Source organism: Rhizobium ruizarguesonis (genome assembly GCF_012349115.1).
GTDB lineage: Bacteria > Pseudomonadota > Alphaproteobacteria > Rhizobiales > Rhizobiaceae > Rhizobium > Rhizobium ruizarguesonis.
In genome coordinates, this window is sequence record NZ_PQIG01000078.1 from 1 (window position 1) to 56,459 (window position 56,459).

Sequence of the window (56,459 nt, forward strand, 5' to 3'; positions counted from 1 at the left end):
TAGGTGATCCCCTACTCTGCAAAACAGGCGTGATGCACTTGGGTTAGCTTTTCCAGATGGTGCGTTCAAGGATGAAGTGCGAAAGAAACCAATGGGTTATCGCTCGCAAGGAAAGCGCACGGATATTCTAGTTGACGCCGAGAAACTGCTTCAGCTCTGCAGTCTGAGGATTGGCGAAGACGTCCTCCGGCAGGCCTATTTCGTGAACGCGGCCCTGATGCATGAAGACGACGCGGCTGCAGACGTCGCGGGCGAACTTCATCTCGTGCGTTACCATCAGGAGCGTCATTCCCTCGGCGGCAAGCTCGCGCACGACGGCCAGGACTTCGGCGACCAGTTCCGGATCGAGCGCGGAGGTGATCTCGTCGCAAAGAAGCGCGGTCGGCTGCATGGCCAGCGCGCGGGCGATGGCGACGCGCTGCTGCTGGCCACCCGAGAGCTCGTCGGGATAGGCGTCGAACCTGTGGCCCAGCCCTACCCGCTCCAGCATCTTTCGGGCGGTGGCCTCGGCTTCGACTTTCGGGGTCTTCTTGACCACGGTCTGTGACAGCATGACGTTGCCGCCGACGGTCAGGTGCGGGAAGAGGTTGAACTGCTGAAAGATCATGCCGACCTTGAGGCGCAGTGCCTTCAGATGCACTTCGTCATCAAGGAGCTGCGCGCCGGCCACGGAGATGGAGCCGTCGGTGATGGTCTCAAGGCCGTTGATGCAGCGAAGCAGGGTCGATTTGCCTGAACCGCTCTTGCCGATAATAGCGATGACTTCGCCAGCCTCCACATCGAGATTGATGCCTTTCAGCACCTCGGTGCTGCCGAAGCTCTTGCGGACTTCAGTGATTTCGATGAGCGACATTGAGCTTCCTTTCCAGGATCTGGCTGCTTTTCGACAAAGGCCAGCAAAGGGCGAAGTAGATGAGGGCGACGAGCCCGTAGACGGTGAAGGGCTGGAAGGTGGCATTGGTGACCACCGTGCCGGCTTTCGACAATTCAACGAAACCGATGATCGAAGTCAGCGCCGTTCCCTTGACGATTTGAACGGAGAAGCCGACCGTGGGCGGTATGGCGACCCTCAGCGCCTGGGGCAAGATGACGTAGCGCATCTGCTGCAACCGGCCCATGCCGAGGCTGGCGGAGGCTTCCCATTGACCCCTCACGACCGCTTCGACGCAGCCTCGCCATATTTCGGCGAGGAAGGCGGCGCTCCACAGGGTGAGCGTCAATCCCGCAGCAAGCCAGGCCGGCACATCTATCCCGAAGAGACCGAGACCGAAAAACGCGATGAAGAGCTGCATCAGCAGCGGCGTGCCTTGGAAGAGCTCAATATAGTATTTCGCAAGTACCCTGAACGCCTTGCGCTTGCTGATGCGCAAGAAGAGCAGCCCCAGTCCGACCGCGCCGCCGCCGATGAAGGAGACGAGCGAAAGCAGGATCGTCCAGCGGGTGGCGAGCAGCAGGTTGCGCAGGATGTCCCAGAGTGTGAACTCGATCATCGCGTCGCCCTCCTCGGGAAAATGAACCCACCGACCACCGCCAGCACCTGCCGAAGCAGGATCGCCAGCACAAGATAGATGGCTGTCGAGACGATGTAGGCCTCGAAGGCGCGGAAGGTTCGCGATTGTATGAAGTTCGCAGCAAAGGTCAGATCCTCGGCGGCGATCTGCGACACCACCGATGAGCCGAGCATGACGATGACGACTTGCGACGACAGCGCCGGCCAGATGCGCTGCAGCGACGGCACGAGAACGACATGCCGGAAGGTTTCGAAGCGCGTCATGGCAAGGCTCTCGCCCGCCTCGAACTGACCCTTCGGAGTTGCCTGGATGCCCGCGCGGATAATCTCGCAGCTATAGGCGCCGAGGTTGACGACCATCGCGAGGTTGGCGGCCGTCAGTTCGGAAAGCTTGAGGCCTAGCGACGGCAGACCGAAAAAGATGAAAAAGAGCTGGATGAGAAACGGCGTATTGCGGATCAGTTCGACATAGGTCGCAACGACAGGCTTCAACCAAGCCGGGCCGAGCGCGCGCACCCAGGCACAGAAGATGCCGAGCGAAATGCCGAGCACGCCGCCGATCGCGATAAGCTCCAGGGTGATCAGTATGCCCTTGATGATCTCAGGATAATATTCAAGCAGCCAGCCGAATTCGAAATGATAGCTCAAGGAATTGTCCCCTCTTCTGGCGACGGAGCGTCACGTCATCCCGCGCGCAGGCGCGAGATGACGTCCGTGAGACCGGCTTCCTTACAGATCCGACGGGAGATCGGCGCCGAGCCACTTCTGCGAGATGGCGTTGAGCGATCCATCGGTTTTGGCGGCAGCGATAATGCCGTTTACCTTCTCCAGAAGAGCCGCCTGTTCCTTGTTGAGACCGATGTAGCAGGGCGAGTTCTTGATGAGGAATTTCATCTCAGGGCGCTTGGGAGGATTTTTGGCGAGGATCGCAGCGGCCACGACATTGCCGGTCGCGATGGTGTCGACCTGACCGGACAGGAAGGCCGAGATGGTGCCGTTATTGTCCTCGTAGCGCTTGATCGTCGCATCGGCCGGCGCGATCTTCGTCAGCTCGAGATCTTCGACAGCGCCGCGCGTAACACCGATGCTTTTGCCTGCGAGATCTTCCACCTTGGCGATCGAAAGATCGGCGGGCGCGAACACGCCATTGAAGAAGGGGGCGTAGGCCGTGGTGAAATCGATCACCTTTTCGCGCTCCGCATTCTTGCCGAGGCTTGATATGACCAGATCGACTTTGTTCGTCTGCAGATAGGGGACGCGGTTGGCGCTGGTGACCGGCACGAGTTCGGTTTTGACAGCCAGCTTCTCGGCAATGAGATTGGCCACATCGATATCGTAGCCCATCGGCGCCATGTCAGTGCCGACGCTGCCAAAGGGCGGGAAATCCTGCGGGACGGCGACACGCAGCGTACCGCGCGCCGTGATGTCGGCGAGAGCATCGGCGTAAGACGCGGAGCCGAAGCCGAAGGTTGCAGCCAGGGTCGCCATTGCGAAGAAGACTCGTCTTGTCAGCATGTTTTAATTGCTCCTTTGAAGTTGTGGTTTTTTGGGTCCGGGAGTTGGGGACACGGTCTTGGGAGGAAGTGACAGGGAACTGCGCAGTTCCGAGAGCGGGTCCGGGCGTGTGGTGAGATCGAGCCCCATTTCCACTTCGTCCAGATGTTCGACAGAGAGTTCCGCAGCTCTGACGAAATCGCCCGCTTGCATGGCCTCGAAGATGCGGCAGTGCCCGTCATGGGACTGTGCGGCATGAAATTCAGATTGATAGAGCATCGAGATGAGGATCGTCCTCGCTGTGAGATCGCGGAGGATATCGACGATGATGGCGTTCCCGCTCAATTCTGCGATGCGGATGTGGAAATCACCCATCAAATAAGTCAGGCGCTGGCGGTCGCCCGCAGCCATTGCCGTCTTTTCCTCGTTCAAATGCACGTCGAGAGCTTTGCTTCCCTCGTCCGTCAATACGCGCATGCTGCGCAGCAATCCGGCCTCGATGACGCGCCGTGCCTCATAGACCGCGATCGCCTCTTCAGCGGACGGCTCGACAACAAACCAGCCTCGTCTCGGACTGACATGCACGATACCGCGTGTTTCCAAGCGCATCATGGCTTCACGGACGCGGGTTCGAGACACGCTGAAGAGCGTTGCCAGCTGGTTTTCACTGAGACGCGTCCCAGGCCGAATTTTGGCTGAAAGAATCCCGGAGACGATCGTCTCCTCGATGGTCTTCTGCGTGCTCTCAGATGTCTGGCTATCTTGCATACAAGACAGGAAAGCAAAGCTCGTGCCAAAATTCTGCGTTCAGGATTTCCAAGATGTCTCGGATCCCTCCCCCTGGAATTTGCACGCTGGGAATGCAAACTGAGCGTAAATTGAGCGAGCCCCCGCAATTCCTTGCAAACTCCTCAGCGTCGGCCGCGCAAAGTCGGGAAAGCCCCTTCCCTATCGAAAAGTTGCTTGCGGCTAGACCGGTTCGGCTTATATAGTCATGATAGTCACTATAGTCAGGATATGGCGAATGCAGCCATCACGACCAGAGGATAAAAGTTGGACCGTCGCCAGTGCGAAGGCCAAGCTGTCTGAGGTTATCGAACGCGCGCAAGCAACACCGCAAACGATCATGCGCAATGGTAAACCAAGCGTCGTCGTCGTTTCGGCCGAGGAATGGCAGCGGAAGACCGCGCGCAAGGGCACCCTTGCAGAATTTCTGATGCAATCGCCGCTGCGTGGCGCCGATCTGGACCTCGAACGGCAGCGCGACGAACCGCGTGATCTCCAGCTGTGAGACTTCTGCTGGACACCAATGTGCTTTCCGAGGTGACAAGGCCGCGTCCCGATGCACATGTCCTACAATGGCTGGACGATCTCGACGAGGATCGCGCATTCATCAGCGTCGTATCGATCGCGGAGATCCGGCGTGGTGTTGCATTGATGGAAAGCGGTCGGAAGCGCGACGCGCTGGCTGAATGGCTTGCAAAGGACCTGCCGCAGCGCTTCGAGCAGCGTGTCATCCCTGTAGACCAGGCGGTTGCGATAACCTGGGGAGACTTGATGGGGCTCGCAAAGCGAAGCGGACGCGGCTTGTCGTCAATGGACGGCCTGATTGCCGCCACCGCGATTGCTCACGATCTCACCCTCGCCACGCGCAATATAAAGGATTTCGAGGGCTTGGGGATTGAGCTTGTCGATCCTTGGACTGAGCGCCCATGACGATCCGCAGAGGGACCGTCACGGGATCTTTCTTTTCGTCTAGTTGAAACTCGAGGTTTTGAGGAATTCCGCCAGCCGTTCGGTCTTCGGATGCACGAACATGTCCCTCGGATCGCCCTCCTCACAGATGACGCCCTGGTTCATGAAGATGACCCGTGACGAAACGTCGTAGGCAAAGCGCATCTCGTGCGTGACGAGCAGCATGGTCATGCCGTCGGCGGCAAGCCCCTTGATGACCTGGAGCACTTCGCCCACCAGTTCCGGGTCGAGCGCGGAGGTCACTTCGTCGAACAGCATCAGCCTCGGCGACATGGCGATGGCGCGGGCGATCGCGACGCGCTGCTGCTGGCCGCCGGAAAGCTGTCCGGGATAATGGTTCGAGCGGGCGGAAAGGCCGACACGATCGAGCCATTTTTCCGCGATGGCACGAGCATCCGGCTTCGTCATCTTCTTGACCTTGACGAGGCCGAGCATGACATTTTCAGCGGCACTCATATGCGGGAAAAGATTGAACTGCTGAAACGCCATGCCGGTCAGCGCGCGCTGGCGTGCAATCTCCTTCTCGCTCTTGCGGCGCCGCGTTGCGCCTTCGGCGCGGTAGCCGATCTCCTCGCCGTCGAGGCTGATCGTGCCGCCCTGGAATTCCTCAAGCATGTTGATGCAGCGCAGCAAGGTGGTCTTTCCGGAGCCGGACGAGCCGATGATGGAAATGACTTCGCCTTCCTGCACGGCGCAATCGACGCCCTTGAGGACTTCGTGGATGCCGTAAGTCTTGCGCAGACCCTGGATGTCGAGAATGGTCTTGGCCATCGGGGGAACTCCTCAGGACGGCAGGGCGGTCTTGCGCTCGACATATTTGCCGAAGTGCTCGATGCCATAGTTGATGATGAAATAGAGACCGCCAGCCAGGAAATAGAACTGGAGGCTCATGAAATTGCGGGAGATGATCTCCTGTGTGCGCAGGAGAAGTTCTGCGACCCCGATGACGGAGAGCAGTGTCGAGGCTTTCACCATCTCGGCCGCCGTATTCACCCAGGCCGGCAGGCACTGGCGCATGGCCTGCGGCCACAGCACCGAGGTGAAGGTCTGGGTAAAGGTGAGGCCGATCGCCTTGGCGGCTTCGGTCTGCCCCTTCGGGATTGCCTGAAGCGCTCCGCGCACGATTTCGCCGACATGGGAGGAGCAGAAGATGGCAAGGGCAAGCACGCCGGCCGAGAACGGCCCGAGATCGAGGCCGACGGCGGCCGACACATAGTAGCTCGCCAGCACGAGCACGAGCACCGGCGTGCCGCGGATGATATCCGTATAGGCGCGCACGGCCAGACGCAAAACAACGCCGCCATAGACGAGCGCCAAACCAACGAAAACACCGAGTACGGAACCGGCGAGGATGGCCAGCAGGGAGATCGACACGGTCACGCCGATGCCGTTCATGATGACGTAGCGGGCGATCCAGAGTTGTTCGAGAAAAGTGTGGGACATCAGGGCTTATCTCGGCAGGGCCAGACGGCGCTCGACGAAGCGCATCACGGCGGCGATGAGGAAACAGGTCGCGACATAGAGCGCTGACGTCACCATCCAGGTCTCTATGACGCGGAAGCTCTCGACATTGATCTTGCGGGCAGCAAACGTCAGTTCGGGCACGGCGATGGCGGCGGCGAGCGAGGTGTCCTTGAAGAGCGAAATAATCGTCGAGGACAGCGACGGCAGCACGTTGCGCAGCATCAGCGGAGCGATGATGGAACTGCGGATCTGCATCCCCGTCAGGCCGATGGCAAGACCCGCTTCCGTCAATCCTCTCGGGATCGACAGCAGCCCGGCGCGGAACACCTCGGCCAGATAGGCGCCGGAGTAAAGGGATAGAACCAGGACGAAGCTTTTTATCTTGTCGAGGCGCAAGCCCATCTGCGGCAGCGCGAAAAAGGCGAAAAGCACCAGGACGAGAATCGGCAGATTGCGAATGACAGTGACATAGACCCGTGCCGGCACGACTGCAAACCGGCTTTTGGACGTCAGCGCGAAGGCCACGACGAGGCCGATCGCGGCGCCGATCAGGATCGAGATCACGGCAAGGCCGAGGCTGAGCGCGAGCCCGCTCAAAAGAAAATCAAAATTGCGCCAGACGGCAGCGAAATTCAACGTGTAACCCATACGGGCCGCCCTTTCAGACCAGAGCATGATGCCGAAAACTGTGAGCGGTTTTCGGACGACGTCGTGCTCTCACTCTCTAAATGCGGAGCGGGAAACGTGTCCCGCTCCACATGGCTGTTACTTGAACTCGACGGGAAAGCCGATCTGTGGCGGGGTCAGATCCTTGCCGAACCAAGTCTTGAAGGACTTGGCGTAAAAGTCGAATTCAACGCCGGTCATGGCTTCGTGCAGGGCGGTGTTGACGAAGTTCAACCAATCCTGATCGCCGCGTTTGACGGCGCAGGCATAGGTCTGCGGGTTCCAGCCGTAGCCGGCATCTTTATAGCGACCCGGATTCTGCGTCATGTACCAGGCGAGCGACGACTGATCCGTGGCGACTGCATCGGCGCGTCCCGATTCCAGCGCCTGATAGATCAGGTCGACGGAATCGTACTGGTCGACGGTGGCCTCCGGCAATGCCGCATGCACCATCGCCTCGGCATAGACGTTCTGGAGAACCGAGATGGTGACGGAGGAGCCGGCCGTCTTGAGGGCGGCGTAGTCGGCATATTTTCCGTCCGCCTTGAGCATCAGGCCTACACCCTCGCGATAATAGGGAATGGTGAAGGCAACCTGCTGGGCGCGCTCGCCGGTAACGGTCATGAACTGGCAGGTGATGTCGACTTTGTCGGTGGTGATGTTCGGGATGCGGGCATCGGAGGACTGGTTCACATATTCGATCTTCTCAGGGTCGCCGAAAAGCGCCTTGGCGATGATATGGCCCATGTCGACGTCGAATCCCTGAAGCTTGTCGTCGGCGCTCTTGAAGTGCCAAGGCGCATTGGTGCTGCCCGTGCCGAGGACGAGATGGCCGCGGGCCAGCACTTCATCGAGCTTGCTGCCTTCGGCCAGCACAGGCGTGGACAACAGAGCGGCGGCGGCCAGCGACATCACGCCGGTGCGAAAGGAAATGGTCATGGCGTTCCCCTTATGGATGATTTCTATTGTTCCAGTATAATGGACGCATGTCTGTTTTACTGGAATAACGTTATCAAGTGCCATCAAGGATGAATTGTCAATGGGTCGTGCCGAAAAAACGCGCAGTGGTGCGCGTGGCGATTTTTTTGGCAGCGCAGCATTTTTCTCTTGTTTCCGAGCTTCATCATCATGCCCCTCCCGCTCCGTGACCTGGCGGCCGAACCGAGCGTTTATCTTCGGTGGGTTGATGAAATCTCCGCCGGTGGGCTGCCGACGATGCGGCCGCAGAGCCGGCGCCTCCGGATCCGGCCGCCTTAGGGGGGTGCGGTCGCGGCGCGGATCAGCGAACCGGCCGCTTCACCTGCGGCGAACGAGCCATCGAGTTGCAGGATAATCTGCCGGGTGAAGGCGAACAATTCACCCGCATGGCGCCGACGGTCGATTTGCGCGAAAGGCCCGACGCATGGATCGAGCGTTGCAAGCCGAACCATCCCGGTTCGAGGTAGCTTGATTGAAGTGGGGTGGGCAGCGCGGCTGAAGTGTGGGAGACAACCAGCCGAGCATATGGCCAGCCCAGCCGTCCTGGGCGCGGCATTGCAACGCATACAGCCGTCGCGCTGTTTGCGAGCTTTATCGTGTCCCGCTTCGGCCTTTCGATCACGGTGACGTTCTGCCGTCACCGATACTGCTCAGATATGGCCTCAGCTTGGGCAGATCAGAATTCCTCCCAATCAGACTTCAGCGCGACGGACGCCGACCCACGGATGGACGCGGCAGGCGAGGTACGAACGACTTTCAAAGCCGTCGGTGCGGCGGCGTGGCGATCCGCCTGCGCGAACGAAGACCTCGGTCTCGGTGCATCGTTGAAACGGAACTGTTCAAGAAGCTCGAAGAGCGCGGCAGCCTCTCGCGCAAGGCCGTGGCTCGCGGCCGTCTGCTCCTCGACCATCGCGGCATTCTGCTGCGTTCCCTGGTCGACGGTGTTGATGGACTGGCTGATCTCGCCGAGCGCAGTCGATTGCTCGCGCGCCGCCTCCACGATCGCCGTGACGTTGGTATTGATTTCGTGAACCTGACTGGCGATTTCCTGGAGCGCGGATCCGGCATTCGTGACGAGGGCAACGCCGTTTGCGACATGAGAACCGGATGCCGTAATCAGGCTCTTTATCTCCTTTGCAGCTTTCGCCGATCGCTGCGCCAGTTCGCGGACCTCCTGGGCAACGACCGCAAAACCCTTGCCGGCCTCCCCTGCCCGTGCCGCTTCTACGCCGGCATTAAGCGCCAAAAGGTTCGTCTGGAAGGCAATCTCATCGATGACACCGATGATGTTGGAAATCTCGCGTGACGAATTTTCGATCTGGTCCATCGCTCCAATCGCGTCACGAACCACCTGGCCGGAATGTTCCGCATGGTTCCTGGTACGCGCCACGAGCTGACCGGCTTCCTCCGCACGGCGGCTCGAATCCTTGACCGTCGTCGTGATTTCCTCAAGGGCGGCGGCGGTTTCTTCGACGGATGCCGCTTGCTGCTCGGTACGTTTTGCCAGGTCGTCGGCCGCCGTGCGGATTTCGTTGGAACCGGCGGAGATCGCCTTGGCATTTTCGGCAACCGTTGCCATCGCGCCCTTCAACTTTTCCGAGGCGCTGTTGAAGTCGGAACGCAGCCTTTCCAGTGAAGGAATGAAAGGCTTCTGGATCGCCTGCGACAGGTCGCCATCCGCAAGATTCGTCAGGCAAAGCGCAAGTTGTTCGACATTTTCGACGCGCGCCGTGACATCGGTCGCGAACTTCACGACTTTGAACACCTTGCCGTTCAGGTCAAAGATCGGATTGTAGGAAGCCTGGATGTAAACCTTCCGTCCACCCTTGCCCACACGCGTGAATTCGTCGGCAACCAGTTGGCCGCTCGCAAGTTTCCGCCAGAATTCCTTGTAAGCCTCCGACCTCGAGTAATCGGCTTCACAGAACATCGAATGATGTTTGCCCTGGATTTCGGCAAGCGAATAACCAAGCGCGGTCAGGAAATTGTCGTTCGCGGTCAGGATTTCGCCGGCCGGCGTGAATTCGATGATCGCCTGAGCCCGGGACAATGCGTCGATCTTGCCCGCATGCTCGGCAGATTTTTGCTTCTGCGCGGTGATATCGGTTGCAATCTTGATGACCTTGACCGGCTTCCCGCGTCGGAACACGGGATTGTAGGATGCTTCGATCCAGACCTCACGCCCGCCCTTTCCGAGCCGCTTATATTGTTGTTGATCGAATTTCCCGGCCGACAGCTTCGTCCAGAAAGCCTTGTATTCTGCCGAGGATGCGTAGGCAGGTTCGACAAACATGCTGTGATGTTTCCCGACGATCTCCGTCAACTCGTAACCGAGCGCCCTGCAGAAGCTTTCGTTTGCGGTGAGGATATTGCCCGATAAATCAAACTCGATCATCGCTTGCGACTTCGACAGAGCCGCAAGAACCGCGACAGCATTTGCACCACGATCAAGAATATTCATTCGCAAATCCCCCTAGATTCATCGCTGTCGACCCAGCCATTTCGGGAATATTCGCCCATGCTTATTAACGGGGATTTAATTATGAGTATAACGTGCAGGATATTTTGTTTTCAACCAGCGCTGCGTTCATCAGGCGCATCCGGGCAAAGGCACCGGCCCCCTGCCCCGCAGGGCAGCGATGCACTTCGTCAGCTTCTCCGGGAACGGGCCTACAGGCCGCTCAACTGCTTTTCAACTGCGCCACCGCAAGCAGCGTGTCAGCGCTGATTGTCGCCGAGCCGGTCAGGATCGACAGGGCTGACGACGTGGTGCCCGTGCCGTTGGCCATGTCATACATGGCGGTGAAGCGTTGGATCAGATCGTCGACTTTGTCAGGATCCGACAGATCCTTCATGTCGATGAAATTGTCGACCATCTCGGCTTGCTTGTCGACGTCCATGTTCGAGACGTAACTGGACAGGTTGAAGGTCGTCGTAAAGAACTCAAAGAGCGCGCTGTCGCCCAGAATGTCATAGGCGTTCGAAATCTCCGGCGCCTTGCGTTCGAAATAGAGGGCAAGGCGCACGCCGGTGTTGCTGTCGCCCTGGTCGTCTTCGAGCGTCAGCCTGACATAGGAGTCGATCGTTTCCAGCACATCGCCGCGCTGCTGCACAGTCCCGGTCGGATCGGCGGAAATATTGCCGTCCTGATCGAAATTGAACGAGCCGACGAGTTCGCCGAAACGATTGTCGTCCAGCTTGTTGACATAACTATCTTCGTCGTCGAGATCGGAAGAAAACATCTTCTCCAACTCGTCCGACGTGACATCGTCCGGGTCGAGCCCCTTCGCCTCAAGCGCAAAGCTAACCAGGCGATCGTCGGCCAGAAATTCGCTGGCCGTGGTGATCGTCGCCATCTGCTCGCGAAAATAGGTGATCTCGTCATTCGCTGCATCGGTCGCCTCGGTCAGTTCGTCGCCTTCGAGGTATCGGATTTTGTTCTGCTTGTAATAGGCGGCATAGTCGTCGACGACGGATTCCGACATGGCCTGCAAGGGAACGGTGACGTCACCATTGTCGTCGAAGTTGAAGGCTTTGCGAAAGGCTACGAACCGGTCGTCGTCGAGGCTGTTGACATAGCTTTTCGAGTCCGAGGGATCGCTTTCGAGAATTTTCCGAACTTCGCTTCTCGAAACGCTGTCCGGGTCTATGTCATAGGCGCGCAACGCCATTTCCCACAGTTCCGGAAGATCGTCGTTGTCGTCGTCATCGTCGTCATCGTTCGATACGAGGAAATCATCGATCGAGGTGACGCTGGCGATGCGTGTCGTATAGTTGTCGGTGGCATCTTCCGTGCTGGCATTGGCGACCAGCACCTGATAATTTTCGTCGAAGGCTGCCGTGGTCGTGGCGGTCTGGTTCGAGGTCTGGGCGGTGTCGCCATCGGCAAGCGCGCCGTCCTCGTCGAAATTGAAGGCGTCGTGCAGGTCAGACAAGCCGATCGCTTCGGCAATGTCGGCGCTTTTCAGGGCTGCCGAAATGTAGGAGTCGGATTCGTCGTCGGAAAGCCCGTAGGCGATCCTGAGATAGCCGACCAGTTTGTCGTCGCTCATCAATTGGTCGACGGAGGTGATGTTGCCAATTTCGGCAGCAAAATAGGTGTCGTAGGCCTCCCCGGTTTCCGTGGACGCGATCGTCGACGAGGCCACCGCATAAGCACTTGATACCAGCGAGATCTGGTCCTCCGACATCAAGTCGCCGTCGGTCGAGCCCTCCTCGTTGAAGTTGAAGGCCCTGGCCAGGCTGACATAGACGTCGTCGCCAAGCTGGTTGACGAAACTGTCGGCATTGTCCAGATCGCTCGTCAAAACCTGCTTCAGGAAGCTGCTGGACGTGTATTCGGTGCTGAGACCGAAGGCCGTCAGCGCATAGTTCTTCAGTCTGGAGCTCGACAGAAATTCATCGACAGAGGTGATCGACGAGATATTGTCTTCAAAATAATCCGTCTCGTCCGCGATGTCGTCCGCCTCGGTGTCGAAGGATTCCTCATAGGCATCGAGCAGATTGTCCCGCTGCACGTCTGACTGCGCCGTCTTCGTCTCGCCCCCGAATTTGAAGGCGGCGGCGAATTCGGCGTAGCGGCCGTCGCTCAGACTGTTGGCGAAGCTCGATGAATCGCTGAGGTCGCTTTCCAGCACCTTCTTCATGAAGGCCTTGGCATATGTCATGTCGTCGAGCCCGTAGGCCTTCATGGCATAGGAGTAGAGCTTATAATCGCCCATGAATTCATCGACCGTCGTGACCTTGTCGATGTTTTCCTTGTAATAGGCACTGTCGCGGGAAACCGTTGCCTGCGAAGCCACACTCGAGAGACTGGCGTTCAGATTTCTGGCGACCGAGAGGTAGCTCACATAGGTGGAAACCAACGTCTGTCCCTTTGCATGAGCGCGCGCGCGAAAGCCTGCCGGCAGTCACGGTTGAAACTTTTCATGTTTGCTGAGATGTTGCCGCCGCTCATGGCGCATACGGACCGCATTCATGCGGCCGAATCAATTTAATAGAACCACATGGTACTATAATTATTCGAAAATGCAACAGGACGTCCAAAGCCGAGGGATTGCGGCTTTATCGCGTTAAGCGGCCCCGACGCCCGCCGCAAAGATTGCAATGCAACGCCTGAGATGGGCAAGCAGCACCGCCCGATCAGGCCAGGCCTGAGCGCGCCCTTCCGGCGGACCCATGCCGCCGAAAATCATATCCATCAGCATCCGGGCTCCGCTGGCCGGATCATCAAGTGACAACTTGCCTTCCGCCCTACGGTGGCTCAGCCAGTCGGTGAGGTCCTGCCGGCTGGCAAGCATGCCTTCGCGCTGCAGAATATCGACGAGCTCGGGAAACTGCGCCGCTTCGCGAAAGACGAGTTGCAGGAAACCGGCACGATCCGCGTCCTTGTCCTCATCCATATCGATCATGAAGATACGTTCGAGGCTCTCGGCGATCGAGATATCTTCAGCAGGCCGCGGCAAGTCGAGCATCAGGCGCCGATGCGCGCCGACCACAGCGGCAAACAGCTCTTCCTTGCTCTGAAACAGCTTGTAAAGCGTCTGTTTTGAAACACCCGCCTCGCTGGCGACGACTGCGGTCGTACTTCCGGCATAGCCGTATTTTACAAAAACGCGGCGGGCAATCTCGACGATATGCGCCCGCTTGTCCTCGTCGCTTGAGACTTTCGGCCGGCCTCGCTTGCGCGGCTCATCTACGGGCTCGTCGGCAACATCCATAATGATCTAGACCGCCTCATCGAAGCACAAGCCGACGCCCGCAGAAAGGAGACTACGATTTCTGAGGGACGATTTTTTCGATTGTGGCATTAGCAATTTCGATTTAGAGAACTCATCGGTTCTGTAATGCGTTGCATCCCCACCCTCTATCGATGGAGCGCTTATGACGACCATTTCTGCCGCAACGTCGATCTCTTCCTATTCCTATAGCAAGAGTTCGACGTCAGCATCCCAGGACACCCTATCCTGTAATACGGTTTCGGCAAAAAAATCAACCGCAAGCCAGCAGCTCAGCGAAGACGCGACCAACAGCGCCGAGAAACTCATGTCGCAGTTGATGTCGTTGACGATGAACGGCCTCGCCGGTCAGTCCGCTTCCAGCGAGCAGCAGGACGGCGGCGCAGACATGGACGTTGCGCAGCTGGACAGCGATGGCGACGGGTACGTGAGCAAGGCCGAGTTCGTCGCAGCCCGGCCGTCCGATGTGTCGGAGGATGAAGCCGGCACGCTGTTCAACAGCTTCGACAGCGAAGGTTCCGGCTCGCTATCGGTCGATGCGCTGACCGAGGCCATGTCCGCCCAGCAGTCGGAACGCGCCGAGGGGCCGCCACCCCCGCCACCTTCCGACGATGACGAACTTGCATCCATGCTCTCCGATCTCGATACCGACGGCGATGGGCAGGTGAGCAAGGCCGAGTTCGTTGCAGGTCGGCCGTCCGATCTGAGCGAGGACCAGGCCGGCACGCTGTTCGACAGCTTCGACAGCGAAAGTTCCGGCTCGCTATCGGTTGATACGCTGACCGAGGCCATGTCCGCTCAGCGGTCGGAACGTCCCGAAGGACCGCCGCCGTCCGCTGACGATGACGATGACCAGTTTGCATCCCTGCTCTCCGATCTCGATACGGACGGAGACGGGCTTGTGACATTGGACGAGTTTATGGCGGGTAAGCCGGACGACATCACCGAAAGTCAGGCGAGCCAGCTCTTTAGTCTGCTCGACACGTCAGGCACGGGTTCATTGTCTGCACAGTCCACGAGCTGACGGTCGTTAAGCCGTCGCCATTGCGGTCGCTGGAGGATCTGCACTGAGACGGTTTTAAAGCGACCCGGCAGTCGAGCCGGCAGAGCCTTCAGTCGGGTCGCTTGCGAAATATGGAAACGTTCGAATGGTGCGCCGTCACAGGCGCACGGATAACCAGCGCGCGGATGAGCCGAAGCGCCTATCGCCATCACGGGGTCAGTCCAGACAATCAGATCATCGACCAGTGTCGGCCTTTGCCCGGCGCCAGCGATGTGGTGCGCCCGCCATCCGGGCCCTGGAAGCCCCTCGTCACATGGCATGTTCCCAAACCTTAAAGGATCGAGCCATGAGCATTTTTGGAAGCATGAAAACCGCCGTCTCCGGCATGAGCGCCCAGGCAAACCGGCTCAGCACGGTTTCCGACAATATCGCCAACGCGAACACCACCGGCTACAAAGCCGTTTCGACGTCCTTTTCGTCATTGGTCCTGCCGTCTTCCTCGGGCAATTATAATTCAGGCGGCGTTCAGACCTCCGTGCGCCAGGCAATTTCTCAGCAAGGCGACATTTCCTATACGACGTCGGCCTACGACCTGGCGATCTCGGGAGACGGGTTCTTCATCGTCGAAAGCGCCGACGGCACGCCTGTGCTCACCCGGGCCGGCGACTTCTCGGTCGACAGCGACGGCAATCTCGTCAACGGCGGCGGTGTCACGCTCATGGGATACTCCTATGACTCCGGCGTGCCGGCTGTGGTCGTCAACGGCTTCGACGGCCTGGTGCCGGTCAACGTCTCTCAATCGGGCTTGAGCGCCGTCGCTTCGAGCAGCGCTTATTTCAGCGGCAACCTGAACTCCGAAGCGACCGTCGTCACCGATACGACGACACTGCCGAGCGCGAACACGGCGAGCGTCACCGACGACACGCAGAAGATGTCGCTGGTTGCCTATGACAGCCTCGGCGGCACCGTCCAGTACGACTATTACTTCACCAAGACCGGCGTCACGACAGACGCGAGCGGCGCGGTCACCGGCAGCACCTGGGAGGTCGCGGTTTACCGCAATGCCGATGCATCCACCGGCAGCACGACGTCCTTTCCCTACTCTTCCGATGCCGTGAGCGTTGCCACGCTCTCCTTCGACGCCGATGGCCAGCTAACCTCCGCAACCGACACCGACATCGTCGATCCGGTGACGGCCAAGACGATCACCATGGATTATTCCGACTTCACCCAGCTTTCCTCCGACTTCTCGGCGACGGGCTCGGCAGACGGCCAGGCGGCAAGTGCCGTGAGTTCGGTGTCTATCGGTACGGACGGCGTGGTGTCGGTCTCCTATGCGAACGGCGCGACGAAGGCTCTCTATCAGATTCCTCTCGCGACGGTTGCCAGCCCCGACAATCTGACGCTGCTCAGCGGCAACGTCTACAGTGCCAACGGATTATCCGGCGTAACGGTCACCGGCTTCCCGCAGACGAACGGGCTTGGCTCCATCCAGTCCGGTGCTCTCGAAAGCTCGAACGTCGATCTCGCCGGCGAACTGACGGAAATGATCGAGGCGCAGCGCAGCTATACCGCCAATTCGAAGGTGTTTCAGACCGGCTCCGATATCATGGATGTCCTCGTCAATCTGAAACGATAGGGAGGGCGCCGGCATGTCGCTCACCTCCGCCTTGAACAGCGTGCAAAGCATCTTTAACACTACCGGCCAGCAGAGCAGCGTCGTCTCGACGAATATCGCCAATGTCGGAAATTCCGACTATGTGAGACGGGAGGCGTCGGTTACGACGTCTCTTTCCGGCGCCCAGGTCGTCAGCATCAGCCGGGCGCAGGAAACGGCGCTGCTTGCCCAGTATCTGCAAACGAATGCCAAGGACAGCGCCCAGCAGACGCTGGTGACCGGCCTCGAAAGCCTGAAGTCGCTGGTGGGCGGCAATGACTACGAGACCTCGCCGAGTACCTATCTCACGGCATTCCAGCAGGCGCTCCAGACATTCGCCACATCTCCGAGCAGCGCGACATCAGCGCAATCGGCCGTGACCGCCGCGCAGGATCTTGGCAATTCGTTGAATACCGCAAGCGACGGCGTCCAGTCGATCAGAGCCGAGGCCGATGCGGAGATCGCCACACAGGTCTCCACCTTGAATACGCTGCTGTCTGAGTTCGAGGAAGCCAACAATGCGGTCAAGCTGGCCACATCGACCGGCACCGATACATCCTCGGCGCTCGACGTGCGTGAAAAGCTGCTGAAGCAGATCTCCTCGATCGTCGGCGTCACCTCCACCGTGCGCGACAATAACGATATGGCGCTCTATACCTCTGATGGCACCGTGCTGTTCGAGACCATTCCCCGCACCGTCACGTTCGCGTCGACGGCAACCTACGTTGCCGGAACGGAAGGCAATTCCATCTATATCGACGGTGTTACACTCGACGCCGGCGAGGGATCGACGACGAGTGCCTCGGGCAGCCTGCAGGCGCTGCTGCAGCTTCGCGACGAGATCGCCCCGACATTCCAGGCCCAGCTCGACGAGATCGCCAAATCGCTCGTCCAGGTCTTCTCGGAAACCGACGGCAGCACGAGCGCGCCGGGACTTTTCGTGTGGACGACGGCGTCAGGCGCAACCGGGGCAACACCTGCCGCTTCCGACGATACGACAGGGATCGCCTCCACCATTTCGGTCAATCTAGCCGTCATCACAAGCGAGGGCGGCGATGCGACGAAGCTGCGCGATGGCTCCATCAGCGGCGTCACCGATCTCAACACCGCAGGAGACAGCGGCTTCTCGGACAATCTCGACGCCCTGTATCAGGCGCTGACGGAACAGCGCTCGTTCTCTTCCGACGCAGGACTCTCCACGTCACAAAGCCTGACGGACTACGCCAGCGCCTCCATCGGCTGGCTCGAACAATATCGAAGCGATGCCACGTCGGCCTCCGAAACAACGGCTGCGGCCTTGTCACGCTCCGACGAGGCCTATTCCAACGAAACCGGCGTCAACCTCGACGAGGAACTGACGCTGCTTCTCGACATCGAACAATCCTACAAAGCGGCGACGAAGATCCTGAACGTCATCGACGAGATGTTCCAGTCGCTCCTCGACATAGCGAGCTAGTCATGAAAGCATCTTTTGTCTCATCATCAGCGATGCAGAATGTTTTGCGGCTCACCATCAGCCAGTCCCAAAACAAGCTGCAGCAGGCCTCGACGGAAGCAACGACCGGAACCTACGCCGATATCGGCGTATCCCTCGGCAACGGCGCTGCAAAGTCGATCAATCTCACCAGCGCTATCGCCCAGGCCGCCTCGTTCAAGGCGAGCAATGCCGTCGTCGAATTGCGAATGGACGCATCGCAAACCGCCCTTTCGAGCCTCAAGGATGCCGGCGACAGCCTGGTCTCGAACCTGACCGCGCTCCAGGCGAGCCAGGATACGACAAGCATCGCCGTTGCCCTGCAGACGGCGGGCGCCACGATTTCGCAGTTGGTCTCGACGGCAAACACGTCGGTCAATGGCGAGTTCCTGTTTGGCGGAACGAACCTCGACAGCCAGCCTCTGAGCGATCAATCCTCGGCGGTCTCGGATACAATCGTTTCGACTCTGAACGATTATGCAACCGGTCTCGGAAAAGACGTCAACGAGTTGACAGGCGAGGAAATCGGCAGCTTCATCACCGACACGGTCGAGCCGATGTTCTCCGAGAGCGCCTGGACGGACACTTCCGACGGCTGGTCGACCGCTTCCAGCACCGACATGACGAGCCGGATCAGCCGATCGGAAACCATCACCTCGTCGACCAACGCCAATTCCGAAGGCATGCGTTATCTCGCGCTGGCATCCGTCGTCTCCGCCCTTTTCGGCCAGGATCTCAGCTCCGACGCACAGAGCACCGTCGCATCCAAGGCGATCGCCTATGCGGCGCAGGCGACCTCCGGGATCGTGACGCAGCAAAGCGAACTCGGTCTCGCGCAGGAGCGGCTCGAAAAGGCAAATGACGCCCTCGACGCTCAATCCACTCTGCTTCAGGGAAACCTCGTCGATCTCCAGGGCGTGGATACCTATGAGGCTTCGACGCTCGTCAACCAGCTGCAGACGCAACTGGAAACGGCCTACACGCTCGTCTCGAAACTCCAGAGCCTGAGCCTGGTCAACTATCTCTGACGGATTGAAAAATGCGGGAATTCAAGCGGATGCAAATACCGGCCTTAGCGAGGGAGCCCAACACGACGTGTTCCGAAATCGTGGCGGAAGCGGCCTTCGCGCTTGCTTCCGGCATTATCGATACGATCCCCTTCGTCGGCAGCAAACTCGACGAGCAACAGACGCGGGCATGGCCGCGATCGGGTGTCTTCACAGATGACGGCGTCGAGATGACGGGTACGCCCCCTGAAATATTTGAGCTTTGCGAGCTGCTGGCAGCCCACATCGAGAAAGGCACGTCATTCGACGTATTCGAGGTTTTCCACAAGATTGCGCGCATCGACCGGCTGATCGACTGGCGCCATGGCGCAGTGCTGTCACCGGAGCCGCATCCGGTAACGCATTGACAGAAGGCGCAAAATATCTTCCGAATGGCGGCACGATCACGGCCGCGCCGCCAGGAAGCATGGCATGGGCTGATCTTGCAAGTGGCTTCTCCGTTGCGGCAATGTGGGCTTTGCCATAGGGGAGATCGAGGGCGATTGTCGAAGGTCTGCCGGCAATGGTCTTTCAGAGACCGAGTGTGTTGTTAATGTCAAAGCCGCGCGCGAAGCTTCCGTTCTCCGAAGAGACCTTGCAGGCCATGCTGATCCGCGTGCTTCGCCCGCTGGTCAAGCTTGCACTCGCCTCCGGCTTCAACTTCATCTCTTTTTCGACCGTTCTTCGCCGCCTCTATATCGAGGTTGCGCAGAAGGAATTCGCGCTGCCGAACAAGAACCAGACGGATAGCCGTATCTCGCTTCTGACCGGCATTCACCGTAAGGACGTCAATCGGCTGCGCGGACAGGTGCTTGCGGCATCCTTCCTGACCGTCGGCGTTTCGCAGACAAGCCGCATTCTCGCCAGATGGCTCGCCGATCCGTTTTATTGCGATGCGGAGGATCGGCCGAGCGCCCTGCCCCGGACCTCCAGCGACGGCGGTCCGTCATTCGAGAGCCTGGTGAGCGACATCACCAAGGACGTCCACCCCCGCTCCATCCTGGACGACTGGCTGGATAAAGGCATCGTCGTTCTCGATCAGAACGGCTGGATTCAGCTCGATCTCTCATCAATCGTCCCCAATGCCGGTGACGAAGCCCGCCGGCATTATTTTACGCGCAACCTCCGTGACCATGTGCAGGCGTCGGTCATGAACCTGATGAACGAGCCTCCACCGTACTTTGAACGTGCGGTTCACTACGACGGGATGTCCCCCGCGCTGGCGGCCCGGCTCGACGAGATTGCGCGCCAGGAAGGAATGGCGCTGCTTCTGAAGCTCAACAAGATCGCCCATCAGGCGATCAAGGACGACCTCGGAGGCAACAGCCGCTGGATCGCTGGACTCTATGTCATGACCGAGGAGGATGAGGCCGATCTTCAGGCAGACGCCGCCTCCAAGACGGAGACAGACGAATGACCCCGTCGGCGATTTCGAGAAGGCAATTTCTGCTGGCCGGAATAGCGCTTCAAGTCCTGGGGGCCAAGATTGCAGCCGCGCAGCCGACGGGCACCAGCGATCATGGAATCGGCGGGTCTGGACTTTCCATCCAGGGCGGCGAGAACGAAGATCACGGCATCGGCGGAACGGGCATCGTCGGAACCATCCAGGGCTTTGGAAGCATCATCGTCAACAACATCCACATACCGTTCAGCGCGACGACACCGATCGAAATCGACGGCCGACGCGTTCACGCTCGTGCGATGAAGGTCGGTCATGTCGCCCGGGTGCTGCTGACGGGCGGGCTTGCCGCCCGCATCACGATCGCCAGCGAAGTCCAGGGCCGCATCGACCGGATAGACAAGACCGGCATGACCATATTGGGGCAAACAATCGACACAACGGGTGTGGCGACGAAGGGTCTGCGGAAAGGCAAGCGGGTCGCCGTGTTCGGCATCCGCAAACCTGACGGTGCGATCATTGCCCGGCGCATCGAGCCCCGCTCCGTTTCCGAAGGCGCCCATGTTCGTGGCGTCCCTGTCAAGAGCAGCAATCGCGTCCTGATCGGCGGCCTTTCGCTTGGAAGCACGCATGGATACCTGGCCGGCAAGCAAACTCTCGTGCGTCTCAAGGCTGTCGCCGATCGATTGATCATCACGCGCATTCAGGCTGAACCCGTGGTGCCGGGCCTCAAACGTGGCATCGTCAACCTCGAGACCTTCCGGCCGACGGATAAGGACGGGCCGAGCGTAGGACCCAGAGGCTCCGCGCCTGTCGGCTCGATGCCGCTGTCGCCTGATGGTCATGGCTTCGTCGATGTCGGCGTCCGGGACTCAAGCAGAATGACAGGCTTTCCCGACGGGCGCATTCCGGACGGCTTCGGTTCGCGACCGCCAGGTGGCCCTTCGGATCGGCCGCCGCCCGATCATTCGCCTTTCGGCAGAGGCGGGCCGGGAGATTTTCCCGCTCCGGACAGAGGGGGGCCGCCAACGCAGGACGCCCCGCCGCCTGGGCCGCCACCGCCCCCAGGCCCGGGCCCGGGTCCGCGCTGAAAACGCTGTCACTCCCACGTTGACAAATGGGAAATTTTCCCATTTATTGCTCATGCGAATTCTGCTTCGGGTGATTCCAGGGAGGGTTTGCCGATTGGCTAACGTGTCCGCCCCACACCCGCTAGCCAATCGTTTGATTTTCAATCGTTCTGAGACTGTCAAACCCATGCTCCTGAGTCATCGCGGGGATGGCCCATCCCGTAGGCTTGATGGCGCCATCCGAACCAAACCGTTATCGCCCAAGAGGAATCAGGAATTGTTTTTGCTGGAACGCGAGCCGGACATGTCGATGGAAATGGAGCAACCGACGGTCGTTACAACCTGGGAAAATCGAGCGCAAATCATCGAAATCATGAGCATCGCGCTAAAGACGAGCCAAGAATTTCAGCATCTTTGGCAGAGCAGCGGCGGAACGGGCCGGCTCAGTCAAGACGACACGGATAAACTGATCGCGCTGCTGCGGCAGATCGGCGACCTTAACGAAATGCTCATGCGATTGGCCTGAAAAGCGTCGATACTCGAGTAACAGCGCCAAGCATGTTCCGAGATGTCAAAACTCCCATGGGGAGATCAACTGAAGGCCCGTGGTCGCAAAATCGCCCAGATTTCGCGTCGCAAGTCGACCACCATTGACCCGTGCAATAGCGGCGATCATGCCATCCGGCGCTGACATCCCGCGCCCCTGACGAGCGGCCGAACCCAAAATGTCGCCATAAGCAAGAGCGGCCTCTTCGGTCAGACCAAAAATCCGGCCTGCAAAGCGACGACGCCAGTCGGACAGTCCCTGCTCGAGGCGTTCGGCTCGCTGATCAGGCCGGATCTTCTGGATACCGAAAGCGATCTCGGCAATCGTTACCGTCGGCAGAGCCAATTCAGCATCATGGCGGACGAGCCATGCGATCACGGCTTCATTGGGAGATTTTCTCAAAGTTTCCGAAACAATGTTCGTATCGAGAAAAATCAAAGCTCGATGCCCTTATGAACCTGCCTGCCTTCCTTGATAACGGCCTCAAGGTCGATGTCCGTCCCGCTTTGCTGCGAAAGCCTGGCATAGAAGGACGCAGCCGGCTCTCTTCCGGCTTCGCGTATTTCATACGATTCGAGGGCCCGTTCGACAATGTCGGCTATCGAGCGGTTTTCACGGCGGGAAAGCCGGTGAGCAAGATCACGCGCTTTTGCGCTCCGTACAGAAAGCTGAGGTTCGGCCATTCCGATCTCCTTTACGATGGGATATAAAGCCGTTAGCCATCAAGATGGCAAGTGATGGCTTGATAGCATGGCTTTCGCAAATCATCAACCCAATTTTGGACGGTTCCCTGGACCTTCAAGAGCTTGCTAAGCTCCGATGTCAAAAGAATTAACCATATTTCAGTGTTCTTGGCCAAATAATGCCATACGTAGATCAGGCCTCTCGAAGTAGAGAAGCCAAAGTTATTTGGAGACAGTCTTGGCATTCACTATTGCTCGCAGCTTGGTGGCGTTTGGTGTCGCCGTTTCAGCTGGCCTTTTCATGTCAATCGGTTTGCAGCAATCGGCGCTCGAACGGCTGAAGGTCAATGGTCCGGTCTACGAACAGGTGGTCTACGGCAAGGATTTGATCGCCGATATTCTACCGCCGCCTCTGTTTGTGGTCGAATCCTACATGCTCTCCTTTGAGGCGAGCAAATTTCCCGAACTCACCGACACCAATCTTGCCAAGATCGCAAATCTCAAAGCCGCTTACGACGACCGCCGCGCCTATTGGAAAACCACCCGGCTGCCGCAAGCTTTGAAGGACGAGCTTGAAAACGATGTCATCGCCAAGGGCGATGCATTCTGGGGAGTGATGAACCGTGAGATCATCCCGGCCTTGAATGCCAGGGATGAAGACAAGGCACATGGTGCGATCGAGCAGCTGCGCGTCGCCTTTCATTCGCATCAGGACGCGGTCGAGAAACTCGTTGCCAATTCCGACGCCTTCCTGAAGGGCGAGGAACGCAATGCGGCCTCGGAGATCGTGACCTGGACGATCTATGCCGGCGCTGCGGGCTTCGGATCGTTCGGGCTATTGCTGGTAGGGCTCTATCTTCTGCGACGCCGGGCGATCGTACCGCTCGATGGTATGAAGGCCTATATGGGCAATCTTGCTGAAGGCGATTTTTCGACTGACGTTCCCTACGCCAACCGTTCCGACGAGATCGGAGCCATGTCCAAGGCCGTCGCGGTATTCCGCCGCAACGCGCTCGAGCGGCAGGACGCACAGAAGCGTGAGATCGCACTTCGCGATGCGGAATTCGAGCGTGAACGCAGCCAGCTGGCCGAAAAGGCCGCCGAGGAGCAGATCCGAGAAACGGTGATCGATCAGCTGACATACGGACTGGAACAGCTATCGACTGGCAATCTCGATTGCCGGATCAAGACACCCTTCGCCGCTGCCTACGAGACTTTGCGCGCGAAGTTCAACGACAGTATGGACGCGCTTTGCGCTTCGATGGCTGAGATTGCCCAGACCTCCAAGCAAGTGGGCAGCTCCTCGGCTGGCATCACAGATGCAGCCGACAGTCTTGCGTCGCGCACGGAACAGCAGGCCGCAATGCTCGAAGAGGCGACAGCCGCGCTCGATGAAATGAATATCAAAGCCAAAGATGCCTCCGACCATGCCGGCAGGGCGACAGGCATGATGGCTCAGACCCGCACCAGCGCCGAACATTCGGCAGCCGTCGTTCGCGAAGCCATCGCCGCCATGGAAAAGATCGAAGGCTCATCCTCCCAGATTGGCGCCATCGTCAATGTCATCGATGAAATCGCCTTCCAGACCAATCTTCTGGCGCTCAACGCCGGGGTTGAAGCAGCGCGCGCCGGCGAAGCAGGCAAGGGTTTTGCCGTGGTCGCGCAGGAAGTGCGTGAACTTGCCATGCGCTCGGCCAACGCCGCCAAGGAGATCAGATCTCTGATCTCCACCTCCTCGGCCCAGGTCTCCACCGGGGTGGAGCTCGTCAACCGAACCGGCAAGGCGCTCCTGGAAATCGAAGGGCAAGTCGAGCGGGTTGCCGGCCTGATCGCCCGCATCGTTTCGGTGTCCTCCGAACAGGCGGTAGCGATCAACGAGATCAACGCCTCCGTCAACGCGCTCGATCAGGTAACCCAGCGCAACGCAGCCATGGCGGTCGAAACTGCCTCGGCCTGCCGGGCGCTCGGCAGCCAGACACAGACACTGGAGGGGGTCGTCAACCGCTTTCAGGTCGATGCGGGAGCCGGCACGTCCAGACCGCAGAAAGCTGCTTGAGGTGTGATCAACAGTCGAAACTGATCCCGCCTCTGCCTGTTTGATCGCCTCAGCCCGTAACGATCGCCACGACGGCAACGCAGTCACCAGCCTTGACCAGCCCTGGGAAATGCCGGGCACAAAGAATACCGTTCATGCCGGCGCGGATATCGCGGGGCGCCACCCCGGTCCGCCCGGTCGGATAGATGCGAGCGATGACGGCATCGGCTGTGACGGCTTCACCGAGATCAATGACAGGTTCGATCAGCCCGCCCTCCTCTGCGAAGGAGAAGCAGCGGCCGTCCGGCATGTCGAGCCAGGTCGTCGGACCAGGATCGACGGCGCCGGCGACAATCCCGGCGTGGCGTAGCACGTTGATGGTTCCGCGCTTGGCAATCGCTGCACTTTTGGCCGTGGCGGTGCCGCCGCCGCCGAGTTCCGTCGTGATGAAGATCTTGCCCATCTCCTCGGCCGCGGTGTCGTACATGCCGACCGCATCGATCTCCAGCATCTTCATCGAATAGGGAGCGGCAAAAGCCCTCACGAATTCGAAGGCTTTTTCCTCCTGTTGCTTGTTCGGCAGGATGTGGGCCGCGCAGAACGGCAGAAAATCGAGCGTCTTGCCGCCGGAATGGAAGTCGAGAACGACATCCGCCATCGGCAGAAGCACACGTTGGAAATAGTCGGCGATCTTCTCGGTCACCGTGCCGTCCGGCCGGCCCGGGAAGCTGCGGTTCATGTTGCCCCTGTCGATCGGCGAGGTTCTGGTTCCCGCTTGGAATGCCGGATAATTCATGACCGGCACGATGATGACAGTGCCGTTCACCTCTTCGGCCTTCAGCGTGCGGGCAAGATCGAAAAGCGCGATCGGTCCTTCGTACTCGTCGCCATGATTGCCGCCAGTCAGCAGGGCCGTCGGCCCTTTGCCGTTCCTGATGAGCGTTATCGGCACCACCACCGACCCCCAGGCGGAATCGTCGCGGCTGTAAGGCAGCCTCAGGAAACCGTGCTGGATGCCCTCGGCGGCGAAATTGACCGTCGCGCTGATCGGCGACGGTCGCAAGCCAATCTCTGTCATGACAGCCTCAATCCTTCACCATCAGCCTGCGCGGCACGTTGGCGAAGCATTCGACGCCGCTCTCGGTGATGAGGATGCTCTCGGTCGTCTCGAAGCCCATATCGTCGAGCCAGAGGCCGGTCATGAAATGGAAGGTCATGCCGGGCTTCAGCTCCGTCCGGTCGCCGGGACGCAGGCTCATGGTGCGCTCGCCCCAGTCCGGCGGATAGGAAAGGCCGATCGGGTAACCCGTGCGATTGTCCTTGACGATGCCGTATTTCTTCAACACGGCGAAGAAGGCATTGGCGATATCCTCGCAGCTATTGCCGGGTCTGGCGACCGCAAGACCGGCCTCCATGCCTTCCAGTGTCGCCTTTTCGGCGTCGAGAAACGCCTGCGTCGGCTTTCCGAGGAAGACGGTGCGCGATAGCGGCAGGTGATAGCGGTTGTAGCAGCCGGCGATCTCGAAAAAGGTGCCCTCGCCCTTCTTCATCGGCCGGTCGTCCCAGGTCAGATGCGGTGCGGACGCTTCGACGCCGGACGGCAACAGCGGCACGATCGCCGGATAATCGCCGCCGATGCCGTCGATGCCGCGGGTGCCGGCATCATAGATTTCCGCAACCAGATCGCACTTGCGCATACCGACCTCGATCTTGTCGAAGATACGGGCATGCATCGCCTCGACGATGCGGGCGGCATTGCGCATGTACCTGATTTCGGTCTCGCTCTTGACCGCGCGCTGCCAGTTGACGAGCGCGGTAGCGTCGACGAAGCGGGCGTTCGGCAGGTGCTTCTGCAGCGCCGCAAAGGCCGCCGCCGAGAACCAGTAATTGTCCATCTCGACGCCGATCGTCAGCTTGCCGAAGCCGCGCTCGGTCAGGATGCTCGAGAGGTAGTCCATCGGGTGGCGCTCGGTCGACTGCACATAGTGATCGGGATAGCCGACGATGTTGTCGTGCTTCAGATAGGCGGTGAACTTGGCGCCGTTGGCATCCTGGCCGCGGCCGAACCAGATCGGTTCGCCCTGCGGCGGCACGATCACCGCTTGATGCACATAGAAAGACCAGCCGTCATAACCGGTCAACCAAGCCATGTTCGACGGATCGCTGGCGATCAGCAGGTCTACGCCCTTCGCCTCCATGGCACGCCGTGTCTTTTCCAGCCGCGCGGCATATTCACCGAGCGAGAATTTGAGATTGGGCTGGGTCATGTCTCTTCCCTTCTTTTCCGGCGCCGCGCCGGTCAGCTTTCGAATGCGGTCCCGGCCTTCGCCGCGCCGGCGCGGGCAAAGGCGAGCGTGGCGATGGCGGTGTCCTGGATGCCGGTTCCGGTCAGGTCCGCGATGGTGATCTGGTCGTTGCGCGTCCGCCCCGGCGTCCGGCCGGCGACGATCTCGCCGAGCTCGGCAAAGACCGCATCGCCTGCGACCAGGCCGGCGTCGATTGCGTGATGCAACTCGCCGAGACGCCGTGTCTGCTTCAAGCTGTCGGCGACGTAGAGGTCGGCAGCAGCAATGGCGGCCGGATGGATCTCGTTCTTGTGTTCGGCATCCGAGCCCATGGCCGTCAGATGCTGTCCGGGTTCCAGCCACCCGGCCTCGATGATCGGGATTTCCGACGGCGTGGTGGTGACGATGAGATCAGCGCCGGTCATTGCGCCTCTGGCATCCGATGTGGCGGTGACGGGAAACCCGAGCTTTGCGGCCAATTCCATTGCCGCGGCTTTCGCCTTGGCAGCATCGCGCGCCCATATCCTCGCTTCGCGGATCGGCCGGACCAGCGTCAGTGCTTCGAGCTGCAGCCGCGCCTGCATGCCCGCACCGAAGATCGCGGCCACGGACGCATTTTCCCGCGACAGATGTTTTGCCGCGACGGCGCCGGCTGCTGCGGTGCGCACGTCGGTGAGATAGCCATTGTCTAGCAGCAGCGCCTGCACCAGTCCGGTTCGGCTCGACAGCAGCACCATCATGCCGTTGGTGCTCGGCAGACCAATCTTTGGATTGTCGAAGAAACCGGGGCTGATCTTGATAGCGAAGCCCTCGATGCCGGGCACGTAGGCCGTCTTCACATCGACTTCGCCCCGATATTCCGGAATGTCGAGCCGCAGGATCGGCGGCATGGCGACGGCTTTGGTCGCAAGCGCTGCGAAAGCGGCCTCGACACAATCAACCGCATCGCGATCAAGCGTGATGACTTTCCTCAGTTCTGCTTCCGTCAGAATGATCATCCGGCTCATGGTCTCTCCTCGCCGCAGAGTGCCGCCTTGCCATTGATCACCCGCCAGTGCTGTTCCATGTCGACATTTTGCCCGGACAGGATCGCGACGATGGGACCGTTCCCGACAATTTTCCCGGCAAGAAGCGCTGCAATGCCGACCGCGCCAGCGCCTTCGATGACCTGGCGTTCAGCGGCATAGGCATGGCGTATGCCGGCGGCGATTTCCGCTTCCGTCAGCAGGATGACCTCGTCGAGAAGGTCGCGGCACATGGCAAAGGTCACGCGATTGTCGAGGCCGATGCCGCCGCCGAGCGAGTCGGCCAGGCTCGGCACTTCCTCGACCTGCACCGGCCGTCCGGCATCGAGGCTTGCCTTCATCGCGGCCCCCTTCTCCATCGTCAGACCAATCATTTTGGTCGTCGGACTGATGCCTTTGACCGCGGCGGCAACGCCGGCCGCAAGGCCGCCGCCAGAGAGCGGCACCAGCACGGTTGCCGCCTCCGGCAAGGTGTCGATGATTTCGAGCCCCAGCGTCCCCTGCCCGGCCACGACGTCTGGATGGTCGAAGGGCGGGACCATCACCAGCCCCTCCTCGCGAACCAGCCGGTCGACCTCCTCCTGCGCCTCGTCCTGCGATAATCCGACGATGCGGACATCGGCACCGAGGCGGCGGATTTCCGAAACCTTGTTCTCCGGCACCAGCCGCGACATGCAGATGGTCGCAACCGCCCCTTCCGCCTTTGCCGCATAGGCAAGCGCCCGGCCGTGATTTCCGGTCGAGGCCGCGACGACACCGCGCGAGCGCTCTGCCGGCGACAAGGAGAGCACCGCATTGGTCGCACCCCGCAGCTTGAAGCTGCCGGTCGTCTGGTGATGCTCGAGCTTGAGATGGACAGGCGCGCCGGCCAATTCGCCGAGGGAAGCGGACTGCACCATCGGTGTGCCGATCACGCGGCCGGCAATCCGGCGTGCCGCAGCGCGGATATCCTCCAGCGAAACGGGCAAGGGGCTCACCATGATCTCAGCCTTCCCGATAGGGCTTGGTCATCAATTGACCGAGTTCGGGCCGCGCCCGATCATCGCCGCAAAGCCTCAGGCAGGCCCAGGCCGTCGCAAGATTGCTGGTGACCACTGGCTTGCCGATCGCAGCCTCGATCCGGGCCGCGACCTCGGCTGCCCGCACGGCCGTACAGGAGATAAACAGCGCGTCCGACTGCGGCGCCAGCGCCTGGCGCGCAAAGGCAAGGATCTCGTCCGGCGCGATCCGCGCCATCTCGCGGTCATCGGTCAGGCCGAGACAGGTGAAGCGGTCGATCTCGAAGCCGAGATCCGAAAAATAGTCCGCCATCGGCCGGCTGGTCTCGATCGTATAGGGCGTCAGCACCGAAATCCGTCTGGCGCCCAGCGCCTTCAGGCCGGTCACGGCGGCAGCCGTTGGCGTCACGACGGGAACGCCGGGCTTGGCCGCATGGATCGCCGCCTCGATGTTCCGGTCGCCGATCACCACCGAAGCGGAGGTGCAGGAATAGACGATCGCATCGAGCGCCTCCTCCGGCAGGATCAGTGCCGCGCCTTCGGTCAGCGACGGCTGCATCCGCAAGAGGTTTTCCGGCGTGACCGGATTGGCATAATGGATGCGGCTGACATAGACGCCGAGGCGATCGCCGGCGACCATGCGCTGGAAGTCGACTTCGGTCGTGTGGTCTGTCGCGAGGATGATGAGGCCGATGCGTTTTTCCAGCGGCCGATCTTCCAGTCGCGGCAGCCGGCCGGCAGCGATGATCTCAATCTCTACGGTCATGGTCAGTCATCCATCCTGGCATAGCGTTCCTCGAGCCAGCGTAATCCCACCACTGAGATCAGGCTGATGACGAGGAAGAAAACGCCGACCAGCGTCATCGGCTCGATGTAGCGGTAATTGCTGTTGGCGATGCTCTTTGCCTGGTTCATGAGTTCGAGCACGGTGATCGCCGAAAGCAGCGGCGTCTCCTTGAACATGGCAATGAAATAATTGGCGAGCGCCGGGATCATCGGCGGGATCGCCTGCGGCAGGATCACGTGGATCCAGGCCTGGCGCGTCGACAGATTGGTGGCCTTGGCTGCCTCCCATTGTCCACGCGGCACGTTCTCGATGCCGGCGCGATAGACCTCGGCGGTATAGGTCGCATAGTGAATGCCCATGCCGATGACGCCGGCGACCAGCGGCGCCAGCCGGATGCCGATATCCGGCAGCACGTAGAAGATGAAGTAGAGCTGCACCAGCAGCGGTGTGCCGCGGATGAATTCCGAGACGAAGGCGACCGTCCTGGAAATGCCGGCGACCGGTGATCGCCGTGCAATGGCAAGAGCCAGGCCGACGATCATGGCGACGGCAGCGCCGAGGATGGTCGCGAGAAGAGTGATCTTGAAGCCTTCGAGAAGGGTCGGCATGATCTGCCAGACGAAGTCCCAATCCCATTCCATCTGATCAGGTCCTTATGCCGTCGAGGCTGCGCGCCATCCGCCGCTCCAGCCAGCGCATCGTCGCGGAGATCGCCGAGGCCATGAGGAAATAGAGGATGAGGATTGTCGCGAAGGGCACCAGCGTATTGCCGGTCTGCGCCCGCACCACCTGCGCCTGGAAGGTCATATCCGTCAGCGAGATCAGCGAGACGACGGCCGTGCCCTTCAGGAGTTCGATCGCATTGTTGCAGAAGGTCGGCAGCATCAGCGGCAGCGCCTGCGGCAGGATGACGTGGCGCATGCGCTGGGTTCGCGAAAGGTTGAGCGCGATGCAGGCTTCCGACTGTTCGCGCCCGACGGCCTTGACGGCGCCGCGCACCACTTCCGCCGCATAGGCGCCGACGTTCAGCCCGAGCGCCAGCACGCCCGCCTGCAGCGGCGTCAGGGTCAAGCCCGCAAAAGGCAGCACGAAATAGACCCAGAAGAGCTGGACGAAGATCGAGGTGCCGCGGAAGAATTCGATATAGGCCGTCGCCAGAGCCCGCACGGCGAAGAAGCGCGACAGCCGGCCGAGGCCCGCCAGGAAGGCCATCACCAGCGCCAGCGCAGATCCCATGATCGTCAGTTCGAGCGTCACCAGGGCGCCCTCAAGGATCAGTGTCAGATAGCCGGACCATACCGACATCGGCAATTCACTTCCTAGAGCATATCGCGCAAAACTGTGCAGCGGTTTTGCGATAACGACATGCGTAAAACAAGGACCTAAAGCGCGAGGAGCGAATCTGAAAGATCGCGACGCGCTTTAGGAGATCGTTCGGGGACGATCCGGCCATGCCTGGGGCATGGCCGGCTGCTTACCCCTTGTTACTTCGCCGCGGCGCAGAGCTTTTCGCGGCTCGTCGACATCGCCGCCTTGGCCGAGAAGCCGTAGGGCTCGATGATCTTGGCGAATTCGCCGGATTCCTTCAGCTTCTTCAGCTCGACATCGAAGGCGTCGCGAAGCGCAACATCCTGCTTGCGGAAAGCAGCGCCATCGCAATAGACCGGCGCATTGACGACGGGTGCGACGGTTTCAAGGTTCGGATCGTTCGCCTTGGCCATCAGGTCATGGATCGAAAGGACCGGCAGCGAGTAGACGTCGATGCGGCCATCCTGCAGCATCTTGATGCCGCTCTGGCCATCCGGAACGACGATGACGCGGTCACGCGGCACGCCGGCTTCAAGCGCCAGCTTCTCTTCGGTCCCGCCGCCCGGCGCGCCGATCTTGGCGTCCGGATTGTCGGCGATATCCTTGTAGCTTGTCAGCTTCAGCGGATTGCCCTTCTTGAGAGCGAAAGCCTCGGCGTCGCAAAGGATCGGTTCGGAATAGGCGACGGCGGCGCAACGCTCAGGCTTCATGAAAAGGCCTGCGGTGATCGCGTCGTGGCGGCCGGCCTGCAGGCCGGGGATCATCGCGCCATATTCCGAGATCGAGGCGACCACTTCCTTGACGCCCAGCTTTTCGAAGATTGCGCGCGCCACGTCGGGGGCGGCGCCGGACACCTTGCCGTCGGCGCCGACCGCCGTGAACGGCGGCTCGTTGGCGATAGCGATACGCGCAAAGCCCTGCTCCTTCAGCTGTTCGAGCTTGTCATCGGCGGCGGCGGCCGGAGCGGCCGCCGTGATCAAAAGCACCGACAGGCCGGCGGCGCTCAAAAAATATCCTGCATTCATCGTTCCCAACTCCTCTGATTTTCCTTGAGTTTTGTTCTTGCGGGCAATGTCTGAGCTCAGACGCGGTGCCCCGCCGCAATGATCTTGCGCAGGAAGGTCTGCGTCCTCTCCTGCGTCGGATTGCGAAAGATGTCGCCCGGCTTGCCTTCCTCGACGATCTTGCCGCGATCGAAGAACAGCACACGGTCGGCAAAATCATGGGCGAAGCCCATTTCATGCGTGACGAGAAGCATGGTCATGTCGGTCTCGGATGCGAGCCGCCGCATGACGTTCAGCACCTCCTCGACCAGTTCCGGGTCAAGCGCCGAGGTCACCTCGTCGAACAGCATGATCTTCGGCGACAGCGCCAGCGCCCTAGCAATGGCGACGCGCTGCTTCTGTCCGCCGGAAAGCTGCGCCGGAACGCTCTTTGCCTTGTCGGCCAAGCCGACCATGTCGAGAAGCTCCATCGCCCGCTTTTCAGCTACGGGCCGCTTGATGCCCTTCGTCAGCATCGGCGCCAGCGTCACGTTGTCGAGCACGCATTTATGCGGGAACAGATTGAAATGCTGAAAGACCATGCCGATCTTTTCGCGCATGCGATGCAGATGCCGTTCGTCGGCGGGCACCAGCCCGCTGCCATTTGGCATATGGTAGAGCTGTTCGCCGTCGACCTCGATATGGCCGCCGCTGATCGTCTCCAGCGTCATCAGAATGCGCAGGATCGTCGTCTTGCCAGAGCCGGATGGCCCGATCAGCGCCAGCTTCTCGCCCGGCATGACATTCATCGACAGGCCGTCGAGCACGGTCAGCGGGCCGTATTTCTTGACGATGTTGTCGATGCGGATGATGGGCGGAAGCATTCATGTCTCTCCCTGTTGAGACAAGCAATGTCCTAACGATGACGGCCCATCAAAATCATGTCAATTCGTAAAATAATATCATGACAATTATTCTGCATGCGCTCAAATACAAGGCATCGGCATCAGATCGCAAGCAGCAGCTCTTCCGGATTGCCCTGCGCCAATGAGGCGACGATACCGAGCCCGGTCCGCAACTCGCTTTCCGTCGTCGAACCAAGCGAAATGCGCACGGCCGGCGTCCAGCCCTGATCGGCGGTGTGGAACGATTTGCCAGGCGCGATCGCCACGCCGCGCAGCCTTGCCTGTGATACGAAACCATCCTCGGTATGGTTGCCGGAGAGCGGCAGCCAGACGTGCAGGCTTTGCGGGTGCGCCCGGTAGGTAAGGCCCGCCAGCATCTCCGCCGCGATCGCGTGCCGGCTCACAAGGGCACGGCGCTGCCAGTTGACCAGTTCCATTGCCGTGCCGTCGCTGACCCAGCGGGTGGCGATCTCGGCCATGGCAGGCGTCGCCATCCAGTTGGAGACGAGATGCCGGTTGGCGACGGCGGCGACATAACGGTCGGGCGCGGTGAGATAACCGATCCGCAGGCCCGGAACGGTAATCTTGGTGAAGCTCGTGACGTAGAGCGTCCGCTCCGGCGCAAACGCGGCCATCGGCGGCGCACGACCCTCGACCATCGGGCCGAGAATATCGTTTTCGATGATCGCGATGTCATGTTTGGCGGCGACAGTGGCGAGCGCCTGTCTACGTTCCGCGCTCATCAGCGCCGCCATCGGATTGATCACCGAGGGCTGCAGGAAGATTGCCCGGATCGGCCCCTTCCGGCAGGCCTCGTCCAGCGCCTCGGGGATCATGCCTTCCTCGTCGATCGCCAGCCCTTCGAGGTGCAAACCGAGATAGGTGGAGAGCGGAACGAGCGTGTGATGGCTGATCGCCTCGGTCGCAACCGTCGAGCCGGGCGGGGCGACGCTCATCAGCGCCACCGTCATGCCCGATGTCGCACCGTTCGTCACGCTGACGTTCAGCGGCGATACCTCCAACCCGCAGCGCGCCAGCCATTCCGTGGCGACCGCGCGGTGGCGCGGAAACACCATGTTCGGCCTGAAGGAAAGGGCGGAGCTGGAGGGCAGGTTTTCCGAAAGCCAGCCGAAGGCCTGCCGCAGCTTTTCCAAATGGATCTGCTCGCAGACTGGCTTCAGGATCGACAGATCGATCACCTCACCCAGCCGTTCCGGCAGATAGGGCGGTTCCGGCTCGCGCGGCCTGGTCTGGACAAAGCTGCCGCGTCCGATCTCGCCTGATATCAGCCCCCGGCGGATCAACTCGTCATAGGCGCGGCTGACCGTCTGCACCGAAAGATGCAGATCATCCGCCATCTTCCGGTGCGGCGGCAATTGTGTGCCATCGCTGAGCTTGCCGTCCGTGATCGCGTTTGCGATCTGCTCGGCAAGCGAGAGATAAGCCGGACGGCGGAGTTGCGAGGGATCGGGGCGCCACTTTGTCATGATTTTAACACTGCTGAAAATCAGTTCAATTGACAATGCAAAAATGCGCTCCCATTGTCTTTTCCCTGCGATTGAAATGATTTCTTTCTAAAGAAAGCACCATGAAGCTCGACGCCATCGACCTGCGCATTCTCGACGCCGTCCAGCGCGACGGCCGCATCACCAAACTGGCGCTGGCCGAAAAGGCCGGACTGTCGCCGACACCGTGCTGGATGCGGCTGCGCAAGCTCGAAAAGGCGGGTGTTATCACCGGCTATCACGCACGCATCGCGCCACGGCGCATCGCGCCGGTCGCCAGCGTGATGATGGAAGTGACACTCGCCAATCACCGCCAGGCGGATTTCGAACGCTTCGAGCGCGCCGTGACCGCAATCCCGGAGATCGTTGCCTGCTGGTCGGTCGGCGGCGGCGTCGATTACATCCTGAAGATCATCGCCGCCGATATCGACGCCTATCAACGGCTGGTCGACGGGCTTCTCGACCGCGAACTCGGCATCGACCGCTACTTCACCTACATCGTCACCAAGACGGTGAAGGAGGAAACAGTCCTACCGGTCTCTTCCTTCACTGCGACCGGTGAAGAACAGACCACGTCGTAGACAATCTCTCTGCCAGGCCGCCATCCTTTAGACCATCTCTCTCTTTTCGCATCCCCCAACAGACAATCTCTCGCCCGCTCCCGTGGAAGACTGACGTCAACCGCCACGAGGAGACTGGACATGACCGCCGCATTTGCCCGCCCCGCCTATCATGACGCGCTGTCGCGGCTCGCCGACCGTCATCTCCTGCGCGATCTGGCCTATGTCGGCGGCCGGTGGATCGCCGGCAAATCAGGGAAAAGTTTCGAGGTCACCGATCCCGCCTCTTCGGCGACGCTGGCCTGGGTTGCAAGCCTTGGCGCCGACGAGACGGCAGTGGCGATCGATGCTGCGTCGGAGGCTTTCGCCGCCTGGCGCGCAATGCTGCCGCAGAGCCGCGCGGCGATCCTGCGCAAATGGTTTGAGCTGATGCTGGCGGCCAAGGAAGATCTGGCGCTGATCATGACGCTCGAACAGGGCAAGCCGCTTGCGGAATCGCGTGGCGAGATCGATTACGCCGCCTCATTCGTCGAATGGTATGCCGAGGAAGGCAAGCGGCTGAACGCCGAGAGCGTCACCAGCCATCTGCCCGGCGCGGAAATGATTGTCCGGCGCGAGGCGCTCGGCGTCGTCGGCATCGTCACGCCCTGGAATTTCCCCTCTGCCATGCTCACCCGAAAGGCTGCCGCAGCGCTGGCCGCCGGCTGCACGGTCGTCGCCTACCCTCTTCCGAAACGCCGCTTTCGGCACTTGCCCTTGCCGAGCTCGGCGAGCGGGCCGGCATTCCCGCCGGCGTCTTCAACGTGGTCACCGGCAATGCTGCAACGATCGTCGGGCGGATGTGCGCCGATGTCCGCGTGCGCGCCATGAGCTTCACCGGCTCCACCGGGATCGGACGGCTGATCGCCGCTCAATGCGCGCCGACCCTGAAGCGGCTGGTGATGGAACTCGGCGGCCACGCCCCGCTGATCATCTTCGATGACGCCGACATCTCAAAGGCGGTCGAGATCGCCGTCAACGCCAAGTTTGCCACATCAGGCCAGGATTGCCTTGCCGCCAACCGCATCTTCGTCCAGCGCCGGATCGCCAATGCCTTTGCCAAGGCCTTCGCAGACCGCATAGCCGAACTGAAGGTCGGTCCGGGGCTCGAGGATGGCGCCGAGATCGGCCCGCTGATGCATGAACGCGCCGTCGCCAAGATCGAGGAACAGGTCGCCGACGCGCTGGCGCGCGGCGCGCAGCTCCTCACCGGCGGCAAGCGCCACAAGGCCGGCCAGCTTTTCTATGAGCCGACGCTGCTGACCGATGTGCCGGCGGATGCGCTGATCATGCGCGAGGAGACTTTCGGTCCTGTGGCGGCCATTACCGCCTTCGACACGGAAGACGAGGTTATCGCCCGCGCCAATGATACCGAATACGGCCTCGTTGCCTATATCGTCACGGAAAACGGCGCCCGCCAGATGCGGCTCGGCCGCGCACTGGAACACGGCATGGTGGCGGTCAACCGCGTGAAGATCACCGGCGCTCCCATTCCCTTCGGCGGCTGGAAGCAGTCCGGCCTCGGCCGCGAGGGTTCACGCCATGGGCTCGAGGCCTTCACCGAGCTCAAATATCTCTGCATCGACACGGCCGCCTGACCCCATTTCAAGTGAGCCCCCATTTCAAGAAAGAGGCTAGACATGCTCGACAGAAGCAACGAACTCACCGCCTGGGACCGCGATCACTTCTTCCATCCCTCGACCCATATGGGTGCGCATGCTCGTGGCGAGACGCCGACCCGTGTCGTTGCCGGCGGCGAAGGCGTCTACATCACCGACACGACAGGACGCAAAAGCCTCGACGCCTTTGCCGGCCTCTATTGCGTCAATGTCGGCTACGGCCGCCAGAAGATTGCCGACGCGATTGCCAAACAGGCGAAGAACCTCGCCTATTACCACGCCTATGTCGGCCACGGCACGGAAGCTTCGATTACGCTGTCGAAGATGATTATCGACCGCGCGCCCACCGGCATGAGCCGCGTCTATTTCGGTCTCTCCGGCTCGGATGCCAACGAGACCAACATCAAGCTCATCTGGTACTACAACAACATCCTCGGCCGTCCGGAAAAGAAGAAGATCATCTCGCGCTGGCGCGGTTATCACGGCTCCGGCGTCATGACCGGCAGCCTCACCGGCCTGGCGCTCTTTCACAACGCTTTCGATCTGCCGCGGGCGCCGGTGCTGCACACCGAAGCACCCTATTATTTCCGCCGCCCCGACCGGTCGATGAGCGAGGAGCAGTTCTCGCAATATTGCGCCGACAAGCTTGAAGAGATGATCATTGCCGAAGGCCCGGAAACGATCGCCGCCTTCATCGGCGAACCCATCCTCGGCACCGGCGGCATCGTGCCGCCGCCGAAAACCTACTGGCAGAAGATCCAGGCCGTGCTCGACAAATATGACATCCTGCTCGTCGCCGATGAAGTCGTCACTGGCTTCGGCCGCCTCGGCACGATGTTCGGTTCGGACCATTACGGCATGAAGCCGGACCTGATCACCATCGCCAAGGGCCTGACCTCGGCCTACGCTCCCCTTTCCGGCACAATCGTTTCGAACAAGATGTGGCAAGTCCTGGTGCAGGGTTCCGATCAGATGGGCGCGATCGGTCACGGCTGGACCTATTCGGCCCACCCGATCTGTGCTGCCGCAGGTATTGCCAATCTCGAACTGATCGACGAACTCGGCATTGTCGAGAATGCCGGCACGACCGGTTCCTATTTCCGCTCGGAACTGGAAAAGGCCGTCGGCGGCCACCGCAATGTCGGCGAAGTCCGCGGTGACGGGCTGATGGCGGCCATCGAATTCGTCGAGGACAGGGACGACCGCACGTTCTTCGATGCCGGCCGCAAGATCGGCCCGCAGGTCGCATCCGCCCTCCTCGAACGCGGCGTCATCGGCCGCGCCATGCCGCAGGGCGATATCCTCGGCTTCGCCCCGCCGCTCTGCCTGACACGCGAGGAGGCAGACATCGTGGTCAAGGCCGCGGCGGATGCGATCGAAACCGTCTTCAAGACCATCTGAGGGAGAGATCTGCATGACGATCCCGGAAAAGATGGCGGCCGTATTGCTCACCGGCCATGGCGGTCTGGACAAGCTCGTCTATAGCAGGGACGTGCCCGTTCCGAGGCCCGCGGACGGCGAGGTTCTGATCCGTATCACGGCCTGCGGCATGAACAATACCGACGTCTGGGTCCGCCAAGGCGCCTACGGCACCGAGGACGATCCCTCTGCCGTCTCCACATGGCGCAGGCAAGGCAATACTCTGACATTCCCGCGCATCCAGGGCACCGATACGGTCGGTCATATCGTCGGCGTCGGCGCCGGCGTTAATCCGGCGCGCATCGGCGAACGCGTCATGGTCGACTTCTCGATCTATAACCGCGACGACGACAGCCTCGCCGACATCGATTACATGGGCCATGGCCGCGACGGCGGTTATGCCGAATACATGGCACTGCCGGCCGAGAACGCCCATGTCGTCGCAACCGATCTGACCGACATCGAACTCGCCACCTTCTGCTGCGCCTATCTGACCGGCGAGCGCATGCTGGAACGGGCAAGGCTTGTCGCCGGCGAACGCGTTCTCGTGACCGGCGCCTCGGGCGGCGTCGGCTCGGCGATCATCCAGCTCGCGCGTGCCCGCGGCGCCATCCCAATCGCGGTCGCAGGTCCCGGCAAGGAGGCGGCGACGCTCGATATCGGCGCCGAAGCGGTCGTGACCCGCGGCAAAGGCAATCTGGTCGAAGCCGCCCATTCCGCAAGTCGTGGCCAGCCGATCGATGTCGTCGCCGATCTCGTCGGTGGACCGCTGTTCAACGATCTCCTGAAGATCCTGCGCCCCGAAGGCCGCTACACGACGGCCGGCGCCATCGCCGGCCCGGTCGTCCAGCTCGATTTACGGACCATGTATTTGAAGCAGCTGGAGCTGCACGGCTCGAGCCAGGGAAGCCGCGCCGACTTCCGTCGGATCGTCGGCTATATCGAAAGCCGGAAAATCCGGCCGCTCGTCGGCGGCGTCTATCCGCTGTCGGAATTCCACCGCGCACAGACCGATTTCATGGCGAAGAACTTCGTCGGCAAATTGGTGGTGGTTCCCGACGCAAGATGATCCTTGCTTTCGCGGCCGAACCTTGTCGGGTTTGCCGCGTTTCACGGCCATGGAATATCATCATGGCACCGAGCTTTCGCTGCGTCGGACTATTTCGCAGCAATGCGATGACATCCTTCCCGCGCCCTCACTCGAGGAGGCGGAACGGTCGTTCGCGCCCAAAGGTCGCTGATGCCAGCCTCCGCCAGCACGAAACACCTGACGTCCATCGAACTTGGAAGAATTCGGCGCGCCGTCGGCATAGCGCGCCTGATGGATACCGCGGTCAGATTGCCTGTCATCGGCGTGCGGATCGGCGCGGACTCGGTTCTCGGGCTCATCCCGGCCGTCGGCGACATTGCCGGATCCCTCATCGGTCTTTTCATCATCGATGAGGCACGACGTCTCGGTGTTCCCACCCACAAGCTCGCCCGCATGGCCGTGAATCTCGGGATCGACGCCGCCGGCGGAACGGTTCCGCTGATCGGCGATCTTTTCGACGTCTATTTCAAGTCTCATCGCCGAAACGTCGGCATCATTCTCGATCATTTTGGGATCAGCGAAGACGAACTGAACCAGCGTATTTGACGACGCCGATCGCTTCGCCGGTTTGGATCACGTCCGAGTGACCTTCCCGGCCAGAAACGCCAGAGCGGCTGCCCCGACGAGGCCTGAGTTCTGGTCCAATGCCGCCAGCATTACCCTGACATCCTTGAATGCCGGCATTGCCCATTGCGTGATGTAGCTTTGAATGCCCGGTTGCAGCCGATCGAACTCGTGGGAAAGTCCGCCCCCCATCACGATAATATCGGGGCTGAAGATATGGATCAGGCTGGTGAAGCCGCGACCGAGAATTTCCGCCTCCTCGTCAACCAGTTGATTTGCCAGACGATCGCCATCTCTTGCGGCCGCGAAAACGCTGCGGCTGTCGATGGCGCCGCCATCGCTGCCTATCGTTGTCTCGCCAGATTCCATAGCCCTCATCTGGGCGCGGCGCGCAAAAGCCGTTCCGGATCCGTAGGCCTCGAAACATCCTCTGTTGCCGCAGGGGCAAAGCTCTCCGTCCGGCACGACCGACATGTGCCCGACATGGGCTGCCATGCCCTTGCGGCCGCGCACGACGCGACCATCCGACACAACGCCACCGCCAATGCCGGTGCTCACGGTGACATAGACCAGATTATCCAGGCCCTTGCCGGCTCCGAACTGCCACTCGCCGATGGCAGCGGCGATAGCATCATTCTCAAGGTCGACCGGAAACGGAAACCGCTTCTGCAACTCCGCCTTCAGCGGAAAGTCGACAAAGCCGGAGAGGGTCGGGATATGCGAGGCGACACCGGCGACCGTATCGAGCGGGCCTGGAGCGGATACGCCGACGCCAACCACAGAGGCAGGGTTCGATGCTTCAAGCAGTCCATCGGTCAGTCCGCAAATCTGGTCGAGCACGCGGGCGGGGCCTGCCAGCGCATCCGTTGATTCGGCTGCGCGCGCCAGAATCCTGCCCTGCTCGTCAACGAGGGCAGCGCGCACCTGCGTCCCGCCGAGGTCGATTCCAATGGCAACCTGCTGCTGCATGTGAAGACCATGAGTTAGAGTGCGCGCACCCATGCCATCCGCTCGTCGAGCGATGGCGCATTGAAAGCCAGAGAACCGAGAACGACCGTTTCCGCACCGGACTGGCGCAGGAGAGGCACAGTGTGCTCGCGAATGCCGCCGTCGGCCGCCAGCACGATCCGATGCGCCGCACTGCAGCCGCCGATAATCTGCTTTGCCTGCTGAAGCCGCGCACTGGCCTTCTCGTCGAGGCCCTGGCCCTTCACGCCGATCGCCGTGCCGAGCAGCGTCACAAAGCTCAGCCGGGAAGCATATTTCTCGACCCGCTCGACAGGGGTGTCGACCTTGAGCACCATGCCGGCGGCGACACCGCGGCGGTCGAGAAGATCAAGAGCCTCGTCGGCGACGCTTTCGTTTTCAACATGGAGACTGATCAGGTCGCTGCCCGCATCGGCGAACTGCTCGATCTGCGACAGGAGGATGCTGTCGGCGACCATCAGGTGAACATGGATCGGGCGCGAGGACACTTTGCGCACGCCGGCAACAAGATCAGGGAAAAACAACATTGCCGGTGCGAAATGGCCATCGGCGACATCGATGTGGAGAATGTCGACGTAAGGATCGACGCGTGCCAGATCGTCCGACAGACGGACGAGATCGGCCGACCAGACCGAGAATTCGGCAATCAGGCGATCCTTCGGAAGATCGGCGATCCAGGTCTTGGAGGGGGTCGTCATTGTTTTCAGAGCTCCTTCAGAAAATTGCCCATGGCAAGCCGGAAGTCGGCGACGTATTGCGGGCGGCTCTCGGTCTTCGATGTGATCTGCACCAAACGCGCGCCGGCAATCCGCTCGGCAAGAGCACGCGCATGGCTGAGAGGATGAATGCTGTCCCGATCATGGCCGATGACCAGCGTCGGTACAGTGAGATCGCGGACCTCCTCGTCGGTCACATCAGGACCGTCATTGGAAATCCTGGTGAGCAGCTCGGCGGTCACTTCCAAAGGCGTGCGGGAGAAAAAGCCGGCAAGCGAGGCCAGATTGTCCGGCGCCTCGGCGGCGAGCCGCACGCCCACCGGCCCGGCAAGGAACGCGGTCTTTGCCTCGCCCAGTGGCAGAGTTTTCAAAAGATGCCCGACTTCGGCATTGGGTGCCATATTCTCCGGCGCGGGTGCCGTCAGCCAGGCCGGCCTTGCAATGATCAGAGCCTTGACAAGATAGGGTCGCTTGACCGCGAGACGCAAGGCGATCGCAGCACCCATCGAGATGCCGCCGATGACGATCGGCGGCGTAAGGTTTTTCTCGATATAGGCGGCGATATCATCGCAGAAGGTCGCGATCGATAACCGCTCCGGATTGCCGGCTTGGGAATGGCCGTGGCCGCGCGCTTCGATGGTAACCCGGCGAAAACCCGCTTCGAGCGGAAAGACTTCGTCGGTCTGCGCCACGTCTCCGCATAGGCCGTGCTGGAATATGACGGACGCGCCCTCGCCCGCCATATCGACATTGAGAATAGTCCCGTCGCTGGTTTCGAACGGTTGCGCCCGTCTCATGCTCCTGCCCCCGCAGCTTCACCGCCGAGACTGCTCTTCAAGAAACTCGCCGCACCGGCCGCCTCCCAAGCCGAAAGGCCATGCGTGACGAGACTGCCCTTAAAGCCGATCGCCTTGAGACGGCCGAGATAATGCGCGTAGTCGAGGACACCTTTGCCGGCGGTCGCGAAACTGCCGTCCGGATTGCGATCTTTCGCATGCGCCATGACGATCCGATCGGCCAGAAGGTCGATGGCGGAAGAGACAATACTCCGCTGCTCATCCAGCGTCGCGACCTCAAAGAGATTGGCCGGATCGAGCACGATCTTGATGCGGGGGCTCTTCAGTGCCGCGATCAGCCGATAGGCTTTCTCAGCCGAGTTGACGACATTGGCAAGCTCGGGCTCGATGCCGAGATCCACATCGTAGCGCTCGGCGATCTCGATGGCCGCGCCCATGGCGTCGAGGAGATCCCGCCAAGCCTCCGGCGTGTCGTTGTCGGCATGCGCCTTCCACTGGTCGATGGGGTCGCGTGTGCCGGTGCAAAGCGTGATCAGAGCCGTCGACATGCCAGCGCAGCGTTCGGCCAGCGTTGCCAGTCTGCGAAGGCCGGCCTCGCGCACGGCGGGATCCGGATGGATCATGTTGAAGGTGCCCGAAACGGCAACGATCTCGACGCCGCTTTCGCGCGCCGCTTCGGCGACCGAGCCGGCCTGGACTTCCGTGATGATCTCCGGCATCGGCGCAAGGCCCGAGCAGGCCATATTATATTGTGCGCAGGTGAACCCGGCCGCGGCGACCGAGTTGAGAACGGTTGCGGGTTCCGTTCCCTCGAAGGTCTTTGCGAAGATGCCGAGCTTCATCACACGCCACCCGTGACGTCAGCCAGCGCAACCGCCTTGCCGCTTTCGACGGAGCGCGCGACGGCAACCATGGCCCGGACGGATGCCAGGCCATCATCGATATCGGCGCCTTCCATCACCGCGCCATCCAGAATGGTACGGGCGAAGCCCTCGACCTGACGGCGGTAGAAATGGCCGTCGGCACCGAGAACGCGATGGGTCGCGCCGTCCGCTTCCCGGAAAATGTCCACCTCGCTGGTCTTGTAGTACCATGGGTTATAGGTCTTGCCCAAAATGCTGCCGTTCTTGCCGTAGATCTGGAAGCCTTCGTGCCAGTCCATGCGCACCTGGACGGTAAGATCGAGATGGCCGAGCGTGCCGGAGGCAAATTCCACGTCCACGAACCAGCACCAGATACCGGCGCGCTCCGACAGACGAGCGTTGACGGAGACGATGTCGCCGGCGAAATAACGTGCCGTGTCGATTAGATGGCAACCGTGCGCAAGCATGTAGTAACGCCGCAGGTCGGCTTTCGGATTGGCGGAGGGTTTCTTCGCATTGGCGCTGGTGACGATCAGCGGCTGGACCGCATCGGTCATCGGATAGCGATGCGTGCTGTCGCAATACCATGCTTTGAGAGCGACCATCTCGCCCATTTCATCGCGGATGAAGGATTTGGCAGCCTGGAGCCCCGCGTCGAAACGCTTCATGTGTCCGACCTGGAACACCTTTCCCGACTTGTCGACCACAGCCTTCAGTTCAAGGCATTCCTCGATGGTGACGCCGACGGGTTTTTCGCAGAGGACATGCTTGCCCGCCTGAAGGGCGCGTAGAGAAGCCGGGACGTGAAAGGCATCGGCCGTCGCGATGACCACGGCATCGAGATCGGGATCGGCCAGCATCTTGTCATAGTCGCCATAGGTTTTTTCCGCCCCATGGGTGATTGCCATGCGTTCGCGGAGATCTTCGGCCACGTCGCAAATCGCATAGAGGTCGGCATTGGCTGCCTTCGTGCAGCTCTCGAAGTGCGCGGCCTGGGCAATCTGGCCCGCTCCCAATACGCCGATGCGGAGACGTCGTTCCTGTTTTGCTGGCATCGATAAGCCCTTTGGGTCGGATATTGAAGATGAATGCTGGTTTCGGCGTCGGATGGAATGCCTTCAAGACATCGAACGTCGCCGACTGCTTCTGGCCGGACTGCCACCAGCGCCTGGCGGCTCTCCCTCGTCACATCACAGCGCCATATGCGTTTGAGGGTGGAAAAAGTGCAGTTTCGCCGGGTCGATGGCCAGATCGATCGATTGGCCTGTCTCGACCGCGCTGACCGCTTCGAACCGCGCGACGGCATTGGCGGCCCCGCTCAGGTCCTCGACGGCATCGGGGTCGCCCGAGTCGATCCGGACCGCGTCGATCTTCAAATGCACGATCAGTTCGGAGCCGAGCTCCTCGATCGACTTCACGACACCCGGGATCGTCGGATGGGAGGCTCCAGACGGCAACCGGCTGTCGTAGAGGTCCTCGGGCCTGACCCCAAAGATCACGTCCTTTCCCTCGAAAGCGGAAAGACCGGGAGCGCGCTCGAGAGCGCCGCCGGACAAGGGAATGGAGAAGCCCGGCAGATGGATCCGTCCGCTCGCCAGACGCCCTTCGAAAAGGTTCATCGACGGCGAACCGATAAAGCCGGCGACAAACGCATTGACCGGGCGGTGATATAGAGCCTTGGGCGTATCCACCTGCTGAAGCACGCCGCCCTTCAGCACCGCGACCCGATCGCCCATGGTCAGCGCTTCGGTCTGGTCGTGCGTCACGTAGATCGTCGTCACGCCCAGCTGTCTCTGCAGGCTGGCGATCTCCGCCCGCATCTGAACGCGCAGCTTCGCATCGAGGTTCGAGAGCGGTTCGTCCATGAGGAATGCCGCGGGTTCGCGGACCATGGCGCGTCCCATCGCAACACGCTGGCGCTGGCCGCCGGAAAGCTGCGCGGGCTTGTTGCCCAGCAAGGGCTCCAGCTGCAGGATCTTGGCGATTTCGTGGACGCGCTTGGTGCGTTCGGCCTTGTTCTTTCCGGCCAGCTTCATCGAAAAGGCGATGTTGTCGAAGACGGTCATGTGCGGATAAAGCGCATAGCTCTGAAAGACCATGGCAATGTCCCGGTCCTTGGGCGCGAGATCCACGACGTCCTGACCGCCGATGCTCAATGTTCCGCTGCTGATTTCCTCGAGCCCGGCAATCATGCGCAGAGCGGTCGATTTTCCGCATCCGGATGGACCGACCAGAATCAGAAACTCGCCATCATGGATCGTCAGGCTCAGATCCTTGATCGCATGGTAGCTGTTTCCATAGGTCTTGCAGATTTTGTCGAGTACAACCACAGCCACGTCTCGTCCTCCCGTGCCAGTCCGGATCACATCTTCACACGGCGCTCCCCGCCGTCTCCGATCGTTTCGACAAGAAGGCTCAGGACTGAGCTTCAAAGTCAACAAAAGATTCGAGGATAATTCGCCGAAGATCGCCAGAAGTTTTTCGTATCTATTTGAAAAATATAAATCTTTTACGATTAATTAAAAATCATTTGCGGAACTATATTTTTTGCCGCGCGTAATTTTTTGATCGAAGTACAGCTATTGAGAGATCACTCAATGCGATTCAATGACACGTCACCCGTGAGGCTCTGTTGGGGCGGTCTACCGGAGCCGGCACCCATCGCCGCCCGCGCTCATTTTTGGCATCCCGGCATCGGCATTGGCACAGGCGTATTCTCCGCCGCCATCCATGCCAGACACGTCTGGTGATCTGGCAGGCCTCTGCGCCCTCCCCGTGCGGTCACGGAAATGGCCGCCGCCGCCGTGGCATAGGCAGTGCATTCAAGTGGGCTCTTGCCCTCCGCAAGGGCAAGGGCGTAGGCACCGTGAAAACAATCACCGGCGCCGGTCGTGTCGACCGCCTGAACCTGATAGGCCGGCATATGCCACCGGGTGGCATCGCCCTTCTGGCGGAGGTAGGTCCCTCGTTCGCCATCAGTCAGAACAACCGCGGACCGATCCTTTGACCAGAGCTTATCCAGGATCATCGTTGGATCACCCTCGCCGGTGTACTCCCGTCCGAAGGCAATCGGCAGCACCAGGTGATCTGCGAAAGCCAGGATCCGGTCGGTCGCGGCACCGACCGTCCATTCGATATCGGCAATCACGGCCAGGCCCAAGGCGCGTGCGCGCGCCACGACACTTTCGGAGTGCGTGGCATAGCCATCGATCAGCAATACCGGGGCCTGCATCAAAACATCGTCGGAAAGCGCATCCGACGTGCCGTGCAGCACATTGTCGTCATAGGCGATGAACCGGTCGCCGTCGGGACCGACCGTGATCACGGAGCGGATCGGCGCGGCATCCGCGTGGCGGGGAGCCAGCGATATGTCGACACCGTCGCGCTCAAGCTCGCTGCCCGCCATGTCGGCCGTTGTCTCATCGCCGAGCCAGCCGATGAAGCCGGCGCGACCGCCGAGCCGGGCGACGGCAACAAGAGCCGTCGCCACGTTGCCGCCATGGTCCGTGGCGCGCTTCGTCATCTTCCCCTTGCCGGCCGTCAGCCCCCGATCGACATAGATGATGTCATCGATTGCCAGGGCGCCGAAGCCCAGAACCTGGAAAGGGCGCGACACGTCTCAAGCACCGGCCGCCGCCAGCGCATCCTCCGGCGCCATCCCCTTGTGAATGACGAACTTGAAGGCGCGCGCGGCCATGGTCGTATCGCCGTGACCCCAGAGGTTGCGTCCGACGACCGCGCCTTTGGCCCCAGCGCGCAATGCTTCCGACGTCTGGACGAGCGCTCCGAGCAGCGTATCGGTCTTCGGGCCGCCGGCGATCACGACCGGAACCGGGCAGGTCGCAACGGTCTCGCGGAAGGATTCGAAATCGCCGGTATAGCCCACCTTGATCACGTCGACGCCAGCCTCGAAGCCGATGCGCACCGCATAGGCAATCTCATCCGGGGTGAATACGATCTTGCCGCCGTCGGAGAAATCACGGGGATAGACATGGGCGACGACCGGCATCTCGAAGCGGGCAGCAGCGTTGACCGTATCGGTGAGCCAGCGGATGTACTCTCCTTCGGTGGCGCCGCGCACGGGAATGGCAACAGCCAGAGCGTCCGCACCATAACGCACCGCGTCCTCCGGGGTCGCGATGAGCTGACGAATACGGTCGTCGGCGGTGAAGCAACCGCCCTGTATGACGAGCGCTGCCTTTCCGGCATATTCCGACCACAGGTGGCGCGCCGCGCCAGGCTGGATACTGATGTAGTCGGGCCCTCCCGCCATGACGCGTCTGAGCGCACCCGGCAGGTCGGCAAGCCCGCCCTCACGCACATTGCCATAACCGACAAAATGATCGACGGCGCCTCCGAACAGATGACCCGATGGGTTCGAGAACAGGCGTGCGAGGCGGACTTTGGTTCCGAGACCCATGGCGATACTTCCTTTGTGATTGCCGGCTTTGCGATTGCTGGCGCCGATGCTGAGGAAACCCTAACTCGAAAACAAACAAATATTCAATATTTCGATTTCTTTCGTTTTTACATCAATGATGAATTTTTGACGTGCATTTTCGTCATGATGCGGCTATTTTTGTAGCACGAGCCGTAGGATAAGGCGGCGAACTTTCGTTTTTCAAAAGTCATATGGTCGCAAAGGGCGGCAGGTCGGGATCACATATGCTTGCAGAACAAAGGCGGCAGCAGATCATGCTGGAACTTCAACGGGTCGGTCAGGCCCGCACCCGCCAGCTCGCGGAATTCTTCGAGGTCTCGGAAGTGACGATCCGCTCCGATCTCGAAATCATGGACGCGAAGAAGCAACTGATCAAAACGCATGGCGGGGCAATTGCCCTGCCGTCCGACTCGCCGGCGGCGGCCTTCGAGGAACGCATGCAACGCAATTTCGATGCAAAGCGACGCATCGCCCAGGTGGCTGCGCGACAGATCATCGACAATCAGTCGATCGTCTTCGACAGCGGTTCGACGCTGCTGCAGGTGGCCATGCAGATGCCCCCGGTCAGCAACGTCGTGGTTGCGACAACGGCAATGAACATCGCCCAGCATCTGATGTACCGGCCCGGACTCGACGTGCACATGATCGGCGGCCGCGTGTTTCCCAGCACCGTGAGCACCATCGTATCGGACTCCGACAAGGCGGTCGGCGGCCTCGTCGCCCACCAGGCCTTTGTCAGCGCCCACGCGATCGATCAGGCCTTCGACGTCGTCGATGTCTCCGAGGACATTGCGCGGACAAAGCGCAACCTGGTTCGCATGGCCCGGCGTGTCGTCCTCGTGGCGGATTCGAGCAAATTTGACATCGGCGCCTCCTCCAAAGCCTTCTCGCTATCGCGCGTCGATCTGATCATCACGGACAGCAACATGCCGCACAGCATTCGCCACCGGCTGGACAAGCTGGGCGTGGAGGTTCGCTACGCGTGACCTGCAGTCCACCTGTCCATTTCAGAAGAGAACCGGGAGAGACTTTGGCGCGGGCCGGAGGCCCCGGCCGACGCCGGGGAAAGCGAGATGGGCTAAAATCCCAGACGTCGAAGCGTCTCACGGTTCGCGCGAACGGCGGCGGCAGGATCGGTTCCGGCATGGTCGGACTCTTCTTCCACCACGATCCAGCCGATAAAGTTCGGCGCATCCCGAACGGCCGAAATCACGGCAGGCACGTCGCAAACGCCTTCGCCCAGCATCGCCCAGGTCCCACCGGCGTCGACATCCTTCAGATGCACGTAGCGGATCCGGTCCCGGTGGGCCGCCAGCGTGTCGCCGATCTGCTGGCCGCCACGCAGGATATGGCCGGTATCCGGCACCCAACCCACTCCTGGATCCAAGAGAGCAAACAGGCGATCATAGTCGTTCCGGGTGAAGAGCAGCGTATTGTGATGCGAGGAAGGATGGACAGCTACAGTGACCCCAGCCGACTGTCCGATCTCGGTCGCACGATTGTAGCACTCGGCCGCAATCGCAAACTTCTCATCGCGCGGACCATCCGAGACGACCGTCGCCGATCCCATCGATACCAGCGCACCGGGAAAGTTCGCGGCGAAATCGACCCATCGCCGCGCAGTGTCGAGATCGGAGGCAATCTTTTCCGGCACCGTGAAGCCGCTGGCGGAGCCGAAGGCAAAGGAGACCAGCGCCAAACCGGCATCCGTCAGGGTGCGGGCAAAGTCGGCAGGCCTGAGCGCGTAGTGATCAATCATCGTATCGGTGATTTCGATACCGGCATATCCGCCATCGGCAATGGCGCGCACCAGATCGTCCGGACCGCCGCTCCAACCCGTACCCAGCATCTCCCAGGTGAATGTTTGGCAGCCGATCCGCAGCTCAGCATTTTTCATATCTCGGTCCTGACCTATTCGTTGATGACAGCCGATACCGAAGCCGGCGGCTTCCCCGCGCGAGCAATCCTCGGGGGCTTCGCCGGCCTTGCCGAAAACCCCTTCCGCCGGGAGAGGCGGCCGAAGACCGGAACGGCGGGCTCTTCAGCAAGGATTGCGACGCCAGCGTCTTGCCATTACGTACGGTCAAATGTTACCGTGCGTCAATATATTTTATTCCTTGCGATTAAATTGTAACGCGCCCCTCAATCCTTCGCACTCGCAATCGCAAAATCAGGTTCTTCGATGACACAGACCAATGGTATGAAACTCAGGATCGGCGTGGTGGGATGCGGCAACATTTCGCTCGCCTATATGCGCAACGCGCCGCTGTTTTGCGGCGTCGAAATCATCGCCTGCGCAGACCTCAACGCAGACGCCGCCACGCGCCGCGCGGCCGAGTTCAATTTGCGCGCCGCTGACGTCGATAGCCTCATCGACGACAAGAACATCGACCTCATCCTCAATCTGACGATCCCGGCTGCACATTTTGACGTTTCGATGCGGGCGCTGTCGGCAGGCAAGCATGTCTTCACTGAGAAGCCGCTCGGCGTCACGGCCGCAGAAGGACGCCGGTTGGTGGATGCCGCCGCCTTAAAGGGCCTCATGCTCGGCTCGGCGCCAGACACGTTCCTCGGGGCGGCAGGACGCCATGCCCGGCGGCGAATGGAAGCCGGCGCCATCGGCAAGCCGGTGACCGGGACAGCCTTCATGATGGGACGCGGCATGGAGCACTGGCATCCGGATCCCAGCTTTTATTACCAGGCCGGCGCAGGCCCGGTCATGGATATGGGGCCTTACTATCTGACGATGATGGTCAATCTGATAGGGCCGATCCGCCGTGTGCAGGCCGTCGCCACAAGCGGGCAGGAAGAGCGGCTCATCACGGCGGAGGGACGGAAGCAGGGCACCACGTTCAAGGTTGGCACGCCGACCAGCGTGCTGTCGCTGCTGGAATTCGATTGCGGCGCTACGGTCACCTTCGGCACCTCCTGGGACGTCTTCCGCCATTCCAACCACCCCATCGAGCTCCACGGGACCGAAGGCTCGCTGCGCCTGCCCGACCCCGACAATTTCGGCGGCTCCGTCGCGCTGTCCAGCCGTGGCGCGCCCTGGCAGGAAACGGATACATCAGGCGACCTCTTCGGCGCCGTCAACTGGCCGATCGCAGCGCCGGATCGTGCCAACTACCGCATGCTTGGCCTTGCCGATCTCGCGCGCGCAATCATCGAAGGCCGTGCGCCGCGTGCTTCGGGCGATCTCGCGCTGCATGTGCTCGAAGTCATGGAAGCGATCCTGCGTGCCGGTGAAACCGGTGTCGCGCAGACCATTGCGGGTATCGTCGCGCAGCCAAAAGAATTGCGGGAAGAAGAAGCGAGGAGTTTGCTGGCATGACGCAACTCGACGAATCCGCCAAACGCGCGCTTGCATGGCCTGGCGATCCACAAACGCCGGTCGAAAACTGCACGCCGGCGCTGGCGCGGCAGCAATATCTGGACAGTTTCGCAGACATCCAGCGGCCGCTCGAAGACGTGGCCGAGATCCTGGAAAGGCATGCGGGCGCCATCCGGTTGAAGATATGGCGCGGACGATCCGCGCCGCGCCAGGGCGCACCGGCCTTGCTTTATCTCCATGGCGGCGGTTTTGTGATCGGCGCGCCGGAAACCCATGAGGATATCTGCCGGACGCTTGCCAATATGGCAGGCGCCGTCGTCGTTTCGCCCGACTATCGCCTGGCCCCGGAACACCCCTTTCCGGCAGCGATTGACGATTGCGCCGCCACACTCGTCTGGATGACGGAGCAGGCGGATGCGCTCGGTATCGATCCCTTGCGAATTCTCGTCGCCGGCGATAGCGCCGGCGGCAATCTGGCCGCCGTCGTCGCCCTGCTGGCACGGGACGGACAGGTGCCGGCTGTCATCGGACAGGTGTTGATCTATCCGGTGACCGACCAATTGCAGGCAAGCGACAGCTACTTGCGTTATGCGGAGGGTTACGGCCTGACGGCCGCAGCGATGCAATGGTTCCGAGACCACTATCTGCCGGAAGCCGCGAGCAGGCCGGATTGGCGCGCCTCGCCGCTACGCGCGGCGTCGCTAGCAGGCGTGGCGCCGGCCCTCGTGATCCTTGCCGGATACGACGTGCTGTTCGACGAAGCGGCCGCTTATGCCGAGCGGCTCAGCTTGGAAGCGCAGGCCACAAGCCGGACCTGGGCCGGACAGATCCATGGCTTCGTATCGAAGCGACGGGCCATTCCGGAGGCGCAAGAGGCCCTTGAAGCCATTGCTATGGCCTGGCGCACCATGGACCCTGGGCTTGCCCGTTGAAGCGCAACCGCGACTGACTCAAGCCGAGTCGCGCATAACAAGCGTCGCTTCGAGGATCACCCTGTTCGTCACAGGGGTCGTTCCATCATCCTCGCTTTCGATATGCGCCAGCAAAAGCTCCACGGATTTCGCGGCGATCTCCGGCGCGTTCTGGGCCATCGTCGTCAGCGACGGACAGGTATATCGGCTCAGCGGGTGGTCGTCGTGCCCGGCAATGCGTACGTCGCACGCGTCACTACGGCCGATTTTCAGTCCCGAAGCGAATGCGGCAGCCATCGCACCGAAAGCAAAGCGATCGTTGGCGCATAGCAGCGTTTTGCCGGGAAGACCGCCATTCGCAAGGATTCTCTGCATCTGCTCGTATCCGAGACGCTCGAATTCCCAAGAGGGTGGTGCGTCGCAATCGATGACCAGCGGGGAATGCCCTTCCCTCGCCATGGTCGCGCGGTAGCTCTCCTGCCGCTCACCGGCATTTTCGGTCAAATGCGGAATTTCCAGGAAGATCGGTGGCTCACCGGACCGGCAGAGATATTGCACAATGGCTGCCATGCTTTGCGCGTTGTCGTTGCCGACATAAGGAAGGTCGGCGCTGGCGGGATTGTCGAAGCAGACGACGGGGATTGCGTCGCTCAGCCTTTCCAACGCGGAACGGCGAGAACCGGCCCCGAGCGGCGCCACGATCGCACCTGCGACCTTCAGCGACAGCAAGGTCCGAACGGCCTCCGCCTCCAGCTCCGGCCGCGTGTGGGACGAGATCTGGACAGGCCAGAATCCCTTTTCGCGCAACTCCAGCTCGATCAGCGACACGACCTGCACATAAAAGGGATCCGACATGGTCGGCACCAGAATGCCGATATTCCTGGTCCGCTTGCGATTGAGATGCCGGGCGAAAAGATTCGGCTCGAAATGCGACTTCTTGAGAGCCGCCTCGATACGCTTGCGGGTCACCTCCTTGATCTGCGAGGGATCATCGAAATATTTCGACAAGGTCGGACGCGAGACGCCGGCGGCGGTCGCGAAGTCGTCCATCGATTTATAACTTTTCTTGGCCATTCAATTCCTTATTGGCGGGACGACGACACTGATCGGCAATGATTTCGCACTCAACGGCAGATCCGCCGACGCGCCAAATCACGCATTCGGCAATTTGTACAGGGTGATCTTCGTTTTCCGGTACCGTCGAAAATCAACACATAAGCCGGCCTGATCCGTCACTGTGCAGGTTCTGCCCTCCCTTTCGAAAATCGAAATATTCCCTTCATTTGCGACTTGTTCAGTCTGCGCCGCGTGGTTGCAAAAGGCGCTTGTTTCAGCACTCAAAATTCGAAAATTTGCAGCGAAGAAGCCGGGTGCCGCGCTTTTCATTTTGTTGGGTAAACTTTCATTTGTTTACGAAAGTAAAGAAAAAATGCGTCACAAGCAATACAAATGCTGCAGAAAAATACTGACGACGTCAATCAATTTTTTGATTTTCTATCAATGATTTAACTCAACGCGCGCCGTGAATGCCGGCCTCCCATCTTTTCGCGATCGCAGTTCTTCATTGACAGATAGGGGCGTCAGGGAACCTACTTTGCCTACGATCTTGAGGAGGATCGATTAACTGACAATCTTTGGGAGGCACATATGAATATCAGAAAATTCGGCGTGACGATGCGGGCTGCCGTGGCGGTATGGGCGCTCTGCGCCACATCGGCGTTTGCCGACACCACCATCGAGTTCATTCAATGGTGGGAACCCGAAATGCCGTCTGGCGCCCTGCGCGGCATCATGAACGATTTCGAAGCCAAAAACCCCGGCATCAAGGTGACGCTGGTCAGCGGTCCCTATGCCACGACGCGTGACCAGATCGTCGTCGGCGCCGCCTCGGGAACGCTGAGCGACGTGGTGGGCCTCGATGGCGCCTGGGTAAACGGGCTTGCCAAGCAGGGCGCGATCGCCTCGATGGACGAGCTGATGGAGAAGGCGAAGTACGACAAGAGCCAGATCACCGATATCGTCAAGGTCGATGGCAAGAGCGTGATGTTCCCGCTGGCATCCTTCGTCTATCCCGTCTTCGTGAACCTGGATATCGCCAAGGCGTCCGGCGTCGACAAGCTGCCGACGACGCGCACGGAATTCGCTGAAGCCGCGAAGAAGATGACCGACGCCTCGAAAAACCAGTATGGCTGGGTTCTGCCGCTGTCGCTGCAGTCTCCGAGCGGTATCCAGAACGATGTGATGTCCTGGGTCTGGGCCTCCGGCGCCTCGATGATGAAGGACGGCAAGCCTGACCTCGAAAATGATGCCGTCGTCGGCACGCTCGACTATCTCTCCTCCCTCAACAAGGAAGGCGTGATTTCTCCCGGCATTTTCGCCAAGAAGGAACAGGACAAGGTCGAGGAATTCGTCAACGGCCGCGTCGGCATGATGGTCGATTCACTCGCGCATGTGAACCTCATCCGCGAGCGCAATCCGAAGCTCAAATTCGGCATCTCCGCCTTGCCGGCCACTGACGGCTACACCGGCAAGCGCGGCATGCCCTATGCCTCCTGGGGCATCGGCATCAGCGAGGGCAGCCAGCACAAGGAAGAGGCCTGGAAGCTGGTCGAATACCTGATGAGCCCTGACGTCAACGGCCGTCTGGTCTCGATTGCCAACGCCTTCCCCGGCAACGTCCATGCCAAGCCGGACTTCGTGGCCTCGGACCCGATCTTCGCGGAAGCTTTTAAAATCTTCCAGAGCGGCTATCCTGCGAACGAATTCGTCGGTCTTCCGGTTGCCGAAGAGCTGATGCGCGACATGAACGTCGAAGTTCAGAAGATGTTCGACGGCGGACAGTCGGCCAAGGATGCAGCTGCCAATACCGAGAAGGCTTGGCTCGCGAAGTTCTAAGCACGTCGCTTTCACGGATCACCGGCAGCGCGACCTGGCGCTGCCGGTGTAAGTCGTCAAATCTTGGCAGAACGGGAAGTCACAGCTCATGAATCATTCCGCTCCGGCTCTCGTCGCCGCGCACGCCAAGCCGCGAAGGAAAGCAAGACTTCGTTACAGCACCTTGAGGAAGCTGGTGCCGTATTTCTATGTTTCGCCGGCGACCCTGCTGCTTGTTCTGCTGATGCTGTTTCCCATGGTGATGGTCTTCAAATATTCATTGATGGACGGCGCCATCATGAAAAAGGACGCCGCGTTCGCAGGCGTGCAGAATTATCTGACCATCTTCGAGAATCCCGTCTTCTGGCAGTCGGTCGCACAGACGCTTTATTTTACGATCATGAGCGTCGTCTTCCACTTCATCATCGGCTTGGCATTCGCGCTGTTATTAAACACTAACCGCGTCGATCCGCTCATTCGCAGCATCCTTCGTGTGCTGTTCATCCTGCCCTGGCTGTTCACGGCCGTCATCATCGCCATCATCTGGCGCCTGTTGCTCGACCCGAACGGCGTCGTCAACAGCGTGCTGATGGCGCTCCATATCATCAACTTCAAGGTCGAGTGGTTTTCGTCGACGCGCACCGCCATCCACGCTTTGACCTTCGCAAACATCTGGGCAGGCTATCCGCTCTACATGGTCAGCCTGCTTGCCGGCCTCCAGGGCATTTCGAAGGAGCTTTACGAGGCAGCCGGTATCGATGGCGCGAACGAACTCCAAAAGTTCTGGTACATCACCATTCCGCAGTTAATGCCCATCATCATCAGCATCGCGCTCCTCGATTTCATCTGGACGATGCAGGTCTTTCCGCTCGTCTGGATGACGACGGGCGGTGGTCCGATCTATTCGACGGAGGTGCTCTCCACCTTCACCTACAAGCTCGCCTTCTCCCAATATGAATTTTCACTGGCTTCGGCGAGCGCAATGATCATCCTGATCATTTCGATGAGCGTCACCTACTTCTACATCAAACACCAGCAGCGCAGGTGACCGCCATGGCAAAACGTTCCTTCAAGAACTCGGTATTGCCGACCATCCTGACCTATCTCGGACTGGCGATCGGCCTGGTCTTTTCAGCCTTCCCGATCGTGTGGATGTTTTTCAGCTCGCTGAAATCGAATACCGAAATCTTCGCCCTTCCGCCGCGGCTTTTTCCGCAGGATTTCACGGTGGCCGCCTATCTGACGATCTTCAACGATCCGGTGAAAGTGCGGTTCTTCATCAACAGCTACTTCGTCGCCGGCGTCGTCACCGGCCTGACCCTCGTCGTCGCCATCGTGACCGCCTACGGATTCAGCCGCTATCAGTTCCGGTTCAAGAACACCTTGAACATCTTCATCATCAGCACGCAGACCGTTCCGCCGATCACCCTTCTCATCCCCTATTTCGGAATGGTGGTGGCCTTCAGGATCTTCGATACTTATCTGGCGCTGATCCTCACCTACATGGTCTTTACGCTGCCCTATGCCATCCTGCTGATGACAGGCTATCTCAACACCTTGCCGAAAGAGCTGGACGAGGCCGTCCTTGTCGACGGCGGCTCGAGCTGGACGGCGCTATGGCGCGTCATCGTTCCCGTCTCCATCCCGGGGATCGTCGCCACGGCGGTCTACACGTTTCTGCTGGCCTGGAACGAATTCCTCTTCGCGCTGACGCTGACGAAATCGATGAACCTCAGAACCGTTCCGATCGGTATCCAGCTTCTGATGGGCCAGCACGCCTTCGAATGGAACGAGATGATGGCGATGAGCGTGCTTGGTTCCCTTCCTCTTCTGGTCCTTTACCTGGTTGCTCAACGCTACTTCCTGGCCGGCATGACAGCCGGCTCGGTCAAAAGCTGATGGAGCGCTGATCCTAAACTGGCTTTGACAACGC

General features: G+C 60.5%; 55 protein-coding genes and 1 pseudogene. 22 read left to right on the plus strand and 34 right to left on the minus strand.

Features of this window, described 5'->3' with window-relative positions; genetic code table 11:
• Positions 1-127: 127 nt before the first annotated feature.
• From C3Y91_RS16140 to C3Y91_RS16160, 5 genes are all read right to left on the minus strand, one after another.
• The gene (locus C3Y91_RS16140) at positions 128-853 is read right to left on the minus strand and encodes an amino acid ABC transporter ATP-binding protein (RefSeq protein WP_024319803.1); all 726 of its coding nucleotides are present in this window, start codon (positions 851-853) and stop codon (positions 128-130) included.
• Positions 831-1,490: an amino acid ABC transporter permease gene (locus C3Y91_RS16145; RefSeq protein WP_024319802.1), complete on the minus strand. Its 660-nt coding sequence runs from the start codon at positions 1,488-1,490 to the stop codon at positions 831-833. Before C3Y91_RS16145 ends, C3Y91_RS16140 begins: the two co-directional genes overlap by 23 nt.
• A complete protein-coding gene (locus C3Y91_RS16150; RefSeq protein ID WP_024319801.1) occupies positions 1,487-2,158 on the minus strand; it encodes an amino acid ABC transporter permease in 672 nt (223 codons plus the stop codon). Before C3Y91_RS16150 ends, C3Y91_RS16145 begins: the two co-directional genes overlap by 4 nt.
• 81 nt (positions 2,159-2,239) lie before the next feature.
• The gene (locus C3Y91_RS16155) at positions 2,240-3,025 is read right to left on the minus strand and encodes a transporter substrate-binding domain-containing protein (protein WP_024319800.1); all 786 of its coding nucleotides are present in this window, start codon (positions 3,023-3,025) and stop codon (positions 2,240-2,242) included.
• A gap of 3 nt (positions 3,026-3,028) precedes the next feature.
• Positions 3,029-3,772, minus strand: a complete 744-nt coding sequence (locus C3Y91_RS16160; protein WP_026170989.1) for a GntR family transcriptional regulator — start codon at positions 3,770-3,772, stop codon at positions 3,029-3,031.
• Positions 3,773-4,028: 256 nt separating this feature from the next.
• On the opposite strand from C3Y91_RS16160, the gene C3Y91_RS16165 reads away from it, so the two are divergent.
• A complete protein-coding gene (locus C3Y91_RS16165; protein WP_017991284.1) occupies positions 4,029-4,295 on the plus strand; it encodes a type II toxin-antitoxin system Phd/YefM family antitoxin in 267 nt (88 codons plus the stop codon).
• On the plus strand, positions 4,292-4,720 hold the full coding sequence (locus C3Y91_RS16170) for a PIN domain-containing protein (RefSeq protein WP_168575572.1): 429 nt from the start codon (positions 4,292-4,294) through the stop codon (positions 4,718-4,720). The genes C3Y91_RS16165 and C3Y91_RS16170 overlap by 4 nt, the downstream gene beginning before the upstream one ends.
• A 39-nt stretch (positions 4,721-4,759) precedes the next feature.
• Here the strand turns inward: C3Y91_RS16170 and C3Y91_RS16175 are convergent, their stop codons facing one another.
• From C3Y91_RS16175 to C3Y91_RS16205, 7 genes are all read right to left on the minus strand, one after another.
• Positions 4,760-5,530, minus strand: coding sequence for an amino acid ABC transporter ATP-binding protein (locus C3Y91_RS16175; RefSeq protein ID WP_018493372.1), 771 nt, complete (start codon positions 5,528-5,530; stop codon positions 4,760-4,762).
• 12 nt (positions 5,531-5,542) lie between these two features.
• Positions 5,543-6,202, minus strand: coding sequence for an amino acid ABC transporter permease (locus C3Y91_RS16180; protein WP_024319797.1), 660 nt, complete (start codon positions 6,200-6,202; stop codon positions 5,543-5,545).
• Between the two features lie 6 nt (positions 6,203-6,208).
• Positions 6,209-6,871 (minus strand): amino acid ABC transporter permease, encoded by a 663-nt coding sequence (locus C3Y91_RS16185; RefSeq protein WP_003550217.1) that lies wholly within the window; start codon positions 6,869-6,871, stop codon positions 6,209-6,211.
• A 117-nt stretch (positions 6,872-6,988) separates the two neighbouring features.
• A complete protein-coding gene (locus C3Y91_RS16190; protein ID WP_024319795.1) occupies positions 6,989-7,828 on the minus strand; it encodes a transporter substrate-binding protein in 840 nt (279 codons plus the stop codon).
• 715 nt (positions 7,829-8,543) lie between these two features.
• Positions 8,544-10,328 carry a methyl-accepting chemotaxis protein gene (locus C3Y91_RS16195; RefSeq protein ID WP_168575573.1) on the minus strand — a complete coding sequence of 595 codons (1,785 nt, stop codon included), beginning with the start codon at positions 10,326-10,328 and terminating at the stop codon, positions 8,544-8,546.
• Positions 10,329-10,548: 220 nt separating this feature from the next.
• On the minus strand, positions 10,549-12,732 hold the full coding sequence (locus C3Y91_RS16200; RefSeq protein ID WP_168575574.1) for a DUF1217 domain-containing protein: 2,184 nt from the start codon (positions 12,730-12,732) through the stop codon (positions 10,549-10,551).
• A 207-nt stretch (positions 12,733-12,939) separates the two neighbouring features.
• Positions 12,940-13,587, minus strand: coding sequence for a TetR/AcrR family transcriptional regulator (locus C3Y91_RS16205; RefSeq protein WP_018480592.1), 648 nt, complete (start codon positions 13,585-13,587; stop codon positions 12,940-12,942).
• Between the two features lie 163 nt (positions 13,588-13,750).
• On the opposite strand from C3Y91_RS16205, the gene C3Y91_RS16210 reads away from it, so the two are divergent.
• From C3Y91_RS16210 to C3Y91_RS16245, 8 genes are all read left to right on the plus strand, one after another.
• Positions 13,751-14,629 (plus strand): EF-hand domain-containing protein, encoded by an 879-nt coding sequence (locus C3Y91_RS16210; protein ID WP_130772390.1) that lies wholly within the window; start codon positions 13,751-13,753, stop codon positions 14,627-14,629.
• Between the two features lie 325 nt (positions 14,630-14,954).
• The gene (locus C3Y91_RS16215) at positions 14,955-16,247 is read left to right on the plus strand and encodes a flagellar hook protein FlgE (RefSeq protein WP_168575575.1); all 1,293 of its coding nucleotides are present in this window, start codon (positions 14,955-14,957) and stop codon (positions 16,245-16,247) included.
• Positions 16,248-16,260: 13 nt separating this feature from the next.
• Entirely contained in the window at positions 16,261-17,721 is a 1,461-nt protein-coding gene (flgK, locus tag C3Y91_RS16220) for a flagellar hook-associated protein FlgK (protein ID WP_168575576.1), read from the plus strand.
• A gap of 2 nt (positions 17,722-17,723) precedes the next feature.
• Positions 17,724-18,767 (plus strand): flagellar hook-associated family protein, encoded by a 1,044-nt coding sequence (locus tag C3Y91_RS16225; protein ID WP_168575577.1) that lies wholly within the window; start codon positions 17,724-17,726, stop codon positions 18,765-18,767.
• An 11-nt stretch (positions 18,768-18,778) separates the two neighbouring features.
• Positions 18,779-19,153, plus strand: a complete 375-nt coding sequence (locus C3Y91_RS16230) for a hypothetical protein (RefSeq protein ID WP_012755563.1) — start codon at positions 18,779-18,781, stop codon at positions 19,151-19,153.
• 155 nt (positions 19,154-19,308) lie between these two features.
• Positions 19,309-20,202: a DUF6502 family protein gene (locus C3Y91_RS16235; RefSeq protein ID WP_168575578.1), complete on the plus strand. Its 894-nt coding sequence runs from the start codon at positions 19,309-19,311 to the stop codon at positions 20,200-20,202.
• Entirely contained in the window at positions 20,199-21,275 is a 1,077-nt protein-coding gene (locus tag C3Y91_RS16240; protein ID WP_168575579.1) for a DUF5666 domain-containing protein, read from the plus strand. The genes C3Y91_RS16235 and C3Y91_RS16240 overlap by 4 nt, the downstream gene beginning before the upstream one ends.
• Before the next feature lie 256 nt (positions 21,276-21,531).
• Complete coding sequence (locus tag C3Y91_RS16245; protein ID WP_024319786.1) at positions 21,532-21,780, plus strand: hypothetical protein; 249 nt, start codon at positions 21,532-21,534, stop codon at positions 21,778-21,780.
• A gap of 45 nt (positions 21,781-21,825) precedes the next feature.
• On the opposite strand, the gene C3Y91_RS16250 is transcribed toward C3Y91_RS16245, so the two are convergent.
• Entirely contained in the window at positions 21,826-22,239 is a 414-nt protein-coding gene (locus C3Y91_RS16250; RefSeq protein WP_024319785.1) for a type II toxin-antitoxin system VapC family toxin, read from the minus strand.
• On the minus strand, positions 22,236-22,484 hold the full coding sequence (locus C3Y91_RS16255) for a plasmid stabilization protein (protein WP_130657064.1): 249 nt from the start codon (positions 22,482-22,484) through the stop codon (positions 22,236-22,238). Before C3Y91_RS16255 ends, C3Y91_RS16250 begins: the two co-directional genes overlap by 4 nt.
• A 238-nt stretch (positions 22,485-22,722) precedes the next feature.
• On the opposite strand from C3Y91_RS16255, the gene C3Y91_RS16260 reads away from it, so the two are divergent.
• Positions 22,723-24,540, plus strand: a complete 1,818-nt coding sequence (locus C3Y91_RS16260; protein WP_130665733.1) for a methyl-accepting chemotaxis protein — start codon at positions 22,723-22,725, stop codon at positions 24,538-24,540.
• Between the two features lie 49 nt (positions 24,541-24,589).
• On the opposite strand, the gene doeB is transcribed toward C3Y91_RS16260, so the two are convergent.
• The 10 genes from doeB to ehuR all read right to left on the minus strand — a co-directional run bounded on the left by doeB (position 24,590) and on the right by ehuR (position 34,297).
• Entirely contained in the window at positions 24,590-25,597 is a 1,008-nt protein-coding gene (gene doeB / locus C3Y91_RS16265) for a N(2)-acetyl-L-2,4-diaminobutanoate deacetylase DoeB (protein WP_130663285.1), read from the minus strand.
• Positions 25,598-25,604: 7 nt separating this feature from the next.
• Positions 25,605-26,786: an ectoine hydrolase DoeA gene (gene doeA / locus C3Y91_RS16270; protein WP_130665734.1), complete on the minus strand. Its 1,182-nt coding sequence runs from the start codon at positions 26,784-26,786 to the stop codon at positions 25,605-25,607.
• Positions 26,787-26,818: 32 nt separating this feature from the next.
• Positions 26,819-27,811 (minus strand): ectoine utilization protein EutC, encoded by a 993-nt coding sequence (gene eutC / locus C3Y91_RS16275; RefSeq protein WP_130665735.1) that lies wholly within the window; start codon positions 27,809-27,811, stop codon positions 26,819-26,821.
• Positions 27,808-28,809, minus strand: a complete 1,002-nt coding sequence (gene eutB / locus C3Y91_RS16280; protein WP_130665736.1) for a hydroxyectoine utilization dehydratase EutB — start codon at positions 28,807-28,809, stop codon at positions 27,808-27,810. The genes eutC and eutB overlap by 4 nt, the downstream gene beginning before the upstream one ends.
• 4 nt (positions 28,810-28,813) lie before the next feature.
• Positions 28,814-29,593: an ectoine utilization protein EutA gene (gene eutA, locus C3Y91_RS16285; protein WP_024319778.1), complete on the minus strand. Its 780-nt coding sequence runs from the start codon at positions 29,591-29,593 to the stop codon at positions 28,814-28,816.
• Between the two features lie 2 nt (positions 29,594-29,595).
• The gene (ehuD, locus tag C3Y91_RS16290) at positions 29,596-30,255 is read right to left on the minus strand and encodes an ectoine/hydroxyectoine ABC transporter permease subunit EhuD (RefSeq protein WP_024319777.1); all 660 of its coding nucleotides are present in this window, start codon (positions 30,253-30,255) and stop codon (positions 29,596-29,598) included.
• Positions 30,256-30,259: 4 nt separating this feature from the next.
• Positions 30,260-30,919, minus strand: coding sequence for an ectoine/hydroxyectoine ABC transporter permease subunit EhuC (ehuC, locus tag C3Y91_RS16295; RefSeq protein WP_024319776.1), 660 nt, complete (start codon positions 30,917-30,919; stop codon positions 30,260-30,262).
• A 179-nt stretch (positions 30,920-31,098) separates the two neighbouring features.
• Positions 31,099-31,947 carry an ectoine/hydroxyectoine ABC transporter substrate-binding protein EhuB gene (gene ehuB, locus C3Y91_RS16300; protein WP_024319775.1) on the minus strand — a complete coding sequence of 283 codons (849 nt, stop codon included), beginning with the start codon at positions 31,945-31,947 and terminating at the stop codon, positions 31,099-31,101.
• A gap of 56 nt (positions 31,948-32,003) precedes the next feature.
• Positions 32,004-32,789, minus strand: a complete 786-nt coding sequence (ehuA, locus tag C3Y91_RS16305) for an ectoine/hydroxyectoine ABC transporter ATP-binding protein EhuA (protein WP_018073145.1) — start codon at positions 32,787-32,789, stop codon at positions 32,004-32,006.
• A 122-nt stretch (positions 32,790-32,911) separates the two neighbouring features.
• Positions 32,912-34,297: a MocR-like ectoine utilization transcription factor EhuR gene (ehuR, locus tag C3Y91_RS16310; RefSeq protein WP_168575580.1), complete on the minus strand. Its 1,386-nt coding sequence runs from the start codon at positions 34,295-34,297 to the stop codon at positions 32,912-32,914.
• Positions 34,298-34,398: 101 nt separating this feature from the next.
• Between ehuR and C3Y91_RS16315 the strand changes: the two genes are divergently transcribed.
• The 5 genes and pseudogenes from C3Y91_RS16315 to C3Y91_RS16335 all read left to right on the plus strand — a co-directional run bounded on the left by C3Y91_RS16315 (position 34,399) and on the right by C3Y91_RS16335 (position 39,588).
• Entirely contained in the window at positions 34,399-34,896 is a 498-nt protein-coding gene (locus C3Y91_RS16315) for an Lrp/AsnC family transcriptional regulator (RefSeq protein WP_130663291.1), read from the plus strand.
• Between the two features lie 120 nt (positions 34,897-35,016).
• Positions 35,017-36,512: pseudogene (locus C3Y91_RS16320) on the plus strand (NAD-dependent succinate-semialdehyde dehydrogenase).
• A 42-nt stretch (positions 36,513-36,554) separates the two neighbouring features.
• Positions 36,555-37,934, plus strand: a complete 1,380-nt coding sequence (locus C3Y91_RS16325; protein ID WP_168575581.1) for an aspartate aminotransferase family protein — start codon at positions 36,555-36,557, stop codon at positions 37,932-37,934.
• A 13-nt stretch (positions 37,935-37,947) separates the two neighbouring features.
• Positions 37,948-39,021, plus strand: coding sequence for an alcohol dehydrogenase family protein (locus C3Y91_RS16330; RefSeq protein WP_130682883.1), 1,074 nt, complete (start codon positions 37,948-37,950; stop codon positions 39,019-39,021).
• A 171-nt stretch (positions 39,022-39,192) separates the two neighbouring features.
• Positions 39,193-39,588: a DUF4112 domain-containing protein gene (locus tag C3Y91_RS16335; protein WP_024319770.1), complete on the plus strand. Its 396-nt coding sequence runs from the start codon at positions 39,193-39,195 to the stop codon at positions 39,586-39,588.
• 27 nt (positions 39,589-39,615) lie between these two features.
• Here the strand turns inward: C3Y91_RS16335 and C3Y91_RS16340 are convergent, their stop codons facing one another.
• The 8 genes from C3Y91_RS16340 to C3Y91_RS16375 all read right to left on the minus strand — a co-directional run bounded on the left by C3Y91_RS16340 (position 39,616) and on the right by C3Y91_RS16375 (position 47,389).
• The gene (locus C3Y91_RS16340) at positions 39,616-40,608 is read right to left on the minus strand and encodes an ROK family protein (protein ID WP_174827048.1); all 993 of its coding nucleotides are present in this window, start codon (positions 40,606-40,608) and stop codon (positions 39,616-39,618) included.
• Positions 40,590-41,291, minus strand: a complete 702-nt coding sequence (locus tag C3Y91_RS16345) for a ribulose-phosphate 3-epimerase (protein WP_130663295.1) — start codon at positions 41,289-41,291, stop codon at positions 40,590-40,592. Before C3Y91_RS16345 ends, C3Y91_RS16340 begins: the two co-directional genes overlap by 19 nt.
• Before the next feature lie 5 nt (positions 41,292-41,296).
• Positions 41,297-42,106 carry an alpha/beta fold hydrolase gene (locus tag C3Y91_RS16350; protein WP_168575582.1) on the minus strand — a complete coding sequence of 270 codons (810 nt, stop codon included), beginning with the start codon at positions 42,104-42,106 and terminating at the stop codon, positions 41,297-41,299.
• Positions 42,103-42,948 carry a sugar phosphate isomerase/epimerase family protein gene (locus tag C3Y91_RS16355; RefSeq protein ID WP_168575583.1) on the minus strand — a complete coding sequence of 282 codons (846 nt, stop codon included), beginning with the start codon at positions 42,946-42,948 and terminating at the stop codon, positions 42,103-42,105. The genes C3Y91_RS16350 and C3Y91_RS16355 overlap by 4 nt, the downstream gene beginning before the upstream one ends.
• A complete protein-coding gene (locus C3Y91_RS16360; protein ID WP_168575584.1) occupies positions 42,948-44,024 on the minus strand; it encodes a Gfo/Idh/MocA family protein in 1,077 nt (358 codons plus the stop codon). Before C3Y91_RS16360 ends, C3Y91_RS16355 begins: the two co-directional genes overlap by 1 nt.
• Positions 44,025-44,159: 135 nt before the next feature.
• Positions 44,160-45,305 (minus strand): ABC transporter ATP-binding protein, encoded by a 1,146-nt coding sequence (locus tag C3Y91_RS16365; protein ID WP_130673602.1) that lies wholly within the window; start codon positions 45,303-45,305, stop codon positions 44,160-44,162.
• A gap of 338 nt (positions 45,306-45,643) precedes the next feature.
• The gene (locus tag C3Y91_RS16370; RefSeq protein ID WP_168575585.1) at positions 45,644-46,585 is read right to left on the minus strand and encodes a PfkB family carbohydrate kinase; all 942 of its coding nucleotides are present in this window, start codon (positions 46,583-46,585) and stop codon (positions 45,644-45,646) included.
• Between the two features lie 3 nt (positions 46,586-46,588).
• Entirely contained in the window at positions 46,589-47,389 is an 801-nt protein-coding gene (locus tag C3Y91_RS16375; RefSeq protein ID WP_018073131.1) for a beta/alpha barrel domain-containing protein, read from the minus strand.
• 245 nt (positions 47,390-47,634) lie between these two features.
• On the opposite strand from C3Y91_RS16375, the gene C3Y91_RS16380 reads away from it, so the two are divergent.
• Entirely contained in the window at positions 47,635-48,396 is a 762-nt protein-coding gene (locus C3Y91_RS16380) for a DeoR/GlpR family DNA-binding transcription regulator (RefSeq protein WP_168575586.1), read from the plus strand.
• A 92-nt stretch (positions 48,397-48,488) separates the two neighbouring features.
• On the opposite strand, the gene C3Y91_RS16385 is transcribed toward C3Y91_RS16380, so the two are convergent.
• Positions 48,489-49,307: a sugar phosphate isomerase/epimerase family protein gene (locus C3Y91_RS16385; RefSeq protein ID WP_130665744.1), complete on the minus strand. Its 819-nt coding sequence runs from the start codon at positions 49,305-49,307 to the stop codon at positions 48,489-48,491.
• Positions 49,308-49,592: 285 nt separating this feature from the next.
• Between C3Y91_RS16385 and C3Y91_RS16390 the strand changes: the two genes are divergently transcribed.
• Positions 49,593-50,741, plus strand: coding sequence for a Gfo/Idh/MocA family protein (locus tag C3Y91_RS16390; protein ID WP_130665745.1), 1,149 nt, complete (start codon positions 49,593-49,595; stop codon positions 50,739-50,741).
• Entirely contained in the window at positions 50,738-51,673 is a 936-nt protein-coding gene (locus C3Y91_RS16395) for an alpha/beta hydrolase (protein ID WP_164042825.1), read from the plus strand. Before C3Y91_RS16390 ends, C3Y91_RS16395 begins: the two co-directional genes overlap by 4 nt.
• 18 nt (positions 51,674-51,691) lie before the next feature.
• Here C3Y91_RS16395 and C3Y91_RS16400 read toward each other — a convergent pair whose 3' ends face one another.
• On the minus strand, positions 51,692-52,726 hold the full coding sequence (locus tag C3Y91_RS16400) for a LacI family DNA-binding transcriptional regulator (RefSeq protein ID WP_168575587.1): 1,035 nt from the start codon (positions 52,724-52,726) through the stop codon (positions 51,692-51,694).
• 573 nt (positions 52,727-53,299) lie between these two features.
• Between C3Y91_RS16400 and C3Y91_RS16405 the strand changes: the two genes are divergently transcribed.
• From C3Y91_RS16405 to C3Y91_RS16415, 3 genes are all read left to right on the plus strand, one after another.
• Positions 53,300-54,547 (plus strand): ABC transporter substrate-binding protein, encoded by a 1,248-nt coding sequence (locus C3Y91_RS16405; protein WP_024319758.1) that lies wholly within the window; start codon positions 53,300-53,302, stop codon positions 54,545-54,547.
• Positions 54,548-54,635: 88 nt separating this feature from the next.
• Positions 54,636-55,574 (plus strand): carbohydrate ABC transporter permease, encoded by a 939-nt coding sequence (locus C3Y91_RS16410; RefSeq protein ID WP_024319757.1) that lies wholly within the window; start codon positions 54,636-54,638, stop codon positions 55,572-55,574.
• Positions 55,575-55,579: 5 nt separating this feature from the next.
• Positions 55,580-56,425: a carbohydrate ABC transporter permease gene (locus tag C3Y91_RS16415; protein ID WP_018480632.1), complete on the plus strand. Its 846-nt coding sequence runs from the start codon at positions 55,580-55,582 to the stop codon at positions 56,423-56,425.
• The last annotated feature ends 34 nt before the right edge of the window (positions 56,426-56,459 follow it).

Coding starts and splice junctions, on each gene's coding strand:
- C3Y91_RS16165 (WP_017991284.1), top strand. CDS start 4,029: ATGCAGCCATCACGACCAGAGGATAAAAGTTGGACCGTCGCCAGTGCG.
- C3Y91_RS16325 (WP_168575581.1), top strand. CDS start 36,555: ATGCTCGACAGAAGCAACGAACTCACCGCCTGGGACCGCGATCACTTC.
- C3Y91_RS16395 (WP_164042825.1), top strand. CDS start 50,738: ATGACGCAACTCGACGAATCCGCCAAACGCGCGCTTGCATGGCCTGGC.
- ehuD (WP_024319777.1), bottom strand. CDS start 30,255: ATGGAATGGGATTGGGACTTCGTCTGGCAGATCATGCCGACCCTTCTC.
- ehuR (WP_168575580.1), bottom strand. CDS start 34,297: ATGACAAAGTGGCGCCCCGATCCCTCGCAACTCCGCCGTCCGGCTTAT.
- C3Y91_RS16215 (WP_168575575.1), top strand. CDS start 14,955: ATGAGCATTTTTGGAAGCATGAAAACCGCCGTCTCCGGCATGAGCGCC.
- C3Y91_RS16360 (WP_168575584.1), bottom strand. CDS start 44,024: ATGCCAGCAAAACAGGAACGACGTCTCCGCATCGGCGTATTGGGAGCG.
- doeA (WP_130665734.1), bottom strand. CDS start 26,786: ATGACCCAGCCCAATCTCAAATTCTCGCTCGGTGAATATGCCGCGCGG.
- C3Y91_RS16415 (WP_018480632.1), top strand. CDS start 55,580: ATGGCAAAACGTTCCTTCAAGAACTCGGTATTGCCGACCATCCTGACC.
- C3Y91_RS16145 (WP_024319802.1), bottom strand. CDS start 1,490: ATGATCGAGTTCACACTCTGGGACATCCTGCGCAACCTGCTGCTCGCC.
- C3Y91_RS16155 (WP_024319800.1), bottom strand. CDS start 3,025: ATGCTGACAAGACGAGTCTTCTTCGCAATGGCGACCCTGGCTGCAACC.
- C3Y91_RS16355 (WP_168575583.1), bottom strand. CDS start 42,948: ATGAAGCTCGGCATCTTCGCAAAGACCTTCGAGGGAACGGAACCCGCA.
- C3Y91_RS16400 (WP_168575587.1), bottom strand. CDS start 52,726: ATGGCCAAGAAAAGTTATAAATCGATGGACGACTTCGCGACCGCCGCC.
- flgK (WP_168575576.1), top strand. CDS start 16,261: ATGTCGCTCACCTCCGCCTTGAACAGCGTGCAAAGCATCTTTAACACT.
- C3Y91_RS16375 (WP_018073131.1), bottom strand. CDS start 47,389: ATGGGTCTCGGAACCAAAGTCCGCCTCGCACGCCTGTTCTCGAACCCA.
- C3Y91_RS16195 (WP_168575573.1), bottom strand. CDS start 10,328: ATGAATATTCTTGATCGTGGTGCAAATGCTGTCGCGGTTCTTGCGGCT.
- C3Y91_RS16140 (WP_024319803.1), bottom strand. CDS start 853: ATGTCGCTCATCGAAATCACTGAAGTCCGCAAGAGCTTCGGCAGCACC.
- C3Y91_RS16235 (WP_168575578.1), top strand. CDS start 19,309: ATGGTCTTTCAGAGACCGAGTGTGTTGTTAATGTCAAAGCCGCGCGCG.
- C3Y91_RS16210 (WP_130772390.1), top strand. CDS start 13,751: ATGACGACCATTTCTGCCGCAACGTCGATCTCTTCCTATTCCTATAGC.
- C3Y91_RS16410 (WP_024319757.1), top strand. CDS start 54,636: ATGAATCATTCCGCTCCGGCTCTCGTCGCCGCGCACGCCAAGCCGCGA.
- C3Y91_RS16385 (WP_130665744.1), bottom strand. CDS start 49,307: ATGAAAAATGCTGAGCTGCGGATCGGCTGCCAAACATTCACCTGGGAG.
- ehuC (WP_024319776.1), bottom strand. CDS start 30,919: ATGTCGGTATGGTCCGGCTATCTGACACTGATCCTTGAGGGCGCCCTG.
- C3Y91_RS16175 (WP_018493372.1), bottom strand. CDS start 5,530: ATGGCCAAGACCATTCTCGACATCCAGGGTCTGCGCAAGACTTACGGC.
- C3Y91_RS16335 (WP_024319770.1), top strand. CDS start 39,193: ATGCCAGCCTCCGCCAGCACGAAACACCTGACGTCCATCGAACTTGGA.
- C3Y91_RS16185 (WP_003550217.1), bottom strand. CDS start 6,871: ATGGGTTACACGTTGAATTTCGCTGCCGTCTGGCGCAATTTTGATTTT.
- C3Y91_RS16345 (WP_130663295.1), bottom strand. CDS start 41,291: ATGACGACCCCCTCCAAGACCTGGATCGCCGATCTTCCGAAGGATCGC.
- eutA (WP_024319778.1), bottom strand. CDS start 29,593: ATGACCGTAGAGATTGAGATCATCGCTGCCGGCCGGCTGCCGCGACTG.
- eutC (WP_130665735.1), bottom strand. CDS start 27,811: ATGAGCCGGATGATCATTCTGACGGAAGCAGAACTGAGGAAAGTCATC.
- C3Y91_RS16180 (WP_024319797.1), bottom strand. CDS start 6,202: ATGTCCCACACTTTTCTCGAACAACTCTGGATCGCCCGCTACGTCATC.
- C3Y91_RS16255 (WP_130657064.1), bottom strand. CDS start 22,484: ATGGCCGAACCTCAGCTTTCTGTACGGAGCGCAAAAGCGCGTGATCTT.
- C3Y91_RS16240 (WP_168575579.1), top strand. CDS start 20,199: ATGACCCCGTCGGCGATTTCGAGAAGGCAATTTCTGCTGGCCGGAATA.
- ehuB (WP_024319775.1), bottom strand. CDS start 31,947: ATGAATGCAGGATATTTTTTGAGCGCCGCCGGCCTGTCGGTGCTTTTG.
- C3Y91_RS16350 (WP_168575582.1), bottom strand. CDS start 42,106: ATGAGACGGGCGCAACCGTTCGAAACCAGCGACGGGACTATTCTCAAT.
- C3Y91_RS16315 (WP_130663291.1), top strand. CDS start 34,399: ATGAAGCTCGACGCCATCGACCTGCGCATTCTCGACGCCGTCCAGCGC.
- C3Y91_RS16230 (WP_012755563.1), top strand. CDS start 18,779: ATGCGGGAATTCAAGCGGATGCAAATACCGGCCTTAGCGAGGGAGCCC.
- C3Y91_RS16160 (WP_026170989.1), bottom strand. CDS start 3,772: ATGCAAGATAGCCAGACATCTGAGAGCACGCAGAAGACCATCGAGGAG.
- C3Y91_RS16190 (WP_024319795.1), bottom strand. CDS start 7,828: ATGACCATTTCCTTTCGCACCGGCGTGATGTCGCTGGCCGCCGCCGCT.
- C3Y91_RS16390 (WP_130665745.1), top strand. CDS start 49,593: ATGACACAGACCAATGGTATGAAACTCAGGATCGGCGTGGTGGGATGC.
- doeB (WP_130663285.1), bottom strand. CDS start 25,597: ATGACAGAGATTGGCTTGCGACCGTCGCCGATCAGCGCGACGGTCAAT.
- C3Y91_RS16405 (WP_024319758.1), top strand. CDS start 53,300: ATGAATATCAGAAAATTCGGCGTGACGATGCGGGCTGCCGTGGCGGTA.
- C3Y91_RS16380 (WP_168575586.1), top strand. CDS start 47,635: ATGCTTGCAGAACAAAGGCGGCAGCAGATCATGCTGGAACTTCAACGG.
- C3Y91_RS16340 (WP_174827048.1), bottom strand. CDS start 40,608: ATGGGTGCGCGCACTCTAACTCATGGTCTTCACATGCAGCAGCAGGTT.
- C3Y91_RS16225 (WP_168575577.1), top strand. CDS start 17,724: ATGAAAGCATCTTTTGTCTCATCATCAGCGATGCAGAATGTTTTGCGG.
- eutB (WP_130665736.1), bottom strand. CDS start 28,809: ATGGTGAGCCCCTTGCCCGTTTCGCTGGAGGATATCCGCGCTGCGGCA.
- ehuA (WP_018073145.1), bottom strand. CDS start 32,789: ATGCTTCCGCCCATCATCCGCATCGACAACATCGTCAAGAAATACGGC.
- C3Y91_RS16330 (WP_130682883.1), top strand. CDS start 37,948: ATGACGATCCCGGAAAAGATGGCGGCCGTATTGCTCACCGGCCATGGC.
- C3Y91_RS16205 (WP_018480592.1), bottom strand. CDS start 13,587: ATGGATGTTGCCGACGAGCCCGTAGATGAGCCGCGCAAGCGAGGCCGG.